Origin of the sequence: Kitasatospora sp. NPDC059327 (assembly GCF_042752535.1) — a bacterium.
Classification (GTDB): domain Bacteria; phylum Actinomycetota; class Actinomycetes; order Streptomycetales; family Streptomycetaceae; genus Kitasatospora.
On the sequence record NZ_JBHYYB010000042.1, the window covers coordinates 1 to 57,351 of the forward strand.

Annotated in this window: 51 protein-coding genes and 1 pseudogene (1 of these 52 only partly in view); 38 read left to right on the forward strand and 14 right to left on the reverse strand. The window is 74.3% G+C overall.

The annotated features are described in order from the left end of the window. Positions 1-196 precede the first annotated feature (196 nt). Positions 197-1,645 (forward strand): WGR domain-containing protein, encoded by a 1,449-nt coding sequence (locus ACFXHB_RS24295; protein WP_380576710.1) that lies wholly within the window; start codon positions 197-199, stop codon positions 1,643-1,645. A gap of 67 nt (positions 1,646-1,712) precedes the next feature. Here the strand turns inward: ACFXHB_RS24295 and ACFXHB_RS24300 are convergent, their stop codons facing one another. Further along, positions 1,713-1,985, reverse strand: a complete 273-nt coding sequence (locus ACFXHB_RS24300) for a hypothetical protein (protein ID WP_380576711.1) — start codon at positions 1,983-1,985, stop codon at positions 1,713-1,715. Between the two features lie 82 nt (positions 1,986-2,067). Continuing rightward, positions 2,068-2,436, reverse strand: a complete 369-nt coding sequence (locus ACFXHB_RS24305; RefSeq protein ID WP_380576712.1) for a PRC-barrel domain-containing protein — start codon at positions 2,434-2,436, stop codon at positions 2,068-2,070. A 311-nt stretch (positions 2,437-2,747) separates the two neighbouring features. Here ACFXHB_RS24305 and ACFXHB_RS24310 point away from each other — a divergent pair, with 311 nt between their 5' ends. The 17 genes from ACFXHB_RS24310 to ACFXHB_RS24390 all read left to right on the forward strand — a co-directional run bounded on the left by ACFXHB_RS24310 (position 2,748) and on the right by ACFXHB_RS24390 (position 27,074). Next, on the forward strand, positions 2,748-4,409 hold the full coding sequence (locus ACFXHB_RS24310; protein ID WP_380576713.1) for a phage tail sheath family protein: 1,662 nt from the start codon (positions 2,748-2,750) through the stop codon (positions 4,407-4,409). A gap of 105 nt (positions 4,410-4,514) precedes the next feature. Then, complete coding sequence (locus ACFXHB_RS24315) at positions 4,515-5,039, forward strand: phage tail protein (protein ID WP_380576714.1); 525 nt, start codon at positions 4,515-4,517, stop codon at positions 5,037-5,039. A 2-nt stretch (positions 5,040-5,041) separates the two neighbouring features. Continuing rightward, positions 5,042-5,830: a hypothetical protein gene (locus ACFXHB_RS24320; RefSeq protein WP_380576715.1), complete on the forward strand. Its 789-nt coding sequence runs from the start codon at positions 5,042-5,044 to the stop codon at positions 5,828-5,830. A gap of 934 nt (positions 5,831-6,764) precedes the next feature. Beyond that, complete coding sequence (locus ACFXHB_RS24325) at positions 6,765-8,003, forward strand: DUF4255 domain-containing protein (RefSeq protein WP_380576716.1); 1,239 nt, start codon at positions 6,765-6,767, stop codon at positions 8,001-8,003. Next, on the forward strand, positions 8,003-10,111 hold the full coding sequence (locus ACFXHB_RS24330) for an ATP-binding protein (RefSeq protein ID WP_380576717.1): 2,109 nt from the start codon (positions 8,003-8,005) through the stop codon (positions 10,109-10,111). The genes ACFXHB_RS24325 and ACFXHB_RS24330 overlap by 1 nt, the downstream gene beginning before the upstream one ends. Then, positions 10,108-10,380, forward strand: coding sequence for a hypothetical protein (locus tag ACFXHB_RS24335; RefSeq protein WP_380576718.1), 273 nt, complete (start codon positions 10,108-10,110; stop codon positions 10,378-10,380). The genes ACFXHB_RS24330 and ACFXHB_RS24335 overlap by 4 nt, the downstream gene beginning before the upstream one ends. Further along, complete coding sequence (locus ACFXHB_RS24340; RefSeq protein ID WP_380576719.1) at positions 10,377-13,481, forward strand: DUF4157 domain-containing protein; 3,105 nt, start codon at positions 10,377-10,379, stop codon at positions 13,479-13,481. Before ACFXHB_RS24335 ends, ACFXHB_RS24340 begins: the two co-directional genes overlap by 4 nt. A 58-nt stretch (positions 13,482-13,539) precedes the next feature. Then, positions 13,540-14,172 (forward strand): hypothetical protein, encoded by a 633-nt coding sequence (locus tag ACFXHB_RS24345; RefSeq protein ID WP_380576720.1) that lies wholly within the window; start codon positions 13,540-13,542, stop codon positions 14,170-14,172. Between the two features lie 137 nt (positions 14,173-14,309). Beyond that, on the forward strand, positions 14,310-14,645 hold the full coding sequence (locus ACFXHB_RS24350) for a LysM domain-containing protein (RefSeq protein ID WP_380576721.1): 336 nt from the start codon (positions 14,310-14,312) through the stop codon (positions 14,643-14,645). Continuing rightward, positions 14,638-15,759, forward strand: coding sequence for a hypothetical protein (locus ACFXHB_RS24355; RefSeq protein WP_380576722.1), 1,122 nt, complete (start codon positions 14,638-14,640; stop codon positions 15,757-15,759). The genes ACFXHB_RS24350 and ACFXHB_RS24355 overlap by 8 nt, the downstream gene beginning before the upstream one ends. Continuing rightward, positions 15,756-16,286, forward strand: coding sequence for a phage baseplate assembly protein V (locus tag ACFXHB_RS24360; protein ID WP_380576723.1), 531 nt, complete (start codon positions 15,756-15,758; stop codon positions 16,284-16,286). The genes ACFXHB_RS24355 and ACFXHB_RS24360 overlap by 4 nt, the downstream gene beginning before the upstream one ends. A gap of 9 nt (positions 16,287-16,295) precedes the next feature. After that, complete coding sequence (locus ACFXHB_RS24365; RefSeq protein WP_380576724.1) at positions 16,296-16,634, forward strand: hypothetical protein; 339 nt, start codon at positions 16,296-16,298, stop codon at positions 16,632-16,634. Between the two features lie 13 nt (positions 16,635-16,647). Then, positions 16,648-17,010 carry a GPW/gp25 family protein gene (locus ACFXHB_RS24370; protein ID WP_380576725.1) on the forward strand — a complete coding sequence of 121 codons (363 nt, stop codon included), beginning with the start codon at positions 16,648-16,650 and terminating at the stop codon, positions 17,008-17,010. Next, entirely contained in the window at positions 17,007-19,943 is a 2,937-nt protein-coding gene (locus ACFXHB_RS24375) for a putative baseplate assembly protein (RefSeq protein WP_380576726.1), read from the forward strand. Before ACFXHB_RS24370 ends, ACFXHB_RS24375 begins: the two co-directional genes overlap by 4 nt. A 50-nt stretch (positions 19,944-19,993) precedes the next feature. Next, positions 19,994-23,308, forward strand: coding sequence for a putative baseplate assembly protein (locus ACFXHB_RS24380; RefSeq protein ID WP_380576727.1), 3,315 nt, complete (start codon positions 19,994-19,996; stop codon positions 23,306-23,308). Continuing rightward, on the forward strand, positions 23,305-25,470 hold the full coding sequence (locus ACFXHB_RS24385) for a hypothetical protein (RefSeq protein ID WP_380576728.1): 2,166 nt from the start codon (positions 23,305-23,307) through the stop codon (positions 25,468-25,470). The genes ACFXHB_RS24380 and ACFXHB_RS24385 overlap by 4 nt, the downstream gene beginning before the upstream one ends. A 152-nt stretch (positions 25,471-25,622) precedes the next feature. Beyond that, the gene (locus ACFXHB_RS24390) at positions 25,623-27,074 is read left to right on the forward strand and encodes a DUF6519 domain-containing protein (RefSeq protein WP_380576729.1); all 1,452 of its coding nucleotides are present in this window, start codon (positions 25,623-25,625) and stop codon (positions 27,072-27,074) included. Here ACFXHB_RS24390 and ACFXHB_RS24395 read toward each other — a convergent pair. The 3 genes from ACFXHB_RS24395 to ACFXHB_RS24405 all read right to left on the reverse strand — a co-directional run bounded on the left by ACFXHB_RS24395 (position 27,039) and on the right by ACFXHB_RS24405 (position 32,014). Further along, positions 27,039-27,851: a BTAD domain-containing putative transcriptional regulator gene (locus ACFXHB_RS24395; protein ID WP_380576730.1), complete on the reverse strand. Its 813-nt coding sequence runs from the start codon at positions 27,849-27,851 to the stop codon at positions 27,039-27,041. The two genes, ACFXHB_RS24390 and ACFXHB_RS24395, sit on opposite strands and share 36 nt — an antisense overlap. Positions 27,852-28,127: 276 nt before the next feature. Beyond that, a complete protein-coding gene (locus tag ACFXHB_RS24400; protein WP_380576731.1) occupies positions 28,128-30,596 on the reverse strand; it encodes a PKD domain-containing protein in 2,469 nt (822 codons plus the stop codon). A 452-nt stretch (positions 30,597-31,048) separates the two neighbouring features. Then, positions 31,049-32,014 (reverse strand): lysozyme, encoded by a 966-nt coding sequence (locus tag ACFXHB_RS24405; protein ID WP_380576732.1) that lies wholly within the window; start codon positions 32,012-32,014, stop codon positions 31,049-31,051. A 292-nt stretch (positions 32,015-32,306) separates the two neighbouring features. Between ACFXHB_RS24405 and ACFXHB_RS24410 the strand changes: the two genes are divergently transcribed. From ACFXHB_RS24410 to ACFXHB_RS24425, 4 genes are all read left to right on the forward strand, one after another. Beyond that, positions 32,307-33,722 (forward strand): phytoene desaturase family protein, encoded by a 1,416-nt coding sequence (locus ACFXHB_RS24410; protein WP_380576733.1) that lies wholly within the window; start codon positions 32,307-32,309, stop codon positions 33,720-33,722. A gap of 211 nt (positions 33,723-33,933) precedes the next feature. Next, the gene (locus ACFXHB_RS24415) at positions 33,934-34,533 is read left to right on the forward strand and encodes a GNAT family N-acetyltransferase (RefSeq protein ID WP_380576734.1); all 600 of its coding nucleotides are present in this window, start codon (positions 33,934-33,936) and stop codon (positions 34,531-34,533) included. A 179-nt stretch (positions 34,534-34,712) separates the two neighbouring features. Further along, positions 34,713-36,482, forward strand: coding sequence for a glycosyltransferase family 2 protein (locus ACFXHB_RS24420; protein WP_380576735.1), 1,770 nt, complete (start codon positions 34,713-34,715; stop codon positions 36,480-36,482). Between the two features lie 207 nt (positions 36,483-36,689). Further along, positions 36,690-38,930, forward strand: coding sequence for an acyltransferase family protein (locus ACFXHB_RS24425; RefSeq protein WP_380576736.1), 2,241 nt, complete (start codon positions 36,690-36,692; stop codon positions 38,928-38,930). A 79-nt stretch (positions 38,931-39,009) separates the two neighbouring features. Here ACFXHB_RS24425 and ACFXHB_RS24430 read toward each other — a convergent pair whose 3' ends face one another. Further along, positions 39,010-39,711: a hypothetical protein gene (locus tag ACFXHB_RS24430; RefSeq protein ID WP_380576737.1), complete on the reverse strand. Its 702-nt coding sequence runs from the start codon at positions 39,709-39,711 to the stop codon at positions 39,010-39,012. A gap of 348 nt (positions 39,712-40,059) precedes the next feature. On the opposite strand from ACFXHB_RS24430, the gene ACFXHB_RS24435 reads away from it, so the two are divergent. Then, positions 40,060-40,290: a hypothetical protein gene (locus ACFXHB_RS24435; protein ID WP_380576738.1), complete on the forward strand. Its 231-nt coding sequence runs from the start codon at positions 40,060-40,062 to the stop codon at positions 40,288-40,290. A gap of 107 nt (positions 40,291-40,397) precedes the next feature. On the opposite strand, the gene ACFXHB_RS24440 is transcribed toward ACFXHB_RS24435, so the two are convergent. Next, a complete protein-coding gene (locus ACFXHB_RS24440; RefSeq protein WP_380576739.1) occupies positions 40,398-41,690 on the reverse strand; it encodes an MFS transporter in 1,293 nt (430 codons plus the stop codon). Between the two features lie 104 nt (positions 41,691-41,794). On the opposite strand from ACFXHB_RS24440, the gene ACFXHB_RS24445 reads away from it, so the two are divergent. Next, a complete protein-coding gene (locus ACFXHB_RS24445; protein ID WP_380576740.1) occupies positions 41,795-42,352 on the forward strand; it encodes a CGNR zinc finger domain-containing protein in 558 nt (185 codons plus the stop codon). A gap of 186 nt (positions 42,353-42,538) precedes the next feature. After that, on the forward strand, positions 42,539-43,156 hold the full coding sequence (locus tag ACFXHB_RS24450; protein ID WP_380576741.1) for a class I SAM-dependent methyltransferase: 618 nt from the start codon (positions 42,539-42,541) through the stop codon (positions 43,154-43,156). A gap of 39 nt (positions 43,157-43,195) precedes the next feature. Here the strand turns inward: ACFXHB_RS24450 and ACFXHB_RS24455 are convergent, their stop codons facing one another. The 3 genes from ACFXHB_RS24455 to ACFXHB_RS24465 are packed head-to-tail and all read right to left on the reverse strand — an operon-like array spanning position 43,196 to position 44,429. Next, on the reverse strand, positions 43,196-43,996 hold the full coding sequence (locus ACFXHB_RS24455) for an SDR family oxidoreductase (protein WP_380576742.1): 801 nt from the start codon (positions 43,994-43,996) through the stop codon (positions 43,196-43,198). A 51-nt stretch (positions 43,997-44,047) separates the two neighbouring features. Next, complete coding sequence (locus tag ACFXHB_RS24460) at positions 44,048-44,233, reverse strand: hypothetical protein (RefSeq protein WP_380576743.1); 186 nt, start codon at positions 44,231-44,233, stop codon at positions 44,048-44,050. 31 nt (positions 44,234-44,264) lie between these two features. Then, the gene (locus ACFXHB_RS24465) at positions 44,265-44,429 is read right to left on the reverse strand and encodes a hypothetical protein (RefSeq protein WP_380576744.1); all 165 of its coding nucleotides are present in this window, start codon (positions 44,427-44,429) and stop codon (positions 44,265-44,267) included. Positions 44,430-44,645: 216 nt separating this feature from the next. Between ACFXHB_RS24465 and ACFXHB_RS24470 the strand changes: the two genes are divergently transcribed. The 11 genes from ACFXHB_RS24470 to ACFXHB_RS24520 all read left to right on the forward strand — a co-directional run bounded on the left by ACFXHB_RS24470 (position 44,646) and on the right by ACFXHB_RS24520 (position 51,231). Further along, positions 44,646-45,341, forward strand: coding sequence for a hypothetical protein (locus ACFXHB_RS24470; RefSeq protein WP_380576745.1), 696 nt, complete (start codon positions 44,646-44,648; stop codon positions 45,339-45,341). A gap of 458 nt (positions 45,342-45,799) precedes the next feature. After that, positions 45,800-46,123, forward strand: coding sequence for a hypothetical protein (locus tag ACFXHB_RS24475; RefSeq protein WP_380576772.1), 324 nt, complete (start codon positions 45,800-45,802; stop codon positions 46,121-46,123). Between the two features lies 1 nt (position 46,124). Next, positions 46,125-46,637, forward strand: coding sequence for a DUF6879 family protein (locus tag ACFXHB_RS24480; protein ID WP_380576746.1), 513 nt, complete (start codon positions 46,125-46,127; stop codon positions 46,635-46,637). Positions 46,638-46,646: 9 nt separating this feature from the next. Further along, positions 46,647-47,495 (forward strand): helix-turn-helix domain-containing protein, encoded by an 849-nt coding sequence (locus ACFXHB_RS24485; protein WP_380576747.1) that lies wholly within the window; start codon positions 46,647-46,649, stop codon positions 47,493-47,495. A 161-nt stretch (positions 47,496-47,656) separates the two neighbouring features. Further along, entirely contained in the window at positions 47,657-47,818 is a 162-nt protein-coding gene (locus ACFXHB_RS24490; protein WP_380576748.1) for a hypothetical protein, read from the forward strand. A 47-nt stretch (positions 47,819-47,865) separates the two neighbouring features. Then, entirely contained in the window at positions 47,866-48,036 is a 171-nt protein-coding gene (locus ACFXHB_RS24495) for a hypothetical protein (protein ID WP_380576749.1), read from the forward strand. Next, positions 48,033-48,335, forward strand: coding sequence for a hypothetical protein (locus ACFXHB_RS24500; protein ID WP_380576750.1), 303 nt, complete (start codon positions 48,033-48,035; stop codon positions 48,333-48,335). Before ACFXHB_RS24495 ends, ACFXHB_RS24500 begins: the two co-directional genes overlap by 4 nt. Positions 48,336-48,341: 6 nt before the next feature. After that, positions 48,342-48,491, forward strand: coding sequence for a hypothetical protein (locus ACFXHB_RS24505; protein ID WP_380576751.1), 150 nt, complete (start codon positions 48,342-48,344; stop codon positions 48,489-48,491). A 130-nt stretch (positions 48,492-48,621) separates the two neighbouring features. After that, complete coding sequence (locus ACFXHB_RS24510) at positions 48,622-48,918, forward strand: hypothetical protein (RefSeq protein WP_380576752.1); 297 nt, start codon at positions 48,622-48,624, stop codon at positions 48,916-48,918. Positions 48,919-49,032: 114 nt separating this feature from the next. Continuing rightward, complete coding sequence (locus ACFXHB_RS24515; RefSeq protein WP_380576753.1) at positions 49,033-49,959, forward strand: hypothetical protein; 927 nt, start codon at positions 49,033-49,035, stop codon at positions 49,957-49,959. Positions 49,960-49,995: 36 nt separating this feature from the next. Then, positions 49,996-51,231, forward strand: a complete 1,236-nt coding sequence (locus ACFXHB_RS24520; protein WP_380576754.1) for a tetratricopeptide repeat protein — start codon at positions 49,996-49,998, stop codon at positions 51,229-51,231. 69 nt (positions 51,232-51,300) lie between these two features. Here the strand turns inward: ACFXHB_RS24520 and ACFXHB_RS24525 are convergent, their stop codons facing one another. From ACFXHB_RS24525 to ACFXHB_RS24540, 4 genes and pseudogenes are all read right to left on the reverse strand, one after another. Further along, the gene (locus ACFXHB_RS24525) at positions 51,301-51,504 is read right to left on the reverse strand and encodes a hypothetical protein (protein WP_380576755.1); all 204 of its coding nucleotides are present in this window, start codon (positions 51,502-51,504) and stop codon (positions 51,301-51,303) included. A gap of 198 nt (positions 51,505-51,702) precedes the next feature. Next, positions 51,703-51,921 (reverse strand): annotated as a pseudogene (locus ACFXHB_RS24530) (hypothetical protein); the annotation flags it as partial. Positions 51,922-52,341: 420 nt separating this feature from the next. Then, complete coding sequence (locus tag ACFXHB_RS24535; RefSeq protein ID WP_380576756.1) at positions 52,342-53,541, reverse strand: SDR family oxidoreductase; 1,200 nt, start codon at positions 53,539-53,541, stop codon at positions 52,342-52,344. Positions 53,542-53,898: 357 nt separating this feature from the next. Further along, complete coding sequence (locus tag ACFXHB_RS24540; protein WP_380576757.1) at positions 53,899-54,480, reverse strand: TetR/AcrR family transcriptional regulator; 582 nt, start codon at positions 54,478-54,480, stop codon at positions 53,899-53,901. A gap of 326 nt (positions 54,481-54,806) precedes the next feature. Between ACFXHB_RS24540 and ACFXHB_RS24545 the strand changes: the two genes are divergently transcribed. Continuing rightward, the gene (locus ACFXHB_RS24545; RefSeq protein WP_380576758.1) at positions 54,807-55,271 is read left to right on the forward strand and encodes a hypothetical protein; all 465 of its coding nucleotides are present in this window, start codon (positions 54,807-54,809) and stop codon (positions 55,269-55,271) included. Positions 55,272-55,693: 422 nt separating this feature from the next. Next, positions 55,694-57,351, forward strand: the 5' portion of a protein-coding gene (locus ACFXHB_RS24550; protein WP_380576759.1) for a glycerophosphodiester phosphodiesterase. The gene runs 280 nt beyond the window's last position; the window shows 1,658 of its 1,938 coding nt (coding positions 1-1,658); the start codon lies at positions 55,694-55,696; the stop codon falls past the right edge of the window.

Sequence of the window (57,351 nt, forward strand, 5' to 3'; positions counted from 1 at the left end):
GCGCCGGCTGGCCGCCCGGCTGGGCTGAGCCGCCCGACGGCCCGGGTGGCGGCCGCGTGCCGGTCCGGTCACCACCCGGGCCGTCCGCGGGGGCCCACCCGGGCCGTTGTCGGTGGCGGTGGCTAGTTTGGGCGGTGTCGGCGGGCGCGACCCGTGCGACGACGCTTCCGAACGTCGCCCGAAAGGGGCTCTTGCCATGCCAGTCGCCGCCGACGAGCAGGTCACCTACCTGGAACTGTCCGAGGACGCGGGCAGCGCGCACAAGTTCTACGAGGTCCGGGTCGCCGGGACGGCCGTGACGGTCAGGTACGGGCGGATCGGCGAGAGCGGCCAGGAGAAGACCACCTCCTACCCGACGGTGGAGAAGGCGGCCTCGGCCGCCGCGAAGAAGCTCGGGGAGAAGGTCCGCAAGGGGTACGCCCCGGCGGTGCGCGGGGTGCGGCAGCGGCGCGAGGTCACCCGCCGGGCCATCGTCAGCAGTGGGTCGACGGCCCGTCAGGCGCCGGTGCTGTGGCGCTTCCGCTCGGGCGCCTCGGCGTTCGGGATCTTCGTCGGGGAGGAGCACGCCTGGGTCGGCAACGAGCGCGGCGACGTCTACACCCTCACCCACGACGGCCGGGTCACCGGCCGGTACGGGCTGCCCGACGGGGTCAAGTGCATCGTGGCCGACGACTGGTGGATCTATGCCGGGTGCGACGACGGCAAGGTGTACGACCTGGGCGGGAAGGTGCCGCGGGTGGCGTACGAGATAGCCGCGGACGTGGACATCTACTGGCTGGACATCCACGACGGCGTGCTCGGGGTCGCCGACGCGCGCGGCGGCATCACCACCGTCGACCACGAGGACGAGTTCCAGTGGCGGCGCAAGGCCACCGGCACCGACGGCTGGATGGTGCGCTGCGACTCCGACGGCGTCTACCACGGCCACGCGCGCGGCGTCGGGCGCTACGCGGCGCGCGGCGGCGAACCGGTCTGGCACACCCCGACCGAGGGGGCCGTGCTGTTCGGCTGGCAGGAGCGTGACGAGGTGTTCGCCGGCACCTCGCTCGGCTGGGTCCACCGGCTGCGCAAGGCGGACGGCTCCGAGGCCGCCCGCTACCGCTGCGACGCCGCGGTGTTCTCCTGCGCCTCCTCGCCCGACGGCCGGTACGTCTTCGCGGGGGACAACCACTCCTCGGTCTACTGCTTCGCCGCCGACGGCACCCGGCTGTGGAAGCTCGGCACGGGCTGCGGCTCGGCGTACAGCATGCAGTACCGCGACGACCGGCTGTACCTGGTGACCACCGACGGGTCGCTGGCCTGCCTGGACGCGAGCGAGCAGGCGGTGACGGCGGCGCAGGACGGCCGGGTGCCGCAGGCGGCCGAGGTGGACGGCAGCGGCTGGCAGGCGGCCGTGGCGGGTGCCGATCTGGAGTCGGTGGTCGCCGGCTCGGCGGGCGCGGCCGAGGGGATCGAGGTGGAGTGCGTCCAGGAGGGCGGCCGGGTACGGGTGCGGGTGGTGTCCGCCGGGTTCGACGCGAACCGCCGGGTGCAGTTCCCCAAGGACATCCGGGTGCCGGGCGCCCGCTACCTGGTGGCGGAGGTGCTGGAGTCGGGCGACGGCGGCTTCTACCGGGCGCGCGGTGACATCAAGCGCCTGCTGTAGCGGGGCCCCGTCGGTGCGGTCGCCCGCGGCGGCCCGGCCCCGGGTGGGCCGCCGCGGCGACGCTCCGTCAGCCGGAGGTCTCCGCGCGGTACAGGCGGTCGATCTCCGCGTGCGTGAGCGTGAGCGTGACGGTGCGCCGGTCCTCGTCGACGGCCGTGACGGCGCTCATCGGCACCATCACCTCCCGGCCGAACACCCAGAGACCGGTGTCCACCACCAGGTGCCGCTCGTCGACGAAGTCCGAGTGGCGGTCCACCCGGCCGATCCGGCCGTCCGGGCCGTCGACCCGGTAGCCCGTCAGGTCGACGGTGTGCCCGTCGGCTCCGCGGATCTCCGCCATGGCTGCCTCCCCTTGCCGGACCGGACGGCCGCCCCGTTGCCGGGGGCGGCCGTCCGGTCGCGTCTGTTCCGGATGTCTGGTGTCAGATCAGCGGTCCGCCGTAGAAGGGACCGTAGTAGCCCGCGTACTTCTCCTGGTAGCCGGTGTCGTCGTCGTGCCGGTGCCGGTCGAACTCCGGTCCGTTCCGGATCTCGTCCTTCGTCCGGTCGACGTAGGCCTTCCGCTCCTCGAAGTCGACCTGGATGACGGTGCCGGCGGGCAGCAGGACGTACTTGCCGAAGATCCACGGCCCGGTGTCCACCACCAGGTACCGGGCCTCGGCCTGCTCGGACAGCTTGTCGATCCTGCCGATGTGCCCGTCGACCGCTTCCACCCGGAAGTCGACGAGGTCGGACCCGGTGACGTAGCCGGAGGTCGAACGGAACTCCCAGATGTTGACGTCGCTGCTCACAACTGTCTCCCTTCCGCACGCTAGTGCCGTGCCGGGGATGGCCCGGCGGCGCTCGCGGAACCGGCTGCCCCGGGTCGTCGACTTCATGCGGGGCGAGGCGGAGGAATGCGCGGCGGTCGGGTGGCGCGCCCGGCCGGGCCGCCCGGTGGGCCGGTGCGCTCACGCTGTCCGGGAGGCTCCGCCGTCACCGCGGCGTCACCTGATGGGAACAGCGCGGTGCGGTGCCGGTGACGCCGCGGTGACGGCGGGGCGGACATCGTGGGCGGCACACCGTGAACGGACCCGCGGGCGGTGCGAGGGGAGCCAGGGCCATGCCGATCAGTCCCACCTATCCCGGTGTCTATGTCGACGAGTTGCCGAGCGCGGTGCGCACCGTCGTCGGGGTGCCGACCTCGGTCGCCGCGTTCGTCGGGACGGCGCCGCGCGGTTCGGTCACCGACCCGGTGCGCGTCACCGGCTGGTCCGACTACGAGCGCGAGTTCGGCGGCCTGGACCGGACCAGCGAGCTGAGCTACGCGGTCTACCAGTTCTTCCAGAACGGCGGCGCCGAGGCGCTGGTCGTGCGGATCGTCGCGCACCGGCCGGCCGACGCGCCCGCGGGCGGGCCCAGTTACCCGGCCGCCGCCACGGTCACCCTGGCGGCCGCGTCGGGCGCGGCCGCCGACGCGATCACCCTCACCGCCGTCAGCCCCGGCGACTGGGGCAACCGGCTGCGCGCCCGGGTGGACTACCGGACCAGGGACAAGGCGGCGAACGCCGCCGGCCAGAAGAGCTTCAACCTCACCCTGCGCGACACGGCCACCGGCGTCACGGAGACCTACCTCAACGTGGGGACGGCCCCGGACAGCGGCAGCCGGCTCAGTGTGGCGCTCGCCGGCTCCGCCCTGGTCACCGTCCCGGCGGCGGCGGACGGCAGGCTGCCCGCCGCCGGAGCGGACGTCCCGGCCGGTCAGGACCCGTTCCCGGACGGCAAGGGCGCGGGCCACGGCGACTGGTACGTCGACGCCGCGAACGGCCTGGACGGCACCGCGACCCCGGTCGCCGCCGACTACCTGGGCGAGAGCTCGCCGGTCCGTGACGGCAAGCAGGGCATCTACCAGTTGCTGAAGGCGGACATCTTCAACCTGCTCTGTCTGCCCGGGCCGCCCGGCCAGAACGGCGACGGGGACCACCCCGCCGGGATCCTGGCCCAGGCGGCCAGGCTCTGCCTCGACCGCCGCGCGATGCTGCTGGTGGACCCGCCGGACGGCTGGCGCGGTGTCACCGAGGTGGCGAGGGCCGCCGCGCCGGGCGGCAGCGGGCTGCCGCTGACGGGTGACCTCGCCAAGAACGCGGCGGTGTACTTCCCCCGGGTCATGATCGCCGACCCCGCGCAGCAGAACGTGGTCCGTGACTTCCCGCCGTGCGGTGCGGTCGCCGGGGTGTGGGCCCGGACGGACGTCGCGCGCGGGGTGTGGAAGGCCCCGGCCGGGACCGACGCCGGGCTGAGCGGGGTGGTCGCGCCACAGGTCCTGATGACCGACCAGGAGAACGGCATCCTCAACCCGCTCGGGGTCAACTGTCTGCGCCGGCAGCCGGTGGCCGGCACCGTGGTGTGGGGGGCGCGCACCCTCAGGGGCGCGGACATCCTCGCCGACCAGTGGAAGTACCTGCCGGTCCGCCGGCTCGCGCTGTTCATCGAGGAGAGCCTGTTCCGGGGCACCCAGTGGGTGGTCTTCGAGCCGAACGACGAGCCGCTCTGGTCGTCGATCCGGCTCAACGTCGGCGCGTTCATGAACACCCTGTTCCGCCAGCGGGCCTTCCAGGGCCGCACGCCGCAGGAGGCCTACCAGGTGGTCTGCGACGCGACGAACAACCCGCAGAACGACATCGACCGGGGGATCGTCAACATCCAGGTCGGCTTCGCCCCGTTGAAGCCCGCGGAGTTCGTGATCATCCACATCCAGCAGCTCGCCGGGCAGATCCAGGTGTGAGGCCGACCGGCCTATGCGTGACGGCCTATGCGTGACGGTCGGTGGGTGACGGTCGGTGGGTGACGGTCGGTGGGTGACGGTGACGGGTGACGAGGAAGGGCAGCCATGGCGGACAGCAGGACGAAGCGGCGCGATCCCTACAAGAACTTCCGGTTCCGGGTCAGATTCGGGGGCGGGACGGACTACATCGCCGGTGTGAGCAAGGTGACCGGTTTCAAGCGCAGCACCGAGGTGATCAAGCACCGCAGCGGCGGTGACCCGGCGACCAGCACCAAGCTTCCGGGGCGCACCGAGTACGACCCGATCACGCTGGAACGCGGGGTCACCAACGACAAGGTGTTCGAGCAGTGGGCGAACCGGGTGTGGAGCTACCACAACTCCGGTAGCGGGCTCGAATCCTCGCTCAAGGACTTCCGCCGGGACATCGTGGTCGACGTCTTCAACGAGGCGGGCCAGAAGGTGCTGTCCTATCAGGTGTTCAACTGCTGGGTCTCGGAATACCAGCCGGTGTCCGACCTGGACGCCAACGCCAACGCGGTCGCCATCCAGCACGTCAAGCTGGAGAACGAGGGCTGGGTCCGCGAGGATCTGCCCGAGCCGGCCGAGACCGGCTTCGAAGATCCGGCCTGACCATGGGCGCACAGATCCTCGACCCGCCGGCCGCGGGTGTGCCGACTTCAGGTGTGCCGGCTGCGGGGCCGCCGGCCCCGGCCGTGCTGACCGAGGCCGGGCTGCTCGCGGTGTGGGAGGCCGGCCGGGGCACGGACAGCGCCCGGCGGGCGCTGGTGCTCGCCGCCGCCGGTGGCGCCGATCCGTCGGTGGTGGCGGACCTCCCGGTGGGGGCCTGCCGGGGCCTGGTGCTCGCACTGCGGGAGCGGTGCTTCGGACCGCTCCTCCCGTGCGCGGTGACCTGTCCGTGCTGTCACCAGGAGCTCGAACTGGAGCTGACCGCCGAGGACGTCCGGGCCGGTGCGCCGGACGGTGACCGCCGGCTGCGGGTCGAGGGCTTCGAGATCGAGTTCCGGCTGATCACCGGCCGGGACCTGCTGACCGTCGGAGCGGGCACCCCGGACGCCCGGCGGGCCCTGCTCGGCCGGGTCCTGACCTCGGCCGTGGCACGGGGGCGACAGGTCGCCCCCGAGGATCTGCCGGACGCGGTCCTGGACGCGCTGTCCGGCGCGCTGTCCGCGCAGGACCCGCAGGCGGATGTCCGGTTGGACCTCGACTGCGTCGTGTGCGGACACGCCTGGGTGTCGCCGTTCGACATCACCGCCCACCTGTGGGCGGAACTGGACTCCTACGCACGGCGGTTGGTGCACGACGTGCATGTGCTGGCGAGCGCCTACGGCTGGTCGGAGGACGAGGTGCTCGCGATCGGTCCGGCACGTCGGCAGAGCTATCTGGAGTTGGTGACGGGATGACCGACTTCGTGAGCCGCCTGCTGGGCGCCGCCGGGACGGGCAGTCCGCCGATCCGGCCGTTGACCGGATCGCTCTTCGAGCCCAGGCAGGCCCGCTACCCGGCGGAGGAGCCACTGCCGTCGGGCGGATCGGCCGCGCCCTCGGTGGAGTCCGCGCCCACGTCACCGTCCGGTCCGGCCGGAGCGGGCTTCGCCGCCCCGAACGGCTCGGGACGGTCGGCCGGGGCGCGCGGCAGTGCGGGGGAGGCCGGGCCGCCGGGCTCCGGGCCGGCCGGTGCGGTCGCGGAGCGGCCTCCGTCGCCGGGCGGGAGCGTCGACGGGCGCCCGGCCGGGACCTCGGCCGGGCCTTCCGTCGGGCCTTCCGCCGGACCCACCGCCGCCCGGGCGTCGGAGTGGCAGGAGGCACCGGGCCCGGCCCGGTGGCCCGATGGTCACCCGCCCGCCGACCGTCCACCCGTGGCCGACCTGCCCGGTGACCACCCACGCGTCGGTCCGCCGCCCGTCGGTCCGCCGCCCGTCGGCCGGGGCCCGGCCGGTGCGCTCCGGCCGGGTACGGACACCGCCACCGGGCCCACGACCGGGCCCACGACCGGACGGACGGCCGGACGTACGGCCGAGCCCCCGAGTGTCACCCCGACCGGACCGGCGGTCGATGCCGTGGCCGGCGCCGTCGCCGATGCCGTGACCGGTCCCGTCCGGGAACACCCCGTCCGGCCGCTCCCCACCGTGCCGCGCCCGGCGGTCCCCGCCCCGGTGGCCGGGCGCCCGCGGCCGTCACGGGGGCCCGCCGCCGAGCCGACCGTGCACATCACCATCGGCCGCATCGAGGTCAGGGCCCCCCGGGAGCCCTCCGCACCGGCCCGCCGGCGGCCCGAGCGGCCGCCGCCGACCAGCCTCGACGACTACCTGCGGACGCGGTCGGGAGGTGAGCGCCGATGAGTGACGAGGAGGCGGTAGCCGCCGTCACCAAGACGCTGAGCGGGCTCGTCCTCGGCGCGCTCGCCGATGTCCCCGGAGCCGGCGTGGACACCCGGCCGCTCGACGAGCTGGCCGGCGGCACCCGCGACAAGCTGGTGAACATCTACCTGTTCCAGGCCGAGGTGTCCGGTGCGCTGCGCAACGCGGACCGGCCCGATCTGACCCCGGGCGAGAGCGGGGGCGGGCCGTTCCCGCTGGTGCTGCACTATCTGATCACCCCGTTCGTCCGGCACGATCCGGGGCTGGACGCGCACCGGCTGCTCGCCCGCGCCGTCCGGGCCCTGCACGACAACCCGGTGCTGCAGCGGGGCGAGCTCGCGGCCTTCGCACCGGAGAGCGACGTCGCCGAGCAGCTGGACCGGATCAGGATCACCTGGCAGCCGTTCGGCGAGAAGGACATCTACGCGCTCTGGTCGGCCTTCCAGTCGCCGTACCGGATGTCGGTGGCCTACGAGGTCGGCGCGGTGCTGATCGACAGCCGCCGCGCCCCCCGTACACCGGTGCCCGTGCTCAAGCGGGGCCGCGACGACGAAGGGCCCGGCGCGCAGGTCGGTCTGCCGCTCGGCCTGCCCGCCCTCACCGCGGCCGTGCCGCCGGCCCGGCAGCCGGCCGCCCGGCCGGGTGAGCAGGTCGCGCTGCGCGGCCACGGCCTGGCGGCCCGCTCCGCCGAGGTCCGGCTGAGCCATCCGTTGCTGCCGGCCCAGGTGGTGGTCCCGCTGGCACCGGGGGCGCTCACCGACGGCGGGGCGCGGTTCACCGTCGGGGCCGTCGGCATGCCGGCCGGGCTCTGGTCGGTCGGGCTCGCGCTCACCAGGCAGGTCACCGAGGGCGGGGTGGCCCGGTCGGTCGTGACGGTCACCAACGAGGTGCCGCTCGCGGTCGCGCCCCGGATCACCGAGCTGCCGGCGACCGTGCCGCGGGCGGCGGACGGCAGCGCGGTGATCGAGCTGACCTGTGCCCCCGCGCCGCTGCCCGGTCAGCCGGTGCTGCTCGTCTTCGACGGCCGGGCCGTGCCGCCCGATCCGCCCGGCCCCGGCGCGCCCCGGCCGGCGGGCAGCGTCCGGTTCACCGTGCCGCACGCGGCGAAGGGGCGCCATCCGGTACGGCTGCGGGTGGCCGGCGTGGACAGCCTGCTGATCGACCGCTCCGGCGTCAGGCCGTCCTTCGACCCGACCCAATCGGTGGCGGTGATCTGATGAGCGACCCGCAGCATGTCGAGGTGGGCGGGGCCGACGGGCCGGAGGCCGCCAACAGCCGCTTCCTCACCGCCTCGCTGCTCTGGCTGCGACTCCTGCTGCGGCGCGCGATCGGCGAGGCTCCGGTGCCCCCGGAGCCGGTCGGTCCCGCCCCGCGCGGGACGGCGCGGACCCGGCTGTTCCACCGCCCCGGACCCGCCCCCGCCGCCGACGGTCACCCGGCCACCGCTCCCGCCGCGGGCGGTGGCCGGGTGACCGAGCAGCAGATCGAGGCCGCCGCCCGGGCGGTCCGGGAGGCCGAGGAGGCTTCGCCGCCGCCCCCGCTCGTCGAGCTCGCCGACCGGCTCGGGCTCTCCCGGTTCGAGCGCGACACCCTCCTGCTGTGCGTGGCGACCGAACTCGACCCGTCGATCACCCGGCTGTACGCGCGCGCCCAGGGCGACGAGTGGGCGGCCCACCCGACGTTCGGCCTCGCGCTGGCGCTGCTGCCCGACCCGGCCTGGGACGCGCTCTCCCCACAGGGCGGGTTGCGGTACTGGCGACTCCTGGAGATCACCCGGACCGCCGGTCAGGGCCTGGTCGCCGGCGCGCTGCGGGCCGACGAACGGATCGTCAACCACGTGAAGGGGCTGAACCACCTCGACGACCGACTGGCGCTGGTGATCGAACGGCTCGACCCGGAGCAGGGGACGGAGCTGCCGCCCTCCCAACAGGACGTCGCCGACGCGATCGTCCGCGCCTGGCGGCGGCCCGGTACGCCACTCGTCCAACTCGTCGGCCCCGACGGTCCCGACGGCGCGGGCCGGCGGGCGGTGGCCGCCCGGGCCGCGGCCGCGTGCGGGCTGGTCGCCTGCCGGCTCCCGGCGGGGCTGCTCCCGGTGGCACCGGCCGAACTGGACGAGCTGGCCCGGCTGTGGCAACGCGAGTCGATGCTGCTGCCGCTCGCGCTCTACCTCGACACCGGGGACGCCGGCCCCGGGGAGAGCGGGTCCGACGGTGCGGGGCCGGCCCGGTTCCTCGCCCGCACCGCCGGCGGCGCGCGCCTGCTCGTCGGCCGGGAGAGCCGCTCCGACCTGGGCCTCGCCTCGGCGGTGCTCGATGTCGCGCCGCCCACCCCGGCCGAACGGGCCGAGGCCTGGCGGGCCGAGTACGGTCCGGGCGAGCAGAGCGACGCGCTCGCGGCGCAGTTCGGCCTGGAACTGTCGGCGATCCGCGAGGTGGCGGCCGTCGCCGGCGGTGACCCGGCCGCCGCCTGGCGGGCCTGCCGACTGCGCACCCGGCCGCGGCTGGAGGCCCTGGCACAGCGCCTGGAGACCAGGGCGACCTGGGACGACATCGTGCTGGCCGCGGACAGCCGCCGGGCCCTCGGGGAGATCGCCGACCAGCTGGCGCACCGCACCACGGTGTACGAGACCTGGGGCTTCGGCGAACGCGTCACCCGGGGCCTCGGCCTGGGGGCGCTGTTCGCCGGGCCGAGCGGTGCGGGCAAGACGATGGCCGCCGAAGTGCTCGCCGGGCACCTGCGGCTGGATCTCTACCGGATCGACCTGTCCGCCGTGGTGAGCAAGTACATCGGGGAGACCGAGAAGAACCTGGGCCGGCTGTTCGACGCGGCGGAGGGCGGCGGCTCCATCCTGTTCTTCGACGAGGCGGACGCGCTGTTCGGCAAGCGCAGCGAGGTCAAGGACGCGCACGACCGCTACGCCAACATCGAGGTCAACTACCTGCTCCAGCGGATGGAGGCCTTCCGGGGCCTGGCCGTGTTGGCCACCAACCTGCGTTCGGCGCTGGACAGCGCGTTCCTGCGGCGGCTGCGGTTCATCGTGGAGTTCGAGTTCCCCGGCCCCGACCAGCGTCACGAGATCTGGGAGAAGGCGTTCCCGCCGGCCGCTCCGTGTGACGCACTCGACTACGCGCGCCTCGCCCGGCTGCAGGCCAGTGGCGGCATGATCCGCAACATCGCGCTCAACGCGGCCTTCCTCGCCGCTTCGGCGGGCGGCCCGATCACCATGCCCCAGGTGCTCGCCTCGGCGCGCGGCGAATTCCTGAAGCTCGAACTCCCGATGACCGAACGCGACTTCGCATGGGAAGGAACCCCGGGGCGATGAGGATCGAACTGCACATCGAGCGGCTGGTCCTCGACGGGGTCGGCGCGGATCCCGGCGCGTTCCGCGCCGCCCTGCACGCCGAGCTGACCAGGCTGGCCGCGGCCGCGCCGGCCGGGGCCTGGGGCGAGTCGCGCGGCGTGCGCGGCCTCGCCGCCCCGGACGCCGCCCCGGACGCTCGGGGCGGCCACCGGCCGGCCGCGCTCGGGGCGGCCGTCGCCCGCTCCGTCCACCGCGCCGTGGTCCGGCCGGACCGGGAGGCGGCCCGGTGACCGGGAGGGCGGTGGTGCCCGCCGAGGCGGTCCGGGCGTCGGCGGGTCACCGGGAGAACGGCAGGACGCCCGCGCACGCCGCCGGGCCGCACGGTGCCCGCACCGTTCCCACCGGTGTGATCCAGCGCCGCGCGACCGGGTCCGGGGCGGTCCGCGGTGTCGTCGACGCCGACGAGTTCGGGCCCGTGCTCGGCGCCCCGGGCCGGTCCCTTCCCACCGCGGTCCGGGTGGACATGGAACAGCGGCTGGGCAGCGACTTCAGCGCCGTTCGGGTCCACTCCGGGGACGCCGCCCGCCGCTCCGCCGACGCGATCGGCGCGCGGGCGTGGACCGCCGGCACGCACATCGTGTTCCGTGACGGGCTGCCGGACACCGGCACCCGGGCCGGCCGGATGCTGCTCGCCCACGAACTCGCCCATGTCGTCCAGCAGTCCGCCGGGCCGGTGGCCGGCCGCGAGATCGGCGGCGGCCTGCGGCTGAGCGAGCCCGGCGACCGGCACGAACGCGAGGCGGACGCCGTCGCCGACCGCGCGCTGCGCGCCGGGCCGGGGCCCCGGCCGGCCCGCCCGGTGCGCGGCCCCGGCCCGGTCACGGCCGGGCTCCGGACGGTGCAGCGGTTCGAGGCTCCCGTGCACGAGGCGGCCGAGCGGGTCGGGCTGACCACCGACGCCGCCGGCCGCGAGGACCCGTCGGCGTTCAGCAACGAAGAGGCCGGCGCGGTCTACTTCGGGAACTGGATGCGCGACCTCAACCAGGTGTTCGTCCCGCTGGCGCTGCGGATCCTGCCGGCGGACGTGCTGTTCTCGATGCTGGCCTACATGGCCGCGAAGAAGTTCGGCCGGAGCATGACCCCGGAGCAGTTCGGCTACTACATCCCCGCCGAGCACATCGACAACCCCGGCGGGCTCACCTCCACCGACGACCTGCTCGCCGGCCCGCCCACCGTCACCGCCGCGCCGCCGGTCGCCGGGGCCCTCACCCGGCCGCCGTCGGCGGTGACCCCCCAGGAGCCGCCCGAACCGGCCGCCGCCGTGCAGCGGGGAGCGGCGGGCACCGCCGCACCGGTCTTCTCGGTGGACCGGGCCGGCGTGCTCGCCTACATCCGGCGGACCAACCTGCACGTGGAGCGGCGGCTGGACCTGGCGGTGCGACGGGGGCGCGGCACGGACGGGCTGCTGCACTTCGGGGCCGCGCTGCACGCCGTCGAGGACCTCTACGCGCACTCCAACTGGGTCGAGATCGCGGTGAACAAGGTGCTGGCCGAGCACCCCGACCTGCTGCCCCGGCTCCGGGGCGCCGACCGGAGCGCCTTCGCCTTCCTGCCGTCGGTGGACGTCGGGCGCGGACCGGCCGCGCTGCGCAACCGTCCGGTGCTCTCCACCGGTACGTTCCTCGGCGCCGACACGAAGATCTCGCTCACCAGCGAGTTCGTGAAGTTCCTCCTGACACCGCTGCCCGACCCCAAGACCATCGCCGAGGCGAAGAGCGAGGAGCGGTTCATCGAGGCCGAGCTGCGGGTGACGGGCCACCTGCTCCAGAACGACAAGCAGTTCCGGGACGGCCTGCGGCAGACCCTGCTCGGGGCGCTGGGCTCCTACGGGCGGCCGCCGTACAGCGCGGTGACCGGCCGGGCGGTCGAGACCCTGCTGAGCCTGCCGATGGACCAGATCTACCACCTGGGCACCCTGCTGCCCGCGATCGTCCCGCAGTCGGTGCGGGACGTGACGGTGGTCGCCGTCCAGCGGGCCGTCCGGGCGGGAATCCACGAGCACCTGATGGTGCCGGCCGCCAAGCGCTTCCAGGCCGAAGCCCTCGGGGCCCAGGTGGCCGACACCAGTCTGATCGTCGCGCTGCGGGAGGCCCGGGCCCGGCAGGCGCGGACCACCACTCCGGAGGCCGAACGCCGGGCCATGGAGCTGGAAGGACGCTTCACCGGCCGCAGCGTGGCCGAGCAGGAGCGCGAGGGCCGGGAGGCCGCCGCGCGTCGTGAACGCAACCTCCAGGCCACGCCCGAGCCGACGATCGCCGGCCCGTCGCACAGTCAGATCGCCAAGGACCACGCGGACAGCCCGTTCTTCGGCCTGGCGTTCAAGGTCGCGACCGTCGCCGACCGCCGGCTGCGCGAGCGGATCACCGAGGCCTGGGCGGAGGCGGGCGGCGGGCCCACCCGGCGGCTGGGTTTCGACGCCGCCGCCTGGCCGGCCGGGACGGAGGCCGAACGGGAGCAGCGGGACCTCTTCCTGCAGACCCGTGACCGGCGCGACCGCGAGGCGGCCGAGAGCCGGGCGGCCGGACTGCGCATCGCCGCCCGGGGCAACACCGAGCCGGCCCCGTTCGACCTCGCCGCGATGCGGGCCGAGACGGCCGGGCGCATCCGCGGGGTCGCGGCCCTCCTGCGGGCCACGGCCGGGGCCCCGGAACAGGTCGGCGGCCGGCTGCGGCAACTGCGCGACTGGCTGGGGACGGTCGCGCCGGACGATCCCGAACTGGCCAAGATCAACCGGGAGTTGCAGGGTGCGGCCGACGCCGTCCGGCAGGCCGGTCAGGGCCGGACGGCGGTGAGCACCGCGGCCCTCGCCGATCAGCTCGACGCCGACGCGGCCGTGGTCGCCGCGGCCGTCACCCAGCCGCAGCGGCAGGCGGCGCACGAGCGGCTCGACCGGGACCGGGCCACGGCCCTGCGGGTCCTGGCCGGCACGCCGGACCTGCCCTCCGGTACGGCCGCGGCGGTCCTGCTGGTGCTGGACCAGCAGATCGCCGACACGGCTCCGACCTTCTCCACCGAGCAGCGCGAGGTGGCCGAAGGCCGCCGGCACCTCGCCGAACACACCGGTCCGCGCACCTTCGCCGTCCGCGAGGTCACCCTCCCCGATCTGAGCGGGCGCCCGCCCGGGCTGCGGCGCCTGCTGGAGGAGTCCCGGCTGCTGCTCGACCACCCGTACGAGAGCACCTGGTGGGAGCAGACCGTGATCGAGCACATCCGCGCGCACGCCGACCAGATCGCCACCGACATCGCGGCCCGCAGCACCGGGGTCCCGGTGCTGCGCCGGACCGGGCAGACGCGTGCGGCGCGTCACCAGGAGCAGGGGGAGGCACCATGAGCGGGCCCACCGGGGCGTGGTCGCGGGCGGAGCCCGGGGGAGTGACGGGGGTGCGGGAGTGAGCACGTTCCCCGGGGCGCTGAACCCGGTGCGGGGCGGGTTCGTCCTGGTCGACCCGGACCGGGGCACGGTCCTGCGGACCATCCCGTTCCAGTACAACCCGGACACCCTCACCAGGACGTTGACACCGCAGGGGATCGGCAGCGAGCCGGGCGACCGGCTGGAGGTCCTGCGGCTCAAGGGGCCCGCGCAGGAGCAGTTCAGGTTCGAGGCCGAGTTCGACGCGACGGCGGCGCCGGAGAAGTACCCGGACGGACTGTATCCGGTGCTCTCCGCACTGGAGCTGACGATGTACCCCACGGTGCGTCAGCTGCTGCGCGAGGACGCCCTGGCGCGCGAGGGGCAGTTCGAGGTCGCGCCGTCGGAGTCCGCGCTGCTGGTCCTGGTGCTGGGACCGAAGCGGGTGGTGCCCGTGCGGATCACCGAGTTCTCCGTCACCGAGGAGTTCTTCGACCAGGCCCTCAACCCGGTCCGGGCGAAGGTGGGGATCGGAGTGCGGGTGCTCACCGTCGACGACCTGGGGCACCAGCACCACGGCGGCGTGCTCTACCTCACCTACCAGGGGCGCAAGGAGGGCTTCGCGCAGACCGTCCGCCATCCGATCTCGGACATCGGCACACCCCGGGTCTGACGGGACGACACCAGGGGCGGGACAGCGCCGAGCCGGGAGAGCAGCCGTGCCGGCGCAAGCCGGGACCGCAGCCGTGCGGGCACCGAGCCGCAGCCGCAGCCGGGACAGCACAGAGCCGAACAACGAAAGGAAGCGCCGTGTTCGCCATCACCAGCCGCTACTGGGGCTTGCCCACCGCGAACTGCCGCCTGCCGGACGGGCGGACGGTGACCTACGTGCGGCGGCGCTTCGTGCCGCACCCCGAGGACCTCGCGGACCTGGGCGAGCACGTCGTCGCCCCGGGCGAGCGGCTGGACCGGATCGCCTTCGCCGAGCTGGGCGACGCCGAACTCGCCTGGCAGCTCGCCGACGCGAACCGGGCCCTGGACCCCGACGAACTCCTCGTCACCGGGCGGCGGTTGCGGATCACGCTGCCCGCCGCCGCCGGGCCGGCCACCGGCTCGCCGCTGCTGCCGGGAGCCGCCCGTGGCTAGGAGCGTCCAGCTGCTGCTGCGGATCGGCGGGGTCGTCACCGCGCCGGCCCCGCAGCCGCTGATCGACGCGCTGCAGTCGGTGCAGGTGACGTCGAGCGCCGGGTCGCGGAGCGGGTTCCAGCTCACCTTCGCGGTCAGCAAGCGGTCCGTGATCACCCGCGTCCTGCTGCCGGCCGGGCTGCTCGACCCGCCGACGCGGGTGATCGTCGCGGTGGTGCTCGCCGGCTCGACCGAGGTGCTGATGGACGGCGTGATCACCCGGCACGAGCTGAGCCCGAGCGACACACCCGGGGCGTCGACGCTCACCGTCACCGGCGAGGACCTCACGCTGCTGATGGACCTGCGGACCGAGCACGCCTGCTACCCGGCCATGCCGCACCACGTCAGGGCCACCCTCGTGCTGCTCAAGTACGCCCTCTACGGGGTGGTCCCGGTCGCCGTCCCGACGATCGTCCCCACCGTGCCGAACCCGCTGGACCGGATCCCCGTCCAGTCCAGCACCGACCTGGAGTACCTGCGCAGCCTCGGCGAGGAGGTGGGGTACACCTGCTACCTCGTGCCGGGCCCGGTACCGGGCACCAGCGTCGGCTACTGGGGGCCGGAGATCCGCGTCGGTGTCCCGCAGCCCGCGCTGACCGTCAACTCCGGGGCCGCCGACAACGTGGAGTCGCTGTCCTTCTCCTTCGACGGTCTGGCCCGCACCCAGTACACGGTGCGGATCACCGAGCCGAACACCAAGATCGGCGTCTCGGTGCCGATCCCCGCGCTCAGTCTGCTGAAGCCACCGCTCGCCGCCCGACCGGCGGTCGCCCTCAGGGAGGAACCGCTCGTGAAGCTGACCGACCGCTCGATCACCGACGCGATGCTGCGCGCGGTGAGCGTGACGTCGAAGGCGGCCGACGCCGTCACCGGACAGGGCAAGCTGGACGTCCTGCGCTACGGCCGGGTGCTGGCCGCCCGCGGCCTGGTCGGCGTGCGCGGCGCGGGGCCGGCCTACGACGGCCTCTACTACGTCAAGAGCGTCACCCACGACGTCAGGCGCGGCTCGTACACCCAGAGCTTCGCGCTGGCCAGGGACGGCTTCGGCGCCCTCACCGACCGGGTGGCGCCGTGACGACGTCGAACGCCAACCAGCAGCCCGACTTCCGGGACCTCTACCGGGGAGTCGTGGTGTCCACCTTCGACCCCCTGCAACAGAACCGGATCATGGTCCGGGTCGACGACGTGCTCGGCGACGACCCGTGCATCTGGGCCACCCCGCACCATGCGGCGGCCGGGATGCACATCGTGCCGTCCGTGCGGTCCGGGGTATGGATCAAGTTCGAGGACGGGGACGTCAACCGGGCCGTCTGGACCGGGTTCTGGCGCGGCGGCACGCTGGAGCAGCCGCCGGTGGCCGCCCTGGTCCCGCCCGAGGTGCCGCAGGTCGTGCTCAGCACACCGGCCGGGAACTACGTGCTGCTCACCGACGCCACCGAACCCACCGGCGGCATCCGGCTCCAACTGCGCGGGGCGGCCGGGCCGTACATCAAGCTCAGCGAGGCCGGCATCGAACTGTCCTGCGGCCCCGGGCTGGCGAGCATCCGGCTGGCCGGCACCTCGGTGATCATCAACAACGGCACGCTCGTCGTACCGACGTAAGGGGGAACGATGCCCGGCCTCGCCGTCCACACCGGAATGACCATGACCTGTCCGCACGGCGGCACCGCGACCGTCCTGCCGTCCGGCCCGCCCGGCGCCCTGGTCGGCGGACAGGCGGTGGCGACCACCGCCGACCGGATCCTGGTCGCCGGCTGCGCCGCGCCCACGCCCTGCGCGACGGTCCAGTGGACCAACGTCTCCGCCGTGCTGGTCAACGGTGCCCCGATGCTGACCCAGGCACCGCCGCCCACCCCGCCCCCGGTGCCCGGCGGCGGGGTCTGCGTCGGCTCGCCCACCCCCGGGCCACCCCTGGTGATGGCCATGCAGCTGCTGGTCACCGGATCATGAGCGAGGTGCACCGATGGACATCGCCTTCCCCTTCCGCATCGACGCGCGCGGCCGCACCGCGGACCGCGACCACCCCGACCACGTACGGGACATGATCGAGCAACTGCTGTTCACCACGCCCGGCGAGCGGGTGAACCGGCCCGACTTCGGCTGCGGGCTGCTCGACCTGGTCTTCGAACCCGACAGCGTCGAACTCGCGGCCGCGCTCCAGGTGTCCGCCGAGGGTGCGCTGCAGCGCTGGCTCGGGGACCTGATCGTCGTCGACTCGCTCCAGGTCACCGCCGAGGAGAGCACGCTCCGCATCGAGCTGCGGTACCTGCTCCTCGCCACCGGCCAGGTGCGCACGGACGTCATCGAGGGGAGCGTGACGCGATGACCCGCGGCGACGACCGGCGCCGGGCCAGGGTGCGCGCGGCCGGCCTCAGCGGCATCGACGGCGTCGACGTCCGCGAGGGCGGCCGCGGTGACCACCTGGTCGTCACCCTCCTCGGCGAGGCACCGCCCGGGCTGACGGCGGCGAACTTCCGCGTCGACGGCGGACAGCGGATCACCGGGATCGCCGTCCTGGAGGTGCGCCGGCACACCGACGGCGAGGGGCGGTCGCGACACCGCCTGCTGCTCCGGGTCGACCGGCCGGGCGACCTCTCGGTCTACCGGCTGAGCGTCGTGCGGACCGATCCGCACGGGAGGCCGGGCACCGAACCGCACCCGGGCTTCGACCGCTGCTACGCGAGCACGGAGTTCACCTTCCGGCCGGAGAGCGTCGGTCCTGACTGCGCCGAGGAGCGGGCCGAGGACGGCGCCGAGCCGGGCATCGGCGCTGTGCCCCATCTCGGCGCTGCGCCGGGCATCGACGCCGTGCCCGATATCGATTACCTGGCCAAGGACTACGACAGCTTCCGCCGGCTGATGCTCGACCGGCTGGCCCTCACCGTGCCCGGGTGGACCGAACGGCACGTGCCCGACCTCGGCATCACCCTGGTGGAACTGCTCGCCGCCGAGGGCGACCGGCTCAGCTACCACCAGGACGCGGTGGCCACCGAGGCCTATCTCGACACGGCGCGGCGCCGGGTGTCGGTGCGCCGCCACGCCAGGCTGGTCGACTACCGGATGCACGACGGGTGCGCGGCCCGGGCGTGGGTCTGCCTGGAGACCGACCAGGACCTGACGCTGCCGGCCGGCGACTTCCGCTTCGCCACCCGGGTCGACGGCGCACCGCCCGGCGCGGGCGCCGCCGTGCCGGCCGCCGACCTCGACCGCCGCGACCTCCCGCCCTACGAGGTCTTCGAGCCGGTCCACACCGAGGATGTCGCGCTCTACCGCGCCCACAGCCTGATCCACCTGTGGACCTGGGGCGACGCCGACCACTGCCTGCCCGTGGGGACGACCTCGGCCGCCCTCGTCGACAGCGCCCCGCAGGACCCGCGGCGAGAGCGGATCCTGCGGCTGCGACCCGGCGACGTGCTGGTGTTCGAGGAGGTCCTCGGCGCGACCACCGGCGTCGCCGCCGACGCCGACCGCACCCGTCGTCAGGCCGTCCGGCTGCTCTCGGTCGCCCAGGACGTCGACCGGCTGTACGACCAGCCGATCCTGCGGGTCGGTTGGGCGCCCGAGGACGCACTGGCCTTCTCGCTGCGGGTCGGCGGCCGGGGCGGCCCCGACTGCGCCGATCTCGACATCGGGGTGGCCCGGGGGAACACGGTCCTCGTCGAGCACGGCCGGAGCATCGACTGGTGCCACCGGCCGCCCGAGACGATCGACGTCCCCGTCGTCCCGCCGGCCGAACCCGGCTGCCCGCCGCCGGAGCGCTGGGGCTGCCCCGACGAGGACCGGGCCGCCACCCGGCCGCCGTACCCACCGCTGCCGGTCCGTTTCGCGCCCGCGCTGCGACAGACCCCGGTGACCAGGACGGCGCCGTTCCCCCCACCGGCCGCCGTCGCGACCGCGCAGGCCCGGCTCCTGCTCGGCCTGCCGGACCGGGCCCGGCACCGGCTCACCGAGATCTGGCACCGGCTCACCCCGGAGCACGGGCAGCTCCCGCCCGCCGACCGCGCCTACCTGGTCACCCTCTTCGGCGAGAGCGCCCTGCGCCGGGCCGGGCTCGACCACCGGCCCGGACCCGCGCTGCGGACGCTGCTCGGGCGCTTCGACGACCTCCTCGCGGCGAAGCTCGCCCGATGGGCCGAGCTGCTGCGCCGGGCGCGGGCCGGTACCGTGCTGCGCTTCGACGCGGAGGGCTGGGAGCTCGGCCAGAGCTGGGGCGAGGAGGAGCGCGAGGGGCTGCGCGAGAGCGCCCCGGCCCTGCGGGGGCCGGCGGCCGCCGCGCTCACCCGGGACCCGCGCCACGCGCTGCCCGCCGTCCGGCTCACCGACCAGGACGGCCACGACTGGCGGCCCCGCCGGGACCTGCTCGACAGCGGCCCCGCCGACCGCGACCTCGTCGGCGAGAGCGACGACGACGGGGTGCTGCGGCTGCGCTTCGGTGACGGCCGGAACGGCGCCGCGTTCCCGCTCGCGGACGGTCCGGGCCGGCAGTGCGCCGTGCGCTACCGGGTGGGCAACGGCACGGCGGGCAACGTCGGCGCCGAGGTGATCAGCCGGATCGTGTTCCGCTCGACCCGGCAGGACGGCATCCGCGTGGTGCGCAACCCGCTGCCCGCCGGCGGCGGGGTCGATCCGGAGCCCGTCGAGGACGTCCGCCGGCTCGCCCCGGTGGAGCCGGCCGGTCGGCTGCTGCGGGCGGTCACCGCGCAGGACTACGCGACCCTGGCGGCCCGCACCCCCGGGGTCCGGCGGGCGGCCGCTGCGCTGCGCTGGACCGGGAGCTGGTACGAGGCCCGGGTGGCGGTCGAGGCCTTCGGCACCGCGACCGCCCCCGACCACCTGCTGGACGCCGTCCGGGACGCGCTGTTCCGCTACCGCCGCGTCGGGCACGACCTCGCCGTGTCCGCGGCCACCCTGGTGCCGCTCGACCTCGCCCTGCGCGTCCGGGTCGACCCCGGGGCGGTGGCCGGTCAGGTGGGAGCCGCCCTCCGTACGGTCTTCGCCGCGCTGTTCGCGCCGGACGCGATGGACTTCGGCGAACCGGTACGGGCCAGTCGGCTGGTGGCCGCGGCGGTGGCGGTGCCCGGTGTCCGGTACGCCGAAGTCACCCGACTGGCCCGCCTGTTCGCCGGCCCCGCCGATCCCGGGGACGCCCTGGCCACCGGTCTCCTGCCGATCGGCCCGTTCGAGGCCGCCCGGCTTGACGACGACCCGTCCCGGCCGGAGAACGGCCGGCTCGCACTCGACCTGGAGGGTGGCCGATGAGCTGCCGATGCGGCTGCCGCGCGGGGGCCGGGGCCCTCACCCCGGTGCCGGTGTCCAACCCGCCGGGCCTGCCGGCCCTGTCCTACCGGGCCGGCACCTGGCCGACCTTCCGCGCGTCGATGCTCGCCCGGCTGTCGAGCCGCCGCGCCCTCGACCCGCTCACCACCCGCGACCCGGACGACCCGGCCGTCGCCCTGCTCGACTGCTGGGCGACCGTCGGCGACGTGCTGACCTTCTACCAGGAGCGGATCGCCAACGAGGGCTACCTGCGGACCGCCACCGAGCCGGAGTCGATCAGCCTGCTCGGCCGGCTCGCCGGACACCGGACGAGGCCACCGCTGGCAGCGAGCACCCACCTCGCCTACACGCTCGACCCCGGTGCCCGCGGGCTCGTCCCGGCCGGGTCGGCGGTGCGCGGCAGAGCCGAGAACGGCGGCCTGCCGCAGACCTTCGAGACCGACGAGGACCTGGTGGTCCGCGAGGAGTGGAACACCCTCGCCGTCCGGCTGACCGACCCGCCGGACCTCACCGCCGCCGAGGTCGACAGCACGCTGGTGGAGTTCGCCGTCGACGGCGTCTCGGCCAACCTCCGCGAGGGCGACCGGTTGCTCTTCGAGTTCGCCCCCGCCGGCCTGCGGCCGGACGTGCGTGCGAGGACCGTCGCCGGCTCCACCGCGGACTTCGTCGCCGGCCGGACCGCTGTGACGCTGGTGTCGTCCGCCACCCCGCTCGATGCCTTCGCCGGTGCGGTCACCCGCCTCACCACCGCGCTCGACCGGGCGGCCGGCGCCCCGGTCGCCTCGCTGGACCCGGCCGCGGCCCGGATCGTCGGCGACGTCCTGGAACCCCTGGCGGCGCTGCTCACCCCCACGACGACCCCGGCGGAGGCGCTGGGCCGGGCGGCCCGGTACCTCCGCCGGCTGGCCGAGGCGGCGGCTCCGGCGGCCCTGGGCGCGAGCTGCGCGCTGGCCGACTGGCTGGGCACCGAGCTGCGGGCCGTGGCGGACGCCGGCGGGGCGCTGACCGGGCTGGCCGCGCGGATCGCGCGCCGCAGCCCCCCGGAGATGGCCGAGCTGCGTGCCCTGGCCCGGTCACTGGTCTGTGGCCACGACCTTCCCCGAGGGCGTGGTCACGACCACGGCGAAGGTGACGACGAGCCGCCGGGAACGGGGTGCGAGGAGTGCCCGGACCCGTACCCGGCGACCGCCCTGGTCGCGCTCACGCCCGTCCTCCCGGCCCTGCGCCGGGCCCCGTCCCGCCCGGCGCGCGGCGCGCGCTCCCTCGGCACCCCGGCCCGCGAGGTGTTCCGGCCGGACGCGGACGTGCACCCCAGGCTGCTCGCCGCCGCCGACCCCCGGCTCGCTCCGGTGTACGACGCGTGGCGGAGCGAACAGATCACCGAGCCACCGGCGACGGCCGCCCTGAGCGTCCTGCGGGTCCGGGCGACCATCGCGCGGGTCGAGCCGGCGCCCCCGTCACGGGGCGCCGAGGTCCCGGCCGACCGGGGGGTGACCAGGATCCTGCTCGACGCCGTCCACGACGCGATCCAGCCGGGCCGGCCGGTGCTCGTCGGGACGGGCGACGGCGACGGCTCGACGGTGCTCCGCCCGGACCGGGTCACGCAGGCCCGGCTGGACGTCACCGACCCGAACGACGCCGGCCGCAGGATCGCCGAGATCACCGTCACGGCGCTGGAGTTCGACACCGCGCTCCCGCGTGACCGGGGGCCGCTCACCCCCGGCACCCCGCTGTGGGCCCGGGGGGAGCCGCTCACCCCGGTCGGCGCCCCCGTCCCCGACGATGTCGGGCAGGCGTCGATCGACCTGGCGCGGTGCTACGACGGCCTCCGGGCCGGCCGGTGGATCGTGGTGACGGGCGAACGGACCGACGTGCCGTACACCAGCGGCGTCCAGGGCACGGAACTCGCCCTGGTCGCGGGCGTCGCCCACCGTCTGGACCGCACCGTCGACGGCCGGCCGGTGCTCGAACCCGGGCAGGGTCCGCTGACCCGGCTGCTGCTGGCCGACGAGCTCGCCCACACCTACAAGCGCTCCACGGTGCGGATCTACGGGAACGTCGTGGCGGCCACCCAGGGCGAGACCCGGGACGACATCCTCGGCAGCGGTGACGCCGGTCGGCCGGGCCAGGCGTTCCGGCTGCACCTGGTCACCGACCGGACCCCGCTGACCTGGACCGCGGCCGACAACCCGCTCGGCGCGAGCAGCACCCTGACCACCCGGGTCAACGGCGTGGCCTGGCAGGAGAGCGCCGCGCTCGCGCTCGCCGGGCCGACCGACCACCGCTACGAACTGCGCCCGGACCCCGGCGACGGCGGCCCGGGCGCCCAGGGTGGCCCGGCCGGCGGCGCGTCGGTCGTCTTCGGCGACGGGGTGCACGGCGCCCGGCTGCCGTCCGGGAGCCAGAACGTCACCGCGACGTACCGCACCGGCGCCGGCACGGCCGGCAATGTCGCGGCGGGCGGTATCGACCAGCTCGCGGCCCGCCCGCTCGGGGTCAGCGGCGTGACCAACCCGCTGCCCGCCACCGGCGGCGCGGACGCCGACGGACCGGCCGACGCGCGCGCCGTCATCCCGCTGCGACTGCGCGCGCTCGACCGGCTGGTCTCCGTCCAGGACTACGAGGACTTCACCCGGGCCCGGGCCGGCATCGGCAAGGCGAGCGCGGTGCGGCTCTTCGACGGGACCCGCGAGGTCGTCCACGTGACCGTGGCAGCGGTCGGCGACGCACCGCTCGACCCGCTCTCCGACACGTTCGTCGCGCTCGAACGCGCCCTGGTGGACTTCGGCGACGCCGGTCTGCCGGTCCGGGTCGCGGCCCGGGAGTCGCGGCTGATCGTGCTCGACGCCGGGGTCAGGGTGCTGCCGGACCACTCCTGGGAGCTCGTCGAACCGGCGGTCCGGAGCGCCCTCGCCACCGCGTTCGGCTTCGCCGCGCGGACCCTCGGCCGGCCCGTGCACCTCAGCGAGGTCGTCGCGGCGGTGCAGGGCGTCGAGGGGGTGGACCACGTCGACGTGGACGTCTTCGACAGCGTCCGGTCCGATGTGACGCCGATCCAGCTCGCCGGGCTGGCCGGTGGGCTGACGGCCGCGAAGCCGTGCGTCCCCTCGCTCCCGGCCCACTTCGAACAGCTCGACCACCGGGTCCTGCCCGGCGACACCCTCACCCGGGTCGCCCAGCGGTACGGCCTGCGCCTCGACGAGCTCGCGGCGCTGAACCCGCTGACGGTCACCCCGGACCTGGAGCCCGGACACCTCCTCACCGTCCACCGGGGGGTCCGCCCCGCGCAGCTCGCGGTGCTCCCGCCCGAGGTCCCGGAAGCGCTGACACTGCGGAGGATCGGATGACCACCGACCGGATGTACGACCTGCTGCCCGCCGTGGTCCGGCGCCGGGACGCGGAGCAGGGCGGACCGCTGCGCGCCCTGCTCGGTGTGGTGCAGGAGCAGGCGGACGTCATCGAGGCGGACATCGAACAGCTCTACGAGGACTGGTTCATCGAGACCTGCCGGAGCTGGGTCGGGCCCTACCTCGGCGATCTGGTCGGCTACCGCGTCCTGCCCGGCTCCGCCGAGGCCCTGTCCGGCTCCACCGAGGCGGCCCGGCTGCTCCTGACCGCGATCGCCGGGCGCCGGGACGTCGCGCACACCGTGGCCAACCGGCGCCGCAAGGGCACGCTCGCGCTGCTGGAGGAGCTGGCCCAGGACGTCGCGGGGTGGCCCGCCCGCGCGGTGGAGTTCCGCACGCTGCTCGGTGTCACCCAGGCGGTGCGGCTCTACGGCCGCGACCCGCGCGCCGACCGGCGCCGCCTCACCCGGGGCCGCACCGCGGACCTGCGGGCCGTGGACGCCCTCGACCGGGTCGACGGCCCGTTCGACAGCCTCGCCCACACCGTCGACGTCCGGCGCGTCGACTCGGCACGCGGGCGGGGGCGGTCCGGCATCCCGGCGGTCGGCCTGTTCCTGTGGCGGCTGCGGGCCCACTCCGTCACCCGTGGGCCGGCCCACTGCGACGACCGTGCCCGCGGGCACTTCACCTTCAGCGTGCTCGGCAACAGCGCGCCACTGATCACCCGGCCGGTCGCCGAGCCGTCGCCGGCGCACCTCGCGGAGGAGGGCAACGTCCCCGCGTTCATCCGCCGTCAGGCCTTCGCGGAACGGACCGCGCAGTTCTACGGACCGGGCAAGAGCCTGTGCGTCTACGTCGGCGACGACCCGGTGCCGCTGAACCGCGTGGTGGCGGCGGACCTGACCGGCTGGCGCCACCACCCGGCGGACGACCGGGTCGCGATCGACCCGGTGCTCGGCCGGATCGCCTTCCCCGCCCGGCACGCGCCGGCCGAGGGCGTCTGGGTGGACTACCACTACGGCTCCGCCGCGGACCTCGGCGGCGGCGAGTACGTCCGTCCGCCGGCGCCGCGCCGTCCGCCGGCCTTCTACACCGTCGGCCGGGCGGCCGGGAACGGCTTCACCGGGATCGGCGAGGCCCTGCGGCAGTGGCGGGCGGACAAGCTCGCCGACCCCGGCAAGCGCGAGGCCGTCATCGAGATCACCGACGCCGGTGACTACCACGAGTCGCTCACCGTCGAGCTGGAGCACGGGGACCGGCTGACCCTGCGGGCCGCCCGGGGGACCCGGCCGGTGCTGCGGGTCCTCGACCGGAACAGCAACCGCCCGGACGCCCTGGAGGTCGTCGGCCCGCTCCCCGGTGGGTCCGACCCCGCCGACCCGGCGGCCGCTCCGGTCGGCCGGCCGCCCAGGATCGTCCTCGACGGGCTGCTGGTCACCGGCCGGGGCCTGCGGATCCGCGGCGGCGTCGGCCAGGTGGTGGTGCGGCACAGCACCCTGGTGCCCGGCTGGTCGCTCGACCAGGAGTGCGGGCCCGAGCACGCGGAGGAGGCGAGCATCGAGCTCGTCGACACGCCCGCCTGCCTGCAGGTCGACCACAGCGTCATCGGCTCGATCCTGGTCGACGCCGACGAGGCGTCCACCGAACCGAACGCCGTCTGGCTGTCCGACACCGTGCTGGACGCCGTCGGGCGGCACGCGGCCGCGCTGTCCGCGCCGGAGGGACGCCCGGCGCACGCCGTGCTCCACGCCCGCCGCACGACGATCCTCGGCACGGTGCGGACCGAGGCGGTCGGCCTGGTGGAGAACTCCGTCCTGACCGGGTGCCTGCGGGTGGAGCGCCGGCAGACCGGCTGCGTGCGGTTCTGCTGGCTCGGGCCCGGGTCGCGCACGCCCCGCCGGTTCCACTGCCTGCCCGCCGACCCGCCGGCCGGTGAACCGCAGCGGGTGGTCCCGAGGTTCACCACCACCCGGTACGGCATGCCGGGGTACGCGCAGCTCGCGGGGGACTGCCCGGAGGAGATCCGGCGCGGCGCGGACGACGGGTCGGAGCTCGGGGTCTTCCACGACCTCTTCCAGCCCCAGCGCGAGGACAACCTGCGGATCCGGCTCGCGGAGTACGTCCCGGCCGGCTGTGACGCCGGCATCGTCCTGGTGACCTGACCTGACCTGACCTGACCTGACCTGACCTGACCTGACCCGACTCGACCCGCCCGAGCCGGGTCCGGGTCCGACCCGATCCGGGGCCCGGGCGGGAGCCGAACCCGTGCCCCGACCCGTGACCGACCAGAGCCCAGCGCACACCGGAGGACACCATGCAGGGCGACTTCTCGCGGACCACGTTCGACCCGCGCAAGCACTACTCGGCCGTCCTCGCCCAGCAGGGCCGGGTGCAGCTCGACGCCGACTTCAACGAGCAGGGCGCCCTGCTGCTGCACCAGCTGCGCACCATGGTCGCCGACGTCCTCGGGCCCGCCGTGGCGCCGGCCGCCGGTGGCGGCTTCGCGATCGGGACCGTCGACGGCAGGAAGCCGCAGGAGGACCTGACGATCTCCGCCGGGCGGATGTACGTCGACGGCATCCTCGTCGAGAACGACCTGGAGGCGACCTACTGGACCCAGCCGGACCTGCGGCCGCGCATCGGCCACAGCGCCGACGAACTGCCGCAGGACGAGCCGTTCGTGCTCTATCTGCGGGTCTGGGAACGCCTGATCACGGCGGTGCAGGATCCGGCGGTCCGCGAGGTCGCCCTCGGCATCCCCGGCCCGGACACGGCGGCCCGGGTGAAGACCGTCTGGCAGGTGGCCGCCGTCGCGGTGACGGCGCGGACCACCGAGGAGGCGCTGCGGGAGTTCCCCGCCCGGCTGGCCGCGTTCCGGCCCACCGGGCGGATGCGGGCGCGGGCCAAGCAGCCGCCCGCCGCCGACGACTGCCGGTACCACCTGCCGGTGGACAGCCGGTTCCGGGGCCCGGAGAACCAGCTGTACCGGATCGAGGTGCACACCGGCGGCCCGGCCTGGTCCACGGGCTCCACCGGCTGCCCGACCGACACCGGTACGGCCGACACGGGTACGGTCGCCGCCGACACCGCCGCGACCCGTCGCGGGGCCACCTTCAAGTGGTCCCGGGAGAACGCCTCGGTGGTGTTCCCGGTGGTCTCGCTCTCCGGTGCGACGGTCCGGGTCAGCACGCTCGGCCGGGACGGCAAGCTCGGACTGGAGGTCGGCGACCGGGTGGAGCTCGTCGACGACACGATCGCCGGCCGGGTGGCCGACGACCTGGTGCTGACGGACCCGCCCAGGCCGGCCCCCCGGCTGCGCCGGGTGCTCGCGGTCGACGCCGTGGACCTGCTGGTCACCCTCGACGAGCAGGACGGCGACGAGGGCTGCGGGCTCGGCGCGCACCCGTTCCTGCGTCGCTGGGACCACCGGCCGGCCCCCGGCACCGCGTCGGCCGGTACGCTGGCGGCGGTTCCCGCCGACGGCGCGCTGCCCCTGGTGGAGGGCGGCTGGCTGGACCTGGAGGACGGCGTCCAGGTGCGGTTCGAGCCCGAAGGAGAGGCGCGGCCCGGTACCTACCGGCGCGGTGACCACTGGCTCGTCCCGGCCCGCACCGCCGTCGGCGACGTCTTGTGGCCGCAGCGCGCGGACGGCCCGGCGCCCGTCGAGCCCGCCGGCGTTCGGTACCACTACGCGCCGCTCGCCCACGTCGTGGGCCAGACCGTCGATCCGTCACCGCGCAGGACCTTCCCCCCGCTCGCCGGGTGACGGCCCGCCCGCTCCGGAAGCCGGCTCGACGGCCGCGTCCAGCAGCCGTCGCATCCGGGGGGACGGCCCCACCCCCAGCTCCCGGTGCAGCAGCATCCGGTACGCGTGGTACGTGTAGACGGCCTCGCTGTAGTTGCCCTCGGCGAGGTGGATCTCCAGCAGCAGCCGGTGCGGGCTCTCCCGCAACGGCTCGGCCCGCAGCGCGACGAGGACGGCCTCCAACGCCTCCGCGAAACGGCCGGCCCGCAGCTCCCGGACCGCCGACTCCTCCCAGGTGTGCAGGCAGATCTGGCGCAGTCGTTCCCGTTCGACCAGGACCCAGTCGTCGTACCAGCCGGGCAGCAGCTCGCGCAGTGCGCCGCCGCGCGGGTGGCGCCCGGACCCGTCCTCGGCCAGCAGCTCGTCGACGTCCACGCGCACCGAGGGGTGCAGCCGCAGCGTCTCGCCGTGCGCGGCGAGCAGCGGCACGCCCAGCCGGTGCAGCCGCCACAGCGCCGTGCGCAGCCGGCCGAACGCCTTGGACTCGTCGGAGTCCGGCCACAGCGTGCCCGCCACCAGCGCCCGGGTGGCCCGCCCCCGCAGGGCGACGAACGCGAGCAGCCGCTGCAGGGTCTTCGACACGTGGACCGATCGCGGGCCGCAGTCCAGCGCGAACCCGTCGAGCAGCGTCAGACGGGCCGGCTCACCCCCGGCCGCTCTCCCGTCGGGACCTCGGCGGCCGCCGACCCGGCCATTCGACTCGCGCACCTCGGGTGCGGGCAACGGACGCACGGACACACGGCCCTCCCTTCGCCCGGGGGCCCGCCCGGCGCCGCCCCGCGCGCCGTCGGCCACCCGCTGATCCGGCATCAGGCTAGGGCGTCGGGCCCGCGCGGGTGGCCGCTCGGGGGCAATGTCACTCCATGGTGTACAGAGCGAAATCGTGGGTGGACCGGCGCCCCGGTCCGGTGGACCACCGAGGGCGCGAGGCCGGGGGCCACCGGGGCCCCGGGCCGGGGAACACCGACGGCCCGGGGCGCGGGAACTCCGCACCCCGGGCCGTCGGCCACCGGATCAGGCGTAGATCGAGAACGACACCTCGGCCTGGCCCGCGTAGGCGTTGCTCAGGGTGAACAGCCCGGTGGTCGGACGGAACACGCCGAAGGTCGTCCGGCCCTTGCCCAGCCAGTCGCCGACCACGGGGAGGTCGCCCTTGACGCCGTAGGTGGCGGTCGAGACGCTGCCGTCGTCGTGACGCAGGATGAACAGGTTCGGGTCGCCCGCGTTGCGGCCGGGGCGGAACAGCCCGAACTGGGCGTGCCGCACGCCGTCCCAGTCGCCGACCACCGGGATGTCGCCGGCGTCGCCGAACCGCATCGCGGTCACCGAGCCGTCGTCGTGCCGGACCGCCAGGGTGCTGCTGCTCGGGCGGTAGATGGCCAGCTGGTCGTGCCCGTTGTGGTCCCAGTCGCCGACCGCGGGGAGGTCGCCCGGCTCGCCGAACTGCACCGCGGAGACGGTGCCGTTGGCGTGCTGCAGGGCGAAGGTGCCGGTGCTCGGGCGGTAGATGCCCAGCCGGCACTGGCAGGCGTTGTCCCACGCGCCGACCACCGGGAGGTCGCCCGGGTCACCGAACTGGTGGACCGTGCCGGGCTTGGCCGACGACTTCTGGGTGGACACCGCCCAGCGACCCTTGTCGAACAGGCCGAGGTGGCTGCTGGGCCCGGCGAAGTACCCCGTGAACGGCAGGCCGGTCTGGGGGCCGGTGACGTAGCGCTGCACCGACTTGCTCGCGGTGCGGCCGTGGTCGTCGGTCACGGTCTCGGTCACGGTGTAGGTGCCGGCGACGCCGTAATCGTGGGTCAGACCGTTCGGCGGGGCCGAGCCGTTGGTCACCACCGGGGCGGTGCCGTCACCGAAGTCGACCTGGTAACGGGTCACCGGCCAGGGGCTGCTGGTCTGGTCCGTGACCTTGATCCGGGCGACGTTGGGGTCGTCCTGGGCGACGAGGGGGTTCACCAGGAGGGCACCGGTCGCCGCGATGTTCACCGTGGCGGTCGAGGTGCGGGTGAGACCGGTCTCGCTGGTCGCGGTGAGCGTCACCGTGTACAGGCCGGGCGCCGGGTAGTCGTGGTCGAAGGAGGCGGTCCCGAGCGGGGCCCGTACCGGGTAGCCGCCGTCGCCGAAGTCCAGCATGGCGCCGGCCGGTGCCCAGCCCCCCGTGTAGGAGTAGCTGATCCGGGCCTTCAGCGGCTGCCCGGCCGTCGGGTAGGGCGCCGTCCAGACCGAGACGGCCATGGTCTCCTGGAGCTCGACCGCGCCGCGGTCGACGTAGCCGTTCCCGGTACCGGTGTTGGCGATCTTCGGGTGGTCGACGCGCGGGCGGCCGTAGGCGTCGGTGTCCAGCATGCCGGGGGCCGACGCGTCGGCCGAGTCCGTCACGCCGTGGGCGGCGGGCGGGGTCAGGTTCGGGACGGCCGACGATGTCGCCACAGCGCTGTCGGTGCCCAGCTTCGGGTCGAAGCCGTAGTCGTGCGCGCCCTGGCCGGTGGCCTTGAACTCGTACGAGTTGGTGTAGGTCGTCCCGCCCCACGAGTAGCCGGACCCGCCGATGGCGGGCACGACGTTGTTGTAGTCCGCCTTGGTGCCGGCGGTCGAACCGGCCGAGACGGTCAGGGGGGCGAACGGCGACTGGAAGCCCCCGGCGCAGGAGAAGACCGGGAGCTTGGAGATGATGTTGTTCTCGACCGTCGCGCCCGAGGAGTTCCCGGCCAGCGACAGGTCGCTCCCGCAGTTCTTCGCGAAGGTGTTGGAGACCACCACGGTGCCCGGGGCGTCGGTGACCAGCACGCCCTCGGCGGGATTGCCGCTCACCTCGTTGGTGGTGACGACGGCGCCGGTGACGCCGCGGTCGACGGCCACACCGGCCGTGCCCACGCCGGTGATGATGCTGCGGCTCACCGTGACCGCCGCGCTGCTCCCGGTGATCCGGATGCCCGGGGTCGCGTCGGGGTACGCCCGGACGCCGTTGTAGACGGGGTTGCCGGCGGTCACGTCGATGCGGTCGAGAACGATCCGCTCGGAGTCCTGGACCAGCACGCCCTCCTGCGGGCCGCCGACCTGCAGTCCCGTCACCGTGACGTCGTGCACGCCCACGAGGACGAGGCCGTGCGGGGCGGGCTGCGCGCCCGCGCTCCAGGACCTGACACCCACGGGGATGGTCGCGGAGTTGTAGACCAGCTCACCGTTGAAGGTGATCGGCCGGCCGGCGAGCCCGGACCGGGTGATCGTGACCTGCTCCGGGTAGCCGCGGCCCGGTGCGATCTGGACGGTCTGCCCCGGCTGCGCCGCGTCGGCGGCGGCCTGGATGGTGCAGTACGGCTGCGCGGCCGTACCCGTGCCGGTGTTCGAGCAATTGGCACCGGCGGCGCTGTTGACGTAGAGCACACCGGAGTCGGCGTGGGCGGTCGTCGGCAGTACGGCGCCGGTGACCGCGGTACTCGCGACGGCGGCGGCCAGGCCGACGCGGCGTCGGATGGACACAGTTGGTCTCCTCGGGAGAGTGATGGCTCGTCTCGCGTCGGTGCCGATGGAAAGTGTGATCGATTCGTGCCGACGGCGAGCGATCATTATCCAGAGAGGCCGACCGCCGCCCCGCACCGGGGTCCCTGGCGCCGGGTCACCCCGGCTGCCCTCCCGTCCGCCGGCCGGACCGGACGCGCCGCAGGTCACAGCATGTCCGGCGGCGGCGTGCCGGGCTCTTCCGCCAGGCCTCCGACAGGCCCGCGGGCGCGGCTCCGGTGCCGCCGCCGTCCTCGGTGCGGGGCCCTTCCGGGAAAAGGGCAGGTGCCCTCCCGGAAAAGGAGGGGCAAAGATCCGGCGGCCCGGGTGGCGCCGGACCGCCGCGGCGGAGTGCCCGGCGATGTCACCGACGGCCGGGGACTCGGCCCCTGGACGGGGTCGGATCCGCCGGCGACACCACCGGGTCGGGACGGTCAGCCGTTGGCGAGGGCCTGGAGGCGGTCGTAGGCGCCGTTGAAGAGGTTCTGGTCACCGGGGAAGGTGCCGGAGTCGGCGTACTGCCAGAAGGTCTGGTAGCTCCAGCCGTTCGGGAGGGTGCCGGCGGCACTGGAGTAGCGAGCCACCCAGAGCGGGTTGGTGGTGCCGAAGCCGCCGTTGTCGCCGGTGCACTGGGACCACCAGTCGGTGGTGGTGTAGATCGTCGGGTAGCGGCCGGTGCGGGAGTGGACGGTGTCGCTGAACGAACGGATCCAGCTGACCATGGCGCTCTGGCCGAGTCCGTAGCAGGTGGCGCCGTAGGGGTTGTACTCGATGTCGAGGGCGGGCGGCAGCGTCCTGCCGTCGCGGGACCAGCCGCCGCCGTGGTTCACGAACCAGGTGGCCTGGGCCGAGCCGGAGGAGCGGTCCGGCAGGGCGAAGTGGTACGCGCCGCGGATCAGGCCGGCGTTGTAGGAGCCGTTGTACTGCTGGGTGAAGTAGGGGTTCGTGTAGGTGGTGCCCTCGGTGGCCTTGACGTAGCCGAAGCGGGCGCCGTTCGCCTTCACCGAGGCCCAGTTGACGGTGCCCTGGTAGCTGGAGACGTCGAGCCCGGGGGTCTGGGTGGCGGCCAGGGCGAAGACGCCCGAGACGCTCTCTCTTCCCTCGTGGGCGGCGACGGTGGAGCCGGCGAAGTCACGCTCGGGGTGGATGGCCGGCAGACCCCGGTCGGCCTGCCCGACGGTCCCGGCCTGCTCGTCGGACGCCTGTGCGCCGGAGGGCTGCTCATCGGTGGCCTGTGCGCCGGTGGCCGGCGCGGGCGCCGGATCCGCCGCGTACGCCGGTGCTGTCACGCCGGTGACGAGCGCGACCGCTGCGGCGAGTGCGGCGAGGACGGGCAGTCGGCGGGATGTCGAGGGTGCGGCGGTACCGGTGGGGATGGCGGAGCGGGAAGTGCTGAGCATGAACACTCCTCTGGTCCGGTGATGGCCCATGGGGCCCTTGGTGCCCGGGAGTTGACTCGGACGGGGAGCAGAGTAGCCATGTCCTCGCCAGGGTCGCCAGGTGTCCCGGACACCCTGTGCGGGCACCGCCCAGGTGGGGGCGGCACCGTCGGACGGAGCGCCCGCGCCCCGCCCCGGACGTGCGCCGGGCCGGGCCGTCCGCCAGGCTGGCAGAGTGGGTTCGCGCGCCGCGGGGCCGTGGACCGGCGGGGACGACGGCGGGTCCGACGACGGCGCGACGGGAGGCCGGGGCATGAGCGACGCGATCGTGGTCGGCTCCGGACCCAACGGCCTCGCCGCCGCCGTCACACTGGCCGAGCACGGGCTCGCCGTCACCGTCCTGGAGGCCGCGACGGAGATCGGCGGCGGCGCCAGGAGCGGCGAGGCCACCCTCCCCGGCCTGCTGCACGACCACTGCTCCGCCGTGCACCCCTTCGGCGTGGCCTCGCCGTTCCTGCGCTCCGCCGACCTCGCCCGTCACGGTCTGCGCTGGCGGCTGCCCGAGATCGACCTGGCCCACCCCCTGGACGGCGGCGACGCGGCCACCGCCGTCCGGTCCGCCCGGGCCACCGCCCGCACCCTGGAGCAGGACGGGGCGGCGTGGCTGCGCCTCTTCGGCGCCCTGGCCGACGGCTTCGACGAACTGGCCGAGGACGTCATGCGCCCGCTGCCCCGGGTGCCCGCCCACCCGGTGCGGCTCGCCCGGTTCGGCGCCCGGGCCCTGTGGCCGGCGACCGCGCTCGCCCGCCGCTGGCGCACCGTACGGGCCCGCGCCCTGTTCGCCGGGGCGGCGGCACACAGCTTCCAGCCCCTGGACCGGCCGCTGACCGCCGCCGCCGGCCTCCTGCTGATCGCCGCCGCGCACCACGGCGGCTGGCCGGTCGCCGAGGGCGGCTCGGGAGCGATCACGGCGGCCCTGGCCGGACGGCTGCGCGAGCTGGGCGGTCGCGTCGAGACCGGGGTGCGGGTGGTCTCGCTGGCCGAGCTGCGCCCGTGCCCGCTGGTCCTGCTCGACGTGGCGCCCGCCGCGGCCGCGGCGATCTGCGGTGCGGCGCTGCCGCCGCCCGTCCGGCGCGCGTACCTGCGGTACCGGCACGGGCCGGCGGCCTTCAAAGCGGACTTCGCCGTGGCGGGCGGCGTCCCGTGGCGCGACCCGGACTGCCGTCGGGCCGGCACCGTCCACGTCGGCGGCACCCTGGAGGAGGTGGCCTTCGCCGAACGGGAGGTGGCCCGTGGGCGGATGCCGGCGCGCCCCTTCCTGGTGGTGGCCCAGCAGTACCTCGCCGACCCCGGCCGGTCGGCCGGCGACATCCACCCGGTCCACGCCTACGCGCATGTGCCGCACGGCTACCCCGGCGACGCCCGGGAGGCGCTCGTCGCCGGGATCGAGCGGTTCGCGCCGGGCTTCCGGGACCGGATCGTCGCCTCCGTCGTCACGACACCCCGGGAGCTGGAGCGCCGCGACGCCAACTACGTCGGCGGGGACATCTGCACCGGCGCCAACGGCCCGGTCCGGACGGTGCTGCGCCCGAGGGTCACGCCGCACCCGTACGACACGGGCGTTCCCGGCGTCTTCCTCTGCTCGGCGGCGACGCCGCCCGGTGCCGGGGTGCACGGCATGTGCGGTGCCAACGCGGCCCGTGCCGCGCTGCGCCGCGGGCCCGGGTGAAGCGTCGGCGCCGGCGCGTCACCGGGACGTCGCCGGGACGTCGCCGGGGCGGCCGTCGGGGCGGCCGTCGGGGCGGCCGTGGTGGCGGCCGTGGTGGCGGCCGTGGTGGCAGCCCTGGTGGCGACCGTCGGGGTGGTCGTCGGGGTGGTCGTCGTCACGGAGGGTGGCCGGCGGCGCTGTGGCACGATGCGAGGAGTCGGCAGACGAACGGATGCCGTTCCCGAGCGAGAAGAGGACTACCGTGCCCGCGACCACCCCGGACACCGCCCGGCCCGAGACGGAGGCCCTCGTCTTCCGGACCGCGACCGTGGCCGACGTGCCCGCACTGCTCGCCCTCGTCGAGTCCGCCTACCGCGGCGACGCCAGCCGGGCGGGCTGGACCACCGAGGCCGACCTGCTGGACGGCCAGCGCACCGATGTCGAGGGCGTCACCGCCGCCGTCACCCATCCCGAGGGCGTGGTCCTGCTCGTCGAGCGGGACGGCGAGCTGGTCGCCTGCTGCCAGCTCGAACGCCGGGGCCGGACCGCCTACTTCGGCATGTTCTCGGTGAGTCCCGGCCGGCAGGGCGGTGGCGTCGGGCGGGCCGTGCTGGCGGAGGCCGCGCGGATCGCGGGGGAGGAGTGGGGCGCCGCCGAGCTGGAGATGACGGTGATCGAGCAGCGTGCCGACCTGATCGCCTGGTACGAGCGCCGGGGCTTCCGCCGCACCGGAATCCACTCGCCGTTCCCCTACGGCGACGAGCGCTTCGGGGTGCCGCGTCGGCCCGACCTGCGGTTCGAGAAGCTGGTGAAGGACCTTACCGAACAGTAATAGTGACGATTGATCAGGACGGTGACGCAATGTCAAAGTCCTGACCTGCGGCGATGTGGAGATGTCATACCTCGTTCATGATTGGTCTAGGCCAATGTGAGAGGCTGACGGACGAACGGCAACGTTCCGTCCGAGCCCAGGGGGGCCATCTCCGCATGCCCGTACTCCATGGCACCGCCATGCCCGCATCCGATGCCGACCCGCGCCACGCCGTCGCGGACGACTCGCTGCGCCTGCCCAGCCCGCCCGACGATCAGGAGCTCTACTGGTACTTCGGCCCGCAGCGCCGCTGGGTGCTGCTCTGCGCCACCCTCTCCTACACCGGCGCCACCGTCACGCTCGGCCTCTTCGCGCTCAGCCGGCCGCTGCTCTGGCCCTTCCTGGTGCTGACCGTCCTCAACGCCGTCACCTGGCTGCTGTCGCTCGCCGACGGCCAGCGCGCCCGCCGCTTCACCCGTGACTCGCACGACCTGCTGCTGCGCGCCTGGCAGCCGGCCCGGTACCCCGGCGTCGACGTGCTGCTGCCGACCGCCGGCGAACCGCTGGCCGTCCTGGACAACGCCTACCGCCACACCGCCGCCGTCCGCTGGCCAGGCGCGCTGACCGTCCTGGTCCTGGACGACGCCGCCCGCCCCGAGGTCCGCGAACTCGCCGAGTCCTACGGGTTCCAGTACCGGGCCCGGCCCGACCGGGGCCGGTTCAAGAAGGCCGGCAACCTCAACCACGGCCTGGCCGAGGGCACCGGCGACATCATCGCCGTCCTCGACGCCGACTTCTGCCCGCGCCCGGACTTCCTGCGCCACCTGGTGCCCTACCTCGACACCCCCGAGGTCGGCATCGTGCAGAGCCCCCAGTGCTTCGACACCGACCCGGACATGTCGTGGCTGGAGCGGGCCGCCGGAGCGACCCAGGAGATCTTCTACCGCTGGATCCAGCCCTCCCGGGACGCCCAGGACGGCACCGTCTGCTGCGGCACCAACGCGCTCTACCGACGCGCCGCGCTGGAGCGGGTCGGCGGCTTCGCCGAGATCGACCACAGCGAGGACCTCTACACCGGCCTCTCGCTGGCCCGCGCCGGATGGACCACCCGTTACGTCCCCGCGCTGGTCGCCAAGGGCATGTCGCCCACCGGCCTGCCCGCCTTCATCAGCCAGCAGTACCGCTGGTGCCTCGGCTCGCTCGCCCTGGTCGGTGACCCCGGCTTCCGCAGCGGGCCGCTCAGCCGCTCGGCCCGGCTCTGCTTCTGGAACGGCATCCTCGGCTACCTCACCAGCGCGGTGAACGTCTTCGCCATCCCGCTGCCGGCCCTGATCATGCTGTTCTTCGCACCCGACGAGATCGAGCCCTGGCAGGTCCTGCCGTTCCTGCCGCCGATCTGGGTCGCCCTGGTCCTGCTGCCCGCGATGTCCCGCACCCGCTGGCGCTTCGAGGTCACCCGGGTCCAACTCCTGGGCGGACTCTGCCATGTGGTCGCCATCGCACACGCGCTGCGCCGCCGCAGCGCCGACTGGGTGCCCACCGGTGCCGTCTCCGGCGGCAGCTCGCTGGCCCGCACGGTCGCCCGGATCGGGGTCGGCTGGCTCGGCCTCGTGGTGCTCGCCGGCGCCGCGGGCCTCGCCCGGGCCGTGGCGCTGCACGGCTGGCAGCCGTACTGGGCGCTGATCGGGCTGCTCGGGCTCACCGCCCACACGATGATCCCGCTCATCCGGTCGCTCTGGCCGCTGCTGGGCGGCGGCAAGGGCGGCGAGGTCGCCGCGCCCGTCCGGCGTCCGTCCGACCGGGCCGCTCTCGGCGCAACCGCCGCCGACCGGGCCGCCGCCGATCGGGAGGCCGCCGACCGGGCCGCCGCCGATCTGCGCTTCGGCCGGGCCGAAGCCGTCGCCGTCACCGCGGTCCTGCTGCTCTGCGGTCTGCTGGCCTCCGGCTGGGCCGATCCGCTGCTGTTCTGAGGGCTGTTCGGCCCGCGCCGCTCTCGCCCTGCCAGGTACCTGTTCGGCGCTCCACCCGCTTGTGCTCCACCTCTTCCCGCGCGTCCCTGCCGCGTCTGCACCGCTTCCCTTGCGCGTCGCCCCACCGGCGCGGATCCCGCCGCCCGGCCGCCCCATCGGCCCGGCGGTGCCCGAACCACCGCTGCCAGCACTGCAAGGAGCCCCGCCGTGTCAACGGCCGTACCACCGAGCGCCGAATCGTCGCGCGCCGTACCCGTTCCCGTTCGTCCTCCGGCCGCTGTTCCCGAAGCCGCGACCGTCCCCGCGACCGCCTCCGCGACCGCCTCCGCGACCGTCCCCGCGACCGCCTCCGGGGTGGCCGCCCACCCCGACCGGGCGCTCGACCTCGTACAGCTCGACCCGGCCGGCGCCGCCGTGGTGGCCCAGCCGGCCGAGGAGCCCCGGAAACGGGCGGCGTTCCGCTCCGACATCGAGGGACTGCGCGGCATCGCCGTCCTCGCCGTCCTCGCCTTCCACGCCGCCGTGCCGGCCTTCACCGGCGGCTACGTCGGCGTCGACATCTTCTTCGTCATCTCCGGGTTCCTGATCACCGGCCTGCTGCTGGCCCGCCCGATCAGCCTCCGGGACTTCGCCGCGCGCCGGGCCCGCCGCATCCTGCCCGCCGCCGCCGTCGTCCTGGTCGCCACCGCCCTCGCCGGCGGAGCGCTGCTCGACCCGCTGCGCGGCACCGACCTGGCCCGCGACCTGATCGCGTCCGCCGGTCAGTTCGCCAACTGGCGGTTCGTCGGCCAGCAGACCGACTACCTCGGCGCCGAACGCGACCCGAGCCCGCTGCAGCACTTCTGGTCGCTCGGCGTGGAGAACCAGTTCTACCTGCTCTGGGGCGTCCTGCTGCTCGGCCTCGCCCGCTGGCTGACCGGGCGCCGGCGCACGGTCGCGATCGCCGTCGCGACCGCCGCGATCGGTGGCGTCTCGCTGGTGCTCTGCGTCCGCTGGACGGCCGGTTCCGCGCCGCTCGGCTACTTCTCCACCGGCAGCCGCCTCTGGGAGTTCGCCGCCGGAGCGTGCGCCGCCATGCTGGGATCGGCCCTGGGCCGGTGGCTGCCGCGGGCCGGCGGATCCGGCCGGCCGATCGGCTGGGTCCTGCGCCTGCTCGGCTGGGGCGGCGCGGCGGCGGTCGTGGTCGCGGTCTTCCGGTACGACCGCAACACCCCCTTCCCCGGGAGCGCCGCGCTGCTGCCCGTCCTCGGTACCGCCGCCGTGCTGCTCGCCGGTCCGGCGCACCGCGCGCTCGGCGCGGCCGACGTGGGCCGGCTGCTCGCCGTCCGTCCGCTGCGTGCCGCCGGCCGGCTCTCCTACGCGTGGTACCTCTGGCACTGGCCGGTCCTGACCATCGCCCAGGCCCGCTACGGCGCCCTGCCCTGGACCACGCTGGTCGCGCTCACCGCCGCGAGCGCACTCCCGGCCTGGCTGACCATGCGCCTGGTCGAGCAGCCGCTGCGCTACGGCAGCAGCCCGGCGCCGCGCCGGGGCCTGGCGGTCGGGGCCAGCGCCCTGGTGATCCCGCTGATCGCCGCGCTGACCCTGGGCGGCGGGACCGTCCGGGCGCTCGGTGACACCGCGGGACCGGTGGCCGTCCCGGCCGGCGCCGTCGACGGCCCGGCCCTGCTGGCCCCCGGCAGCCGGGTCCTGAGTCTCACGCCCTCGCTGGCCCGGGCCCGCGAGGACTTCCCGCCGGGCCGCGGCTGCGAGATCGCGCTCGGCGCCGACAGCAGCCCGCGCTGCCTGTTCGGTGCCGAGGACAGCCCCGACCGGATCGTGCTGATCGGCGACTCGCACGCGGGGCAGTGGATCTCGGGTGCCCTGGCCCTGGCCGAACAGCGGCACTGGGCGCTGGAGGTGCTGGTCAAGCCGGGCTGCCCGCTGGCCACCCTGACCGTGCGCAACAACGTCCTCGGCCGGACCTTCGAGGAGTGCGACCGCTGGCGCGAGAACACCCTCACCAGGCTGGCCACCGGTCCCAAGCCGCGTCTGGTCGTGATGGCCGGCCTCAACCGGTACGGCAGCCAGGCGGAGCGCGCCGAGGGGTGGACCCGCACGCTGGACCGCCTCTCGGCCATCGGCGCGCCGCTCGCCTACCTGGGCGACACGCCGATGCCGGGCAAGGACATCCCGACCTGCCTGGCGGCCTCGGACGGTCGCTCCGACGCCTGCTTCTTCCCCCGCGAGACGGCGTTCGAGCCGGACCCGCTGCTCGACACCGGGCTCGCCGACCGCTACCGCGTCCGGGTCCTGGACCTCGGGCCGCTGCTCTGCCCCGGGACCGGGCCGGACTGCCCGGCGGTCCTGGAGGGCGTGGTGCTCTACCGGGACTCCGGGCACATCACCGACACCCTGGCCAGGGTGCTCGCGCCCCGGCTGGACCAGGGGCTGCTGCCGGCGGGGTGAGCCGGCGGGTGAGCACGACGGCGCGGCCGGCCCCGGCCGCGCCGTCGCGCACCCCTGCCCGGCGGGGCCCCTGGACCGCTCAGCCGTAGATGCTGTGGCAGAGCCTGGCCTGCTCCGAGCCGGCCGGCCAGCGCCCGAAGCGCTCGGCCCGGTCGCAGATCGAGCCGTCCCCGCTGCTGGTCGCTCCGCCCGGGGCCGGGTTCGGGGCGGGCGACGGTGCCGGCGGCGCCGCCCCCGGAGCCACCGGGCTGCGGGCCGGCGCCGGCTGGGGCGTCCGGCTCGGCTTCGGCCGGGCACCGGCGGAGCGGGCTGCCGTCGGTGCGCCGTCCGCTCCGGCCCGTTCCGCTCCGACCCGTTCCGCTCCCGGCGCCGTCGCGCCCGCGTCGCCCGGCGCGGCCGGGCCCCCGGCGGCATTCGGCGAGGCGCCCGGGGCGACGGTCGGCAGTGCCGGTACCGGCAGCAGGTCGGGGACGGAGGGCACCGACGGCGAAGGGGAGGGGGAGGGGGAGGGGGAGGCATCGGGGAACGCCACCACCCCCGACAGCTCGTCGCCCGAGCCGGGACCGCACATCACCAGGACGGACGCCAGCACGGCGACGGTCCCGACGGCCGCCGCCGCCCAGGCCCGGCGGGACATCTGCCGGGCCGGTGGCACGGCGGCGGGCGGCGGTGGCGCGGGTGCCACCACCGGTGCGGGCGGTGGCGGCGCGACGGGTACCGGCGGCGGCTCCCACGCCTGTGTCGGCCACTGCCACTGCCCGTCGCCGCGTTGCCCGCTCATGCCCTCGTCCTCCTGCTGTCGTACCGCTGCTGCTGCTGCTGCTGCTGTCGCTGTCGCTGTCGCTGTCGCCGCCGTCGCCGCGCCGCGGTCGCTCCGGCGGTCGCCGTCGCCGTCGCCGTCGCCGCCGCGCTGCCGTCCGGGCCGTCGCCGGGCTCCGGCCCGCCGGTCGCCGACGCGGTCGCCGAAGCCGGCGGAGACCGATCGCGGACCCGTTCGCCGTACTCAACGAGCGCGCCGACGCCGGGACATGACCCGGAAGAGGGGTTCTCCTCCGCAGCCCGTCCCCGGCCGTACGCCCCCTGCCGTACCCCGGGTGCGGGCGCCGGGGGTGCGCCACATGCTGGGGGCATGGAAACGAACAGCACGTCAAAGCCCTTGGTCGAGGTCGCCGAGTTCCGCACCGACAGCCGCTACCGGCTGGTCCACTTCGAGGGGCACGGCTGGGAGCCACTGGCCCCGGAGGAGTTCGAGCCGCGCGTTCACCAGCTCTTCCCCACCCTCGATCCCCGTGACGTGGCCCGGGTGCACTGGGTCGACCGGCCCTGGGAGTGGCCCGCCTGGCACCCCGGCGAGGCCTGACCGGCGTGCGACCGGCCTGACCGGCGTGTGACCGGGTGCCGACCGGTGCCGTCGGTGCCCGGCCCCGGCGGTGCCCTCCCGACCTCCGTGGCCGGGAGGGCACCGCGTCATCGTGGTGCGGCCGGCGAAGCGGTCTCCGGAGACGGGTCCTGCCCGCCGGCGCCGGTGGGCAGGACCTGGTGAAGTGTTGACGCCTCGCCGGGCGCACCACGTCCGACCAGGGTGTACAGCAGCGCTCCGGCCGCTTGCAGGACGGCGATACCGATCACGTACCACGGGGCGGTGCTCGTGGTGGCCAGGCCGCCGAGGGCGGAGCCGGCGGCGGCGGCGGAGATCTTCAGCCCGGCGCCGATGGTGAACACCTGCGTCCGCCGGTGCGGCGGCGAATGATCGGCGCGGATGCGCAGGGTCGCGGTCAGGACGAGACCGTCTCCGGCGCCGGCGAGGGCGAAGCAGGCCGCCGCGACCGGGAGGGCGGGAGCCGGCGCGGCGGCGGCGAGCCCGATGCCGGTGGCGAGCAGGCCGAGGACGGCGGGCCGTCGCGGGGGTACGCCGGGCCGCGACCGGGTGGTGCCGAGCGTTGCGGCCAGGGCGCCGACGGCGAACGCGGTCATCAGCACGCCCCCTCCTCCCGGGCTCCCCAGGCTCGTGGCGAGCAGGACACTGGTCGTGGTGAGCGCGCCGATACCGATGAAGGCCAGGCAGGTCGCCGCCGTGATGGCGCGCAGTTCCCGCTCCCGCCACACCGTCGACACCCCGTCGGCCAGGTCCCTGAGCAGCCGGGCCATCGCCACCGGCGGGTCCTCGGCGTCGGTGTCCAGGGAGAGCTGTGGGAGCAGGGGGAGCAGCGGTGTCAGCGCGCAGGCGCAGGCCGCGGCGGTCGAGAGGGCGAGCAGCGCCGTGGCCGGGGAGAGTGCGGAGGCGACCAGCCCGGCGGTTCCTGGTCCCGCGACGGCGGCGGCGTTGTAGACCACGGCGTCCCACGCGTAGGCGCGGTCCCGGTGCGGCCCGGCCGGTACCAACCGCGCGATCAGGCTGGAAAGTCCGCCGGAGACGATCGGCCCGCAGCAGCCGCCGGCCGCGGCGAGGGTGAGCACCAGGGGGAGGGGTGCGCGGCCGATGCCGGCCGCCAACGCGGAGATCGCCAGCGCGAAGCCGGCGAGCGCGCCGGCGTACAGGAGCCGGGGCCGGCGGGCACGGGCGGCCACCGCGCCGGTCAGCGGGGCCGCGAGGACGTGCGGGGCCATCCAGGCGGTCAGGACGAACGCCCCCTGCGCGGCGCTGCCGGTGCGCTGCCCGGCCAGCATGACCACCGCCACCGCCACGCCCTCGTCGGCAAGCCGCGCGAAGAACGCCGTCACCAGGTAGCGCGGCACGGACGACCGCTCCGGCATCGCCATCTCCAGGATGTAACGGGATAGTGGAACAAGACGTTACAGTGGCGAGTGTCGTTGTCCAGAGGGCCGGGCGGCGTCCGGGCGGCCGTGGATCAGGGAGCGCAGACGTGGGAACCCAGGGCTTCCAGGCCGCTCAGCGCCTCGTCGACCTCGTCAACGCCGTACGTGCCCACCCCGACCTGCCCCGCGATGTGGCGGTGCCGCTCCTGGCGCGCCACGGCGAGGATCCGCGGGACCTCGCCGAGACGGCCCTGTCCGACGCGGATCTGCTGGAGCTCAGGGACGCCGCCCTGCGGATGGCCGGCATCCTGACCGAGGAGGACACCGACCGGGCGGCCGTCGCCCTCAACGAGACGCTGGCCGACCACGCCGGCGCCCCCCGGCTGTCCCGGCACGACGGTCACCCCTGGCACCTGCACGTCGACCGCAGCGACGCGGGATGGGCCGACTGGTTCCTGGCCTCCGGCTCGCTGGCCCTGGCGCAGATCCTCACCGAGCACGGCCGCGCCACCTGGGGCGAGTGCGCGGCTCCGACCTGCCGCACCCTCTACCTCGGCACCGGCCCCGGCAGCCCGCGCCGCTACTGCTCGGCCACCTGCGCATCCCGCGCCCGGGTCGCCGAACACCGCCGGCGCAAGCGGGCGGACGGCCCGTCGCACCGGTGAACGCGCGACCACCACGCCCGGCCGGAAGGCGACCGCGGCGCGCGCCCGGGACCCGGCCCGGGTGGTGGTCGGGCAGGATCGCCGGCAGGAGAAGATCGTGACGGCGGCGGCCGCTCGGAGGTCACCGGGCCGGCTTGGCGGGCGACCCGTCCCGACCGGGACCGCCCGACACCTCAAGGGGGACCAGTGAACGGACCGGCCGGTACCGAGGGTTACGCCGAGGCGGCGGAGCAACTCGCCGCGCAGTACGAGGAGGTGACCTTCGCCCAGGTGCACCGTGAACTGCTGCCCCTCGTGCCCGGGACACCGAGTGCCGTCCTCGACATCGGGGCCGGCACCGGCCGGGACGCGGCCGCCCTGGCCGCCCTCGGCCACCGGGTGGTGGCGGCGGAACCGACGGCGGAACTGCGCCGGATCGGCCGGCGGATCCACGCCGACAGCGCCATTCGCTGGGTCGACGACGCGCTGCCCGAGATACCTGTCCTCGGCGCCTCGGGCGAGCGCTTCGACCTGATCCTGCTGACGGCCGTGTGGATGCACCTGGATGACCGGGAGCGCCGCTCGGCGATGGAGGCGCTCACCGGGCTGCTCGCGCCCGCCGGTCGGGTGCTGCTGTCACTGCGCCACGGTCCCGTCCCGCCCGGCCGTCGGATGTTCGACGTCTCGGCCGACGAGACCGTCGCCCTCGGCCGGCGCCACGGCCTGAACCTGCTCACCCGCGCCGCCCGGGCGGACCTGCACGGCCGGTCGGGCGTGAGCTGGAGTCTCCTCGGCTTCGAACGGTCGGCCACCCGGCTGCCGTAAGGCCGTCCGCCAGGGCCCGTCGGGGCGGCCGGGCCGCGTTCAGGCGCGCCGGTGGGGATCCCGTACCGATCCGGCGACCTCGTCGGCCAGGTACTCCTCCCAGGTGCGGACCCCCACCGCCCGGCCGGGCGCGGTGAGTGCGCCGGAGCGGAACCCCGCGCCGATCCTGCCGGGGACGAAGACCGGCAGGACGAGCCGGCGCTTCCCGGCCGCCCTCGTCCAGTCCCTGGCGAGCCGGGCGGCGGAGTACACCGTCGGCCCGGCCATGTCCGGCACCCGGCCGGCCGGCTCTCCCAGTGCCAACTCGACCAGCCGGCCCGCCACTTCTCCTTGGTCCACCGGCTGGCAGTCGGTGCCGGAGGGCATCGGGACGACGGGGGACTTGGACAGCACCCGCAACGCCGCGTCGAGCAGCGCGGGGAACTGGGCGGCCCGCAGAGTGGTCCAGCCGATCCCCGACTCCGCGAGCAGCCGCTCGCCCTGAAGCTTGATCCGGTAGTAGGGGAACGGGATCCGGTCGACGCCGATGATCGAGATGTTGACGATGTGGGCGACTCCGGCCCGCTTCGCGGCGTCGAGCAAGTGCTGGAAGGCGGGGACGTCGTTTCGGTACCTGCGGGTGTCACTCGCGCAGTGGACGACGGTGCGGACCCCTGTGAAGGCCTCGGCCAGACCGGTGCCGCCCGTGAGGTCGCCGGTGAACCAGGACACCCCGGCGGTGCCGGGCGGCTCCGTCCGGCGGGTCAGGGCGCGCACCGGCAGCCCGGTGCGGAGCGCCCGTTCCAGTACCTCGCGGCCCAGCACGCCGGTCGCGCCGGTCACCATGATCACGTTCTTCATCGCTGCGGTCCTCCGTGTCGCTCGTCCTGTCGGAGAGGTGGGACCGGCGGGCTACCCGTTCTGTGACAGCCCCTGGGGTCGGCGCGCGAGATGTCCCGGTTTCTCCGGGTTCCGGATAACCCGGATCCCGGTGACGCCCTTCGCGCCGCCCTCGATGCCTCCGACCACGACCAGTTCCCCGCCCTCCCGGCCCAGGACCATCGGCGTGCCGTTCACCTCGGCGACCTCGATCTCCATCGCGATGGCCCAGCGCGGTGGCCCAGCGCGTTCACAGGCCCAGGACGAGGCGGGCCACCGTGTCCCGGCCGCGGACCGGGCGCAGCGCCGCGCGGACCTTGCCACCGCCGTCGGACCACGCGGTCAGCTGATCCGCGAGCACCGCCTCCAACCGCGGTGGCGATCCGAGGGCCGCGGCCTCCAGGAACCCTGTCAACAGCTCGGTGCGCGGCCGCTCGGAGGTCTCGAACCTGGTCCGCCCCTCGGCCAGGTGGAGCGTGGCCCGTGACGGTAGACCTGCCGTGCGTTCGCCTCGGTCGAGTGCAGCAGTCCGGCGATGTCGCGGTAGCCGTGGTCGAAGGCATCGCGGACGACGACCGCGGCGCGCTCCGTCGGTGTCGGCCCCGGCGGCTACCGGGGCGACAGCGGGAAGGTGTGGTGTCTCTCCTGCGGCGACCGGTACGCCGGCCGCCCGGCCCAGGTCGGCGACGACCACCTCCACCGCGACGACGCCCACCACGCCGCCCGCCTCCACGCCGACGACCACGAAGCCGACTTCCGCCGGTTCGTCGCCGCCGAGCGCACCCGCGAGGCCCGCGAGAAGTTCGGGTGGACGAGCAGGGTGTACGGCCTGGTCGCGGCGGCCACCGGTGAGGACCCCGACGGCGGGGTGTGGTGGGACGGCAGCGGCTACCGACTCGTCCCGGCTGGGGCCCGCCTCGGGGCCAAGGGCCGCAGGGTCCGCCGCCGCGTGGTCGAGCTGGTCATCAAGCCGGGGTTCCTCCAGCAGGACGAGTGCGGCGATGTGGTGGCCACCCCCGACGGCCGGGCCATGCTCAAGATCTGGCAGCACCACCGCGCCGACCTCGCCGAGCCCTGGCCCGCCCGCCACGAGCCCGATGCCCTGCCCCCGCTGCGGAAGCCGCTCGCCGCCGCGAGGCCGCCCGCCAGCGCATGCTGGAGCTGGGGCTCCAGGCCGTCCAAAGCCGGGCCGAGTTCCTTCGGCGTCGTGATGAGGCCGAGCAGTAGCACCAGGCCGAGCTGGCCGCCACGCGCCAGCGCCGCGCCGACATGCAGTCCGAGCGCGCCCGCGCCGATCGGGCCCGCACCGGAGCGGACATCGACCTGATGTGGTCCGCGGTGGGTGCCGGCCGCTGGACCGTCACCGGCTCGGGCCACGACCGCCGCCTCGAAGTCACCCTCAACACCACCGACTTCGCCTCGGTCATGTACGAGATCCGGGAGAACAGCCACTTCATCTCCCGCCACCCCTACCGGCACCAGGCCGACGCCGCCGTGCGGCAGCTGCTAGCTGACGGTGTCGAGATCGGCGCGCGGGTATCAGGGCCCACCCCCGCGACCTCCACCGAGGCGGGCCCTGGCGAGCCTGCCGTCCGTGGACACCAGGCCCCACCCCCACCACCTTTCGTAACCCCTGTCCACGGCCCAAGGTCTGTCGAACAGCGGGGCGAAGCTGGCTTTCCGCCTACCCACCCGACTACTTGCTATCTCGCCGGACGCCGTGTGACTGAGCTTGCAGTTCGTCAGAAACGGAAACGCCTGACAGGCAGGTCGTGTACGGCCAGGATGAGCCCACCGGTTGTGCAACTACGCAGAACCAAAGCCACAGGGAGCATCGTGGAGCCTCTACAGTTCATCGGGATCATCTCCAACACGCCAGAGGTTGACTCGCCGACCATCTGGCGCGACCCGGAGAACGGTGACCTGCTCATCCAGTCCTACAAGGCCAGCGATGAGGACTTGAGCCGCTGCAAGGAGGTTGGTTCGGTCCCTGGGCACTCGACTGACGTGCCCGGCCACGAGACCGTGATCCGCCTCCCGGAAGAAATGATCAAATTCATCGTGGACCTCGCCGCAAGGCTGGCCACTCAAGAGGACGAGAGGGAGTAGGGTGGCCAACCCGATCGCCACGGCCATTGCAGAGGCCAAGTTCTCTGCCGTGCACCTGGAGATGCGCGACAACTACACGCCGAACGACCCGCAGTTCCAGCGCTATCGGGAGGGTCTTCGCTACAACCCGGACGACCGGCCGGAGTGGTTCCAGTACTGGACCAACTTCGCTGGCGAGGCGATCGACCGTGGCGTGGTCATGCGTCGGGCTCGCATCGTCTCCGAGCCGGTCACGGAGTACATCCGCTACGAGCACCACGTGACATTCCTGAACGTGGCTATCGGCGAGCAGGTTCGCTGGCTTCCGCGCCGGTCGGCGGCAGACATCGCCCTACCCGGGACTGACCTGTGGATGTTCGATGACTCCAAGATCATGTTCACCTTTTTCTCGGGCGACGGGGATGTGGTGGACCGGGAGTGGACGACCGAACCTGACGTCGTTCAGCTCGTAAAGAGCGCATTCGAGACCGTGTGGCATAGGGCGACTCCGCACAAGGACTACGTGCTCAAGTAGCCGAAAGAGATGCGTACTTCCCGCTCATCGAGCGTTCAGCAGGCCCGGAAGGCTCTAGCCGAACGGCTTAAGGAGATCCGGAAGGACTCCGGGCTCACCGGGCCTGCTCTCGCCCTCGCATGCGGTTGGAGCAAGTCGAAGTGCTCCCGCATCGAGAACGCGATCACCGCACCGTCCGAGCAGGACATCAGGGATTGGTGTCGAGCGTGCGGAGCGGACGACCGCGCCGCGGACCTGGTGGCTTCCCTTCGCTCGGTGGAGACCATGTTCACCGAGTGGCGACGCATGGAGCGGAGCGGACTCAAACGCGCCCAAGAGATGGTCCTGCCGTTGTACGAGCGAACCACGCGGTTCCGGGCGTACACACCTGGCATCCTGCACGGGCTCCTTCAGACCCGGGACTACACCCGCTCGGTACTCCAGGCCACCCAACGCCGTCGCGTTGCCGTGGACGACGTGGAAGAGGCCGTGCAGGTGCGTATGGAGCGTCAGGAGATCCTGAGAGACCACGGGAAGACCTTCGCCTTCATCATCGAAGAGGCATGCCTGTACCACGGCCTCGGCGGCACGGAGGTAGCTGCCGGCCAACTCACCCACCTGATCGCCGTTGCGTCCATGGCGAACGTGAGCTTGGGGATCGTTCCGAGAGGCTACTTGCGCCACTCGATGCAGGTCGAAGCGTTCTCGCTCTACGACTCGTCACAGGCCAACGTCGAACTCGTCTCCGGGTACCTCCAGATCACACAGCCCTCCGAGGTGGCCATGTACGTCAGCCGGTTCGCGGAACTGGCCAGCGATGCCGTGCATGGCGCTGCCGCTCGCATTCTGATCACAGAGGCGATTGACTCTCTCGGGTGACGGCTGTGCAACTGTGTGCAACTTGCTGGAGAGCGTCTGGCTGAAGCTCCTACGGTCTATCACGCACCCCCACCGCCACGGCGAAGGAGGACAGACCGATAGCGAGACGCAGCCCCAGGCGCGAGTACCGCGAGACCGGAACCGCCCCGAGCAAGTACGAGTTGAGCCGGGCTCCCGCCGGTTGGAACCCGCTGGACGACTACCGGAAGGCCAACGCCGCCGGGCAGGCCCCCTCGGTGGGCACGAAGCTCCAGATCGACGCCGTTCGCGCCACCTGCTCCTGCTCGGACTGTCGAACCCGCCGCGCCGGCCTCTCGGCCTGACCAGCACCACCACATCGCACGCCCCGACCCGATGGAGAGGCGCAACTGTGAACAGTGTGATCCAGGGAGGCCCGGTCCGGCACCGCACGGACGGCTGGACGGGCACCGTTGCGGAGACCCCGAGCAAGCTGGCCAACCACGCCTGGGTAAGCCGGGATAGCTCCAGCGACACGTACCCGGAGATGGTCCTCCTGCCCGACTTGGAGCCCGCGGAGTGAGCAACCCGCTGCTACCCGTCCGCGTGACCGCGCCGCTGCCAGTCCGAGCGGACCCCCCGCCGCCGACGCCGGTCCGGTTCGCGGGTGAGGGGGTGGTCGTGGACCGCCCCGACGGCTATCGGCAGGGAACCTGCTGGGGCTGCTACCAGGAGACGCTGGTCTGCGCCGGAAGCACGCTCCAGGCCCCCGGCGAGGACCAGGCCACCTGCCACGCGATCTGCGACGACTGCATTGCCCGTGCCCGCCGGCCCCACCGCCGCGCCGCGCTGCGCGCTGCACTCGACCAGCGCCCGGCGTAGGCCGCCGTGGACGACGGACAGGAGGAGTACCGCGAGGCCGCCGACCGGGAGGCCCGTGGGCTCCCGAGGCCGCTGCCGGTCGCCATCGCCCAGACGGTAGCGATGGTCCTGCTGGCGGCGGTGGTGGCCGCGCTCGTCGCCTCCGGCCGCTTCTGACCGTGACCCCGCGCCTTTGGGCGCCCCGAACTCCCGGCCCCATCGTGAAGCGTCTGACGGGGCCGGGGCACCAACGCACGACTGCCCGCACAAACCCAGGCGGGCAGAGCCAACCCGATTGGAGAGGCACATGAGCACCGCCACCACCAAGTCCGGTGACCCGGAGGTCACCGCCCTGACCCGCCGCCTGGACCACAGCGTCCCGGACGGCGACTTCGCCCCGGAGGTCACCGCCCTGACCCGCCGCCTGGACCACAGCGTCCCGGACGGCGACTTCGCCCCGGAGGTCACCGCCCTGACCCGCCGCCTGGACCACAGCGTCCCGGACGGCGACTTCGCCCCGCAGACGGGCGTCGAGTCCCTGACCCGCCGCCTGGAGCACTTCATCCCGGACGACGACTTCGCCCCGGTGGGCACCGAGGTCTGACAGCAGTCCCCAAAGGACGCCGGTTAGTTGACGGCACCGGCGGGTCGGCGAGCGGTCCTCACCCTCGCCGACCCGCTGCCCCCAGCCGCACGCCCCGATCAAGGAGAGTCCTCGTTGAGTACCGCCATCGCCACCCGTGTCCCCGCCGGCTCCTTCTTCGACCTCGACCGCAAGGACCCGGAACTGACCAGGCTCCGCGAGCAGGGCGCCGAGTCGGCCCTCCCGTTCGCCCTGATGGAGCGCCTGGTGAAGTCGGGCACCCCCTACGCGGAGCACGCCCGCACCATGCGCAGCGAGCCCGTGAGCGTGGCCGGGGCGACGTTCGACTGGTTCGACGCCGAGCTCCCCCGTGAGATCGCGGGCGAGATCAGTTTGACGAACTACGAGATCGCCGAGCACACCGAGGAGCGCCGCGCGGCGCTGACCCACGCCCTGGACCGCCTGTCGCTGGTCCACCCCGAGGGGTTCGCCTGCGTGCGCGAGTTCGTCCGGGGGCTGCTATGGGTGGGTCTCAAGCCCGGTGTCCGCGCCTCCTCGCTGACCAGCTCCAGCGACCCGGCGCTCCCGTACGTCATCGTGTTCTCCGACAAGGCGTCCCGCCACATCCCACCGAACACCGTCAGCGAGCGTACGTCCGCCCTCTTCCTGGCCGAGAACATCCTGCACGAGGGCACGCACCAGTCGATCAGCTTTCACGTCCTCCAGCACCAGGTCTTCGCCGACGGATACGCGTCCCAGACCTCCCCCAAGATCGAGATCAAGTGGCGGGCGGGACAGGGAGAGGACCGCAACCAGTTCTGGGAGCTCGATCGGGCCTTCCACGCCACCTGCGTGTACAACCAGCTGCTCCGGTTCCGCCAGGGCGAACTGCGCCGCGACGACCTCACGCCCGCTGAGCGCGCGAGCTTCCAGGCCGCGTACGACGAGGGCCTGCCGGCCGTGCGCTACCTGATGCGCGAACTCGAACTCCTCACTGAGCACTTCACCTCCCACGGCGTGGAACTGGTGGCCGACCTGCGTCACCAGACCGACCAGCTCTGATGCCACGCTGACTGGAACCGAACGACGGAGGGTCACGTGCTGGACCACCTCATCGCCCACGACGACAACCTGCGGATGGTCCCCACCGACCGCAACGAGCTGACCACCGCCATCGGTCGGCTGCACGAGGAACTGCGGGCCCTGCCCGAGGGGAGCGACCCCTCCCGTGCCCGCATCCTGACCCGATGGATCGGCATCGGCGAGATGTGCCTGGGCCATCACGACGAGGCCCGCGCACACCTCCAGCAGGCGCTCGACCTGGCTGCGGCGATCGGTAGCACCCGCGCCGTCGTCACCACCGGGATCAACCTCGCCGACGCCCACCGCTACGCCGGAGACGTGCAGACTGCGGGCGCGCTCTACCGCAGCGCGCTGAGCACGGCACGCGGCCGGTACCCCGAACTCCTCGACTTCGCGCTCCAGCACACCGGCAAGCACCTCATGGAACGCGGCGACCTTGCCGACGCCCAGTCCCACCTGCTGGAAGCGCTGCGATTGCGGATCGCCAAGGGGAACACCGAACTGGTCGGATCCACGCAGGCCGCACTCGACCGGGTCGGCCTGCTGATCAGCCAGGCCGACGCAGCGGCGACCGACCCCGCCGCACCGAGCCGCCAGTGGACCGCATGGCTCCAGTCACGCACCACCACCAGGACGCCGGACCGATGGGCCGAGGACTTCCCCGCCCTCCAGGACGCTGTGCGCCTGCTCACCGCACAGCAGCGCGTGCACCCGCGCCACCTGCGCGACCAATCGATCCGCACCGAGCTGATCGGCGTCATGGCCAAGGAGGCCGAGCAGGCGATCGCCGTGAACGGCTACCTCCACAACGGCAAGTGGAACGCGGTAGTCGGCGACGCCGCGAACCGCTTCGCCGAGCACATCGACCTCGCCACCATCGTGGCGCGCTCCACCGGCCTGGACGTCGAACAGCCGCACAACGCCGTCTACATCGCCTACCTGGAAGAAGGGCAGTTCCTCGACTTCCACGTGGACACGATCGGGTTCGGCGAAGCCAACCTGATCCTCTGCCTCAAACACGAGCACCCCACCGGCCAGTCCAAGGTCAGCACCACCGTCTTCATCACCGCTGACGGCTACCTCGAATGCGCCCTCGCCACCGGCGACTGCGTCGTCTTCGACGGCGCGCTCACACCCCACGGCCGTACACCCCTCAGCGCCGGAGAGAGCGTCACCCTCATCAGCTTCGGGTTCCGCGCGCGTGATCGAACTCTGCGGACCGTCACGAACCTCCCGCCGGCCCCGGCATAGTGCCGCTGTCCCCAGCCGACCACCCTTGATCCGCCTCATGCACAACCGGAGCACCACATGGAACGGGCCCTATTCATCGTCGTCCTGGCCACCTACATGGCGACCGGTGTCCGCTTCTACCGCGAAGAGGTGGACGATACGACCGACCTGGCCAAGGCGATGGGCGGCACCGGCGTTCCTGGCAAGCTCCGGTACGTCCGCGTCGGTGAGCACCGAACGGTCGAGGTTTGGCAACGCGGCCTCTGCATCGACGTCCGCGTGATCGACCAGCACTGGCCATGTCGCACCCCCCGCCGTCCTCAACCCCCAGCGGCGGGCACGCCCCCTCCTGCTGCTGCCCCCACAGTCGCAGGAGGGGGCCTTTTCGTGAGGCCGGGGCCGAACAGCAAGGGGCCACTGGCCAGTCGTAGCCCCTTGCACCTCAGCTCATTTCCGCAGGTCGGGAACAAGGTGCAAGCGCGGTGCGTTCTTCCAGGTCGTGGCCCAGGCCAGATCGCACGGCAGTGCCGCCAATCGGGCGCCGTGCGCGGGATTGATCCTGGCCAGCAGGGGATTGGCGCCGGTCTCCTGCGCGGGGCTACTGGGATGCGTGGGATAGGTCGGATACTCCTGCGCCGCCGGGCCTCCGAACGGAATGAGTGGTCCGTCGACATCGAGGAAGAGCAGCGGGGGCCGCGGGGAACCGGTCACGGTGGAACGATAGCGACCCCGTCGGCCCGGCCCCGGCTCGATGAGGGCTCGGCCGGTAGGGCGACTGGCAGCAGGCTGCCCGTAACCGGATCCTCGGCCTGGTCCGGGCCTGATCCGGGCCTGGTCCCGCGAGCTTCGTCGGCGCCGGGCTCATGGCCGTCGACCGGCGGGCGGCGGTTTGCTCGGTGAGGTGCTCCTTCCGCCTGATGCGCCTGATCCGCTTGTCCGCTTGTCGTTTGTCCGTGCAAGGGGCGGACTGGCGACGGCTGGGCCTCGGCCGGGGGAGGGCGCTGGGTCGGTTCCTCCGGGGGGCGGATGGTCCGAGGGCCGGGCGCTCCCGGGGTGTTGGGTGACGCGCGGTCGGGCGGGGGCCGAGGTTCCGCCCGACCGGGCCAGCGTTCAGTGGTGATCGGGCACGGTTCAGCGACGCCGGTCGGTGGCTCGGCCGGTCCGGCTGAACCTGCCGAGTCGGCCGGGGCGGCCGGGGCGGGAAGCGGCACCCTCGTCGGCCCCGCCCTCGCCGAAGCCGTCGGCGACCAGGCAGGTGGCCCAGCGGCGCAGTGTCTCGGCGACGGGTGGGTGCCGGAGGCCGGCGGACCGGGCCAGCCGGTCGGCGGAGGCGGTGTCGTAGCTGTCCTCGGAGAGGAAGCCGAGCGTCTCCGGGTCGGCGCCGGTCAGGGCGCGGGGCAGTCGGCGGACCAGGCCGACCGGGACGAGGGCCCGGGGTGCGGGGACGCCGAGGTGATCGGCCAGTAGTGCCACGAGTTCCGGCAGGGGCGGTGTCGCGGGGTCGAGCACGGTGTGGGAGTGCGCCGGGCCGTCGTCGAACTCCGGCACGGCGGCGAGGAAACGGGCGAGGTGGTCGACCGCGACGACCGGCAGGAAGGTCCGTGCCGTGCCGGGGAGCAACGGCATTCGGCGGCGCGCGAGTTGGCGGACCAGATCGGCCGGGCCGAGGTACTGTCCGGCCTCGCCGGTGACCGAGTGGCCGATCACGCTGCTCGGATTGACCGTGGTGAGCGGTACGCCGAGCCGGGCGGCCGTGACGCGGACGGCGGCGTCGCCCACTTGCTTGGAGGCCTCGTAGGCGCCGAGACGGCGGTAGAGCGCGTCGGTCTCGGCGGCCGGCAGGGGGTGGCGAGGCGCCGGGTCCCGGCCGACCCGGTAGCCGGAGAGGTGGACCAGCCGTCGGAGCCTCGGCCGGGCGGCGGCCCAGTGCAGCACGTGCAGGGCGCCGTCGACGTTGACGGCGTGCGCCTCGGCGCGGTCCAGGCCGAACCGGTAGAGGGCGGCGAGGTTGTGGATGTCGCGGACGTCGGCCAGCCGGGCCTCATCCGTCGCGGTGAGGCCCAGGTCGGGGCGAGTGAGGTCGGCGGTGACAGTGGTCAGCACGGTGTCGTCGGCGCCGTGTTCGCGGAGCCACCGGCGGAGCTGCTCGTCCCGTACGGTTCCATGCCCACCCCGGACCCCGACGGCCACCGGCTCGCCGCGGTCGAGGAGTTCGAGGACCAGCCAGCGGCCGAGGAAGCCGGTCGCACCGAGGACCAGGGTGCGCGGTTGGGGTTGTGGGTGGGGCTGTAGTTGAGGGTCGGACTCAGGGGTGGGGGTGGTGCTGTTCACGGGTTCACTCCTTGTCAGTAGACCGGTCTACATAATTTCTGGGCAAAATAGGTAGACCGATCGGCATATTTTGGGCGAATGCCGAGGCGTGGCCGGGTGGGGCGGTGTAAGTGGTCGACTTATTCAGTAGACCGGTCGGTATATTCCTTGAGCATGTGTCAACTGGTGAGCTGGGGGGAGTTACGGGAGCCGCCGGAGCCGCCGGAGCCGCGCGAGTGCTGAGGAGGGCGGGGTGGCAGGGGGGCGGTCCGTGGTCATGAGGTCGGGCCCGCGCAACCGGGCCCGCGCAACCTGTTCCGGGCCTGCGGTGTCAGGCCCGGGTGACCGGCCCGGGGCGGCACGCCGCCTCCGGTGCGGTCACTTCCGCTTCGCGCCGAGCAGGTGGCGCACGGCGTGCCGGGCGTCCTCCAGGGGGCGGCGGTCGCGTCGGACCCGGGCGAGCAGCACCGCCCCTTCGAGCAGGGCGAGTGCCTGGCCCGAGGCGGTCTCCGCCTCGGCGGGGCCGAAGCCGTCGGCGACCAGTCGCTCGGTGAGCGCCAGTTGCCAGCTCCCGTACACCTCGGCGCAGACGCGGCGCAGTACCTCGTTGCCGCCCGACACCTCCAGGCCGACGGTCGCGATCGGGCAGCCCTTGGTGTAGCCGGACTCCTCCAGGCGGGCGACGAAGACGTCGACGAGCCGGTCGAGGAGTGCCGTCGCGTCCGGGCCGCGACCGGCCGGTGACCGGAGGAGTTCCTCGATCTCCTGGCCCGCCTGGACGAGGGCGGCGGCGACCAGTTGGTCCTTGCCCTCGGGGAAGTGGAAGTAGAGGGAGCCGCGCGGTGCGCCGCTCTCCGCCACGATCTGGTTGAGGCCGGTGCCGAAGTAGCCCTGCGCCTCGATCAGGTTGCGCGCGCCGGCGATCAGCCGGGCGCGGGTCTCTTCTCCCTTGACTCCCATGCGGAAACAGTAGACCGGTCTGTATATTTCTGTCGACTCCCGGTCGTCCGGTGCTCCGATGGTCGTGGGAGGCCACAGGGCCGCGGCCCGCGGTTCCGGGGGCCGGCCGGCGGCCGGTGAGCGTGGAGCAGAGCGTGGGGACGTGGGGTTCGACGGCCGTGGGAGGAGCGTGCCGTGACGGCGGGCCGGTGGGAGCAGGTCGTGAGCCGCCCGGGTACAGGGTGCCGCCCGGGCACCGGGGGCCGGCCGGTGACGTGCGGAGGCCGTGCGCACGCCTGAAGCGCCGCCCCTCCCTCGGCGTGTCCGGCACCGTTACAGTCTCGACGGTGGAGATCTGGACGGAACATCCTGCCAAGACCGACGTCGAAGCGGCCGTCCGCCGCTACTTCGGCCTGCTGCGTGCCGGGAGGATCCCCGAGGCCGAGCGGATCGTCGAGCACGCACCGGTCCGTCACGTCCTCAAGTCACTCTGGTCCGGCTCGGTCGGAGCGGAGGCCGAGGCCGATACGGACGCCGAGGCGAACGCCGACGCCGACGCGGAGCCGGACACGCAGCCGGACATGGACGCCGACGCGAGCCGGTCGAGCGGCAGCCGCGCCGGCGCCGCGTGGGAGCGGGACCTGTCCTGGCTCGGCGCACTCGATCTCGGGGACTTCCGCTGGGGGCACACCGGCAGCAATCTCTACGTACACGTCACCTACCGCGCGCGGACGATGGACGTGGCACTGGGCTTCTGGGTCAAGCCCGTCGACACCGGTTGGGTGCTCGCGGGTCCGTCGACCCTCTGGTAGGACACCCGAAAGAGCGGCTCGATGGGGGGCGGCGGATGAACGCGTCGGCCCACCTCGCTCCGCCCTCTGCCCGCTCCCGCCCGCCCCGTGGCCGCCCTGTGCCGGCTCCGCGACCCGCGACTCCGGGTTCGGAGTACCGTCAATCGTCACGGGCGATTGGCGGAGTAGTGGCTTCCGGTTCGGCAGCCGCCCCTAGCCTGCCGACCATGACACCCAGTCACCCCCCGCGCACCGCCCGCTCGGAAGCCGCCCGGCCGGATGCCACTCCCTCGGAAGTCGCCCGGCCGGATGCCACTCTCTCGGAAGCGGCTCGCCCGGAAGGCACTCGACCGGAAGCCGCCCGCCCCGGCGCGACCCACCCGCCCGTCGCCCGTCGACGGGGTCGGCGCCCCGCGCGCCGCCGGCCGGCCACCGGTCGCCCGGTGGGCCGTCCGGCCGGCCTGGTCGCCGCCCTGGTCGCCACCGCGCTCGGCCTCACCACCGTCGCCCTGACCGCCCCCACCGCCGTGTCGGCCCCTGCCGTGTCCGCGCCCGCCGGTACGCCCGCCCCTGCCGCTACGCCCGCTCCCGCGCCCGGTGAGGTCGTCGTCTCCGAGACCTTCTCCGCCGCCGGCCTCCCGGCCGGCTGGAACGCCGTCGAAGGCGACTGGAAGGTGGCGAACGGTCGACTGGTCGGCACCTCCGCCACCTCCGGCCAGCAGAGCCGGATCACCTTCGGCCGCCACCTCGACGACTTCCGCTTCGAGGCCACCGCCCGGTTCGAGAGCGTCCAGGACGCCGCCCGCTGGACGGCGCTCGGCCTGGACGTCCCGGCGGGCGGCGCGACCCCGTGGTCCATCGCCACGATGCGCAGCGGCACCACCGCCGCCAACGGCCTGGAGTTCGCCCGGCGCACCACCGGCAACGCGTGGAACGTCACCAACACCGCCGCCGCCCCCACCGCGGCCGGCACCGGCCGCGATGTGCGGATCGCCGTCGAGGTGCACGGCGGCAGCGCCCGCTGGATCTTCGAGGGCCGGGAGGCGATGCGCACCACCCAGGTCGCCCGCAGCGCGGACGGCGGCCAGGCGTTGGTGGTGAACGGGGCGCAGGTGTCGTTCGACGACGTCAAGATCACCGCGCTCGCCCCGGGGGCCTGGATCCGTCCGTCCGGTTCGCCGCTGACCGTGTTCGCCCACCGAGGCGCCTCCGCCGCTGCCCCGGAGAACACCCTGGTCTCCGACGAGGTCGCCCGCCGCGGCGGCGCCGAGTGGATCGAGAACGACGTCCAGCCGAGCAAGGACGGCGTCCCCTACGTCCTGCACGACGACACCGTGGACCGCACGACCAACGGCAAGGGCAGGATCCGCGACCTGACGGCCGCCCAACTGGACGCGCTGGACGCCGGCTCCTGGTTCGGTCCGGTCTACGCGGGTGCGCGGGTGCCGACCCTGGCTGCCCAGCTGGACGACCTGCGCGGTCGCGGCGGCAGCCTGCTGCTGGAGATCAAGGGCCGGCACAGCCGCGACGAGGTGGCCCGGATCGTCAAGGAGATCCGCGACCACGGCATGGCCAACCGCGTCTTCGTCCAGAGCTTCGAGGTGGACGCCCTGCGCTTCACCCGCGAACTGGCGCCCGAACTGCCGCTCGGCCTGCTCCGCGGTGAGCTGGACACCGACCCGGTGGCGATCTCCCGGGAGCTCGGCCTGGCCGCCTACAACCCGGCCGACGGCGCGCTGTCGGCCCGGATCGGGGTGGTGAAGGACCTGCACGCGGCCGGGGTGGCCGTCAACGTCTGGACGGTGGACGCGGCGGCCCGCTGGAAGGCGCTGGAGGCGGCCGGCGTGGACGGTGTCATCACCAACCGCCCGGCGGAGCTGTCCGGTTGGAACTCCGCCTGGCTGCAGGGCGGCACCGTGGCGCCGCCGGCCGCGCCGCAGGTGACGATCGCCTCGCCGGCCGCCGGTGCCGCGCTGGACCGCGCGCAGCGGCAGGCCGTGGCGGTGCGGTCCAGCGGGGCGGACACGGTGAAGCTGATCCTGGACGGCCGGGAGCTGCCTCCCGGCGCCGGGTCGGACGCCGTGCTCGACGGGACCGGGCT

Bases quoted from the DNA above. Each gene is read 5' to 3' on its own strand.
- ACFXHB_RS24295 (WP_380576710.1), top strand. From the start codon at position 197: ATGCCAGTCGCCGCCGACGAGCAGGTCACCTACCTGGAACTGTCCGAG.
- ACFXHB_RS24300 (WP_380576711.1), bottom strand. From the start codon at position 1,985: ATGGCGGAGATCCGCGGAGCCGACGGGCACACCGTCGACCTGACGGGC.
- ACFXHB_RS24310 (WP_380576713.1), top strand. From the start codon at position 2,748: ATGCCGATCAGTCCCACCTATCCCGGTGTCTATGTCGACGAGTTGCCG.
- ACFXHB_RS24315 (WP_380576714.1), top strand. From the start codon at position 4,515: ATGGCGGACAGCAGGACGAAGCGGCGCGATCCCTACAAGAACTTCCGG.
- ACFXHB_RS24320 (WP_380576715.1), top strand. From the start codon at position 5,042: ATGGGCGCACAGATCCTCGACCCGCCGGCCGCGGGTGTGCCGACTTCA.
- ACFXHB_RS24325 (WP_380576716.1), top strand. From the start codon at position 6,765: ATGAGTGACGAGGAGGCGGTAGCCGCCGTCACCAAGACGCTGAGCGGG.
- ACFXHB_RS24330 (WP_380576717.1), top strand. From the start codon at position 8,003: ATGAGCGACCCGCAGCATGTCGAGGTGGGCGGGGCCGACGGGCCGGAG.
- ACFXHB_RS24335 (WP_380576718.1), top strand. From the start codon at position 10,108: ATGAGGATCGAACTGCACATCGAGCGGCTGGTCCTCGACGGGGTCGGC.
- ACFXHB_RS24365 (WP_380576724.1), top strand. From the start codon at position 16,296: ATGCCCGGCCTCGCCGTCCACACCGGAATGACCATGACCTGTCCGCAC.
- ACFXHB_RS24370 (WP_380576725.1), top strand. From the start codon at position 16,648: ATGGACATCGCCTTCCCCTTCCGCATCGACGCGCGCGGCCGCACCGCG.
- ACFXHB_RS24375 (WP_380576726.1), top strand. From the start codon at position 17,007: ATGACCCGCGGCGACGACCGGCGCCGGGCCAGGGTGCGCGCGGCCGGC.
- ACFXHB_RS24385 (WP_380576728.1), top strand. From the start codon at position 23,305: ATGACCACCGACCGGATGTACGACCTGCTGCCCGCCGTGGTCCGGCGC.
- ACFXHB_RS24390 (WP_380576729.1), top strand. From the start codon at position 25,623: ATGCAGGGCGACTTCTCGCGGACCACGTTCGACCCGCGCAAGCACTAC.
- ACFXHB_RS24405 (WP_380576732.1), bottom strand. From the start codon at position 32,014: ATGCTCAGCACTTCCCGCTCCGCCATCCCCACCGGTACCGCCGCACCC.
- ACFXHB_RS24410 (WP_380576733.1), top strand. From the start codon at position 32,307: ATGAGCGACGCGATCGTGGTCGGCTCCGGACCCAACGGCCTCGCCGCC.
- ACFXHB_RS24415 (WP_380576734.1), top strand. From the start codon at position 33,934: ATGCCGTTCCCGAGCGAGAAGAGGACTACCGTGCCCGCGACCACCCCG.
- ACFXHB_RS24420 (WP_380576735.1), top strand. From the start codon at position 34,713: ATGCCCGCATCCGATGCCGACCCGCGCCACGCCGTCGCGGACGACTCG.
- ACFXHB_RS24430 (WP_380576737.1), bottom strand. From the start codon at position 39,711: ATGAGCGGGCAACGCGGCGACGGGCAGTGGCAGTGGCCGACACAGGCG.
- ACFXHB_RS24435 (WP_380576738.1), top strand. From the start codon at position 40,060: ATGGAAACGAACAGCACGTCAAAGCCCTTGGTCGAGGTCGCCGAGTTC.
- ACFXHB_RS24440 (WP_380576739.1), bottom strand. From the start codon at position 41,690: ATGGCGATGCCGGAGCGGTCGTCCGTGCCGCGCTACCTGGTGACGGCG.
- ACFXHB_RS24455 (WP_380576742.1), bottom strand. From the start codon at position 43,996: ATGAAGAACGTGATCATGGTGACCGGCGCGACCGGCGTGCTGGGCCGC.
- ACFXHB_RS24460 (WP_380576743.1), bottom strand. From the start codon at position 44,233: ATGGAGATCGAGGTCGCCGAGGTGAACGGCACGCCGATGGTCCTGGGC.
- ACFXHB_RS24475 (WP_380576772.1), top strand. From the start codon at position 45,800: ATGAGCCCACCGGTTGTGCAACTACGCAGAACCAAAGCCACAGGGAGC.
- ACFXHB_RS24485 (WP_380576747.1), top strand. From the start codon at position 46,647: ATGCGTACTTCCCGCTCATCGAGCGTTCAGCAGGCCCGGAAGGCTCTA.
- ACFXHB_RS24510 (WP_380576752.1), top strand. From the start codon at position 48,622: ATGAGCACCGCCACCACCAAGTCCGGTGACCCGGAGGTCACCGCCCTG.
- ACFXHB_RS24540 (WP_380576757.1), bottom strand. From the start codon at position 54,480: ATGGGAGTCAAGGGAGAAGAGACCCGCGCCCGGCTGATCGCCGGCGCG.